Source organism: Chromobacterium subtsugae (genome assembly GCF_001676875.1).
Taxonomy (GTDB): Bacteria; Pseudomonadota; Gammaproteobacteria; order Burkholderiales; family Chromobacteriaceae; genus Chromobacterium; species Chromobacterium subtsugae.
The window spans coordinates 1-55623 of the sequence record NZ_JYKA01000025.1; the positions used below are offsets into that span (position 1 = coordinate 1).

Below are 55623 nucleotides of genomic sequence, written 5' to 3' on the forward strand. Positions count from 1 at the left end.
GGTTAGTCGGGTGGAGGTCAATTTGCCAGAAATCTCTACTTTTCGCCGCTACGTTTTTGCGGGAGGAGGTCACACGGTTGGCCAGCCAAATATACCGATGCTGCCATCCAGTTATGTCTGAGCATCAAATGCCTGTTCAGTCTACCGTTGCGGAAGAGTCTGGGCATGGTGCATAGCCTGCTGCAATTGGCTGGGTTTGACTGGCCTGTGCCGGATCACTCCACCATGCCGTCGCCAGCGTACCTTGCGGGTCCGGATCAGCTATCGTCGCAGCAACGGCCCGCGGCATCTGCTGGTCGATAGCACCGGCATCCAGTTTCACGACGAGGGCGAGGGGAAACGCAAAAAGTACGGTGCCGAATATCGTCGCCAGTGGCGCAAGGTACATCTGGGCATCAATGCCGAAGCGCTGGAAATCCGTGCCATCGAAGTGAGCGGCAACGGCGTGGGCGACGCACCTATACTGCCTGAGTTGTTAATGCAGTTGCCTGCGGATAAGCCAATAGCTACGGCGACGCTGGATGGTGCTTATGACACGCAGGGTTGTTACGCTGCGCTGCTTGGGCGAGGGATTATGCCGGTGACTCCGCCGCGCAAGAGCGTCAACTAGTGGAATTGCAGGCCGCGAAGTCCGCAACGCAGCGATTGCGGCGTGCAAACGCTTGGGGCGACGAATCTGGAAACGCTGGAGCGCTTATCGCGCCGCAGTTTGGTGGAGACAACGATGCGCTGCTTCAAGAGGGGATGTGCTTCACGGTCTGGGCGGTAAGGGCTGTCGGGTATCTCAATAATCAAACTGGATCATACCCCGAAACATACCCCGCTTTTGCGCTGGAATCCATGAGATGGCTGCGGACGGCTCTGGAAATGAAAAAGCCCGCAGATCTAATGTCTGCGGGCTTTTTCAGTATTCCCAGAAGCTTCTGGGAATGAATCTTGGTGCCGGCGGCAGGAATCGAACTCGCGACCCCCTGATTACAAGTCAGGTGCTCTACCAACTGAGCTACACCGGCGAAGAGATTGGCATTATGCCGAGCTTTCTTTGGATTGACAAGCTAGTCACTGCGTTTTTTTATGCTTGGCGTGATGCTTCTTGGCTAGCTTTTTGTTTTTATGGTGTTTGTTTTTGTGTGCTTTGGCCGGCTTGTGGGCTTTCTTGGCGGCATGATGCGCGCCATGCGGCTTTTTCGCGTGTTTTTTGCCGGTGTGGCGGTGGTGCTTGGCGTGAGCGTGGGCTTTGGCGGGTTTCAGTTTGCCGTGGCTGGCCTTGGGGGCGTGATGCTTGGCGCGCGCGGCTTTGTTGTGGCTGGCGGCGCGGGGGGCTGCCTGGCTGGCACGTGATTTGTGCAGCGGTTTTGCCGCCGGAGCGGCCTGGAAGTCGCCCGGCAGGGGCTGGTCTTCCGGTTCGGCGTGGCTCACGGAACTGGCCATGGCCAGACCGATGGCGATCAAGGGACTGATGAGCTTGATAAGTTTCATATTGGCTTGAGATGTTGTTTGGATAAAACGAGCAAGGTTATGTCGCGTATTTGCCTATATTAGCATGTGTTCGGCATGCGGCCAGGGACTCGCGTGGCGCGACGCGCGCAGGCGGGGATGCCGAGATGCGATGGCGTTGGTGGCGAGTGGGCGGTATCGGATATGGCGGTGGCGGAAGGGCTTTGGCTGATGGCAGGGTTTGATGATTGTTGGCGCGGGATGGAGCCCGTCGCCATCTGGCAAATGCCGGCGGGCCTGCTATGGTTGAATTTCATGACCCTTTTGGAATAAAGGATTTTGCATGAAAATCACCTTTGAATACACGCCGTTTTCCATTGCCGCCTTAAAGGGGGACCCGCCGCCGATCAAGCAACTGCCAGATGGATATCCGGCGCCGGCCAAGGGCGATGTCTTCTTGCTGGGCGACCCGCCGCTGCGGTTGCTGGTGGCGGAGCGGCGCTATCGTTTCCATGGCGGGGAGTGGGGCCTGCACATCATGCTGGGGCTGGACGGCTAGCTTGGCGCTTTGGCGCGCACATGAAAAACCGCACAGCCAGTCTGTGCGGTTTGCTTTTGCGGTCAGGCCCGTGGGCGCTTAACGCTGTGTTTTGCCGGCGGCGCGCGCGGCCTTCACCGCCAGGAAGCGGGAGAAGGCGTCGATGCGGGAGGTGGTGCTGCCGTCCTGGATGCCGGCGTCGCTCATCATGGTGTAGTAGGCGCTGGGCTGGAACAGGGAGGTGAACAGGTAGCCGCTGCGCAGGTAGTTGGTGTCCTTGCTGTTGCCGGCGCCGGTGGTGCCGTTCAGGCGGCCAGCGTAGTGGCGGTCGCCAAGGCGCATCACGTCGAGGACGGTGTTGGCGATGGGCGCCAGCTGCGCGGCTTTCAGGCCGTAGCGGCCGCTTTGATACAGCCGGTACAGGCCGGCGGTGTCCAGGCTGCCATGGCTATTGTCCTCGCCGGAGGTGTCGGGCAGGGTGTAGCCCCAATCGTAGGCGGAGCGGCCGGCTTTGTCGGTGTAGCGGGTGAGGCCGGACTGGAGGAACCAGTCTAGGTTGGCCTGCAGGATCTGGTCGTAGCGTTTGACCAGGGAGGGATTGTCTCGCAGCAGCTCATGTGCCTGGGCCAGGTTGAGAAAGCCGTAACCGAACATCATCTGCTGGTTCCACGGCACCGGCTGTCCGCCCTTGTAGGGCGCGTTGGCGGCGAAGTACATCAGTTTGCCGTCGCTGAGCTTGAGCAGCGATTTCAGAATGTGCTGGTCGACCGTCTTGTCGGCCTCGCGCAGATAAGTCTTGGCGCGTTGCAAATAAGTGGCGCCGAAGAGGAAGGGGTCGCCGCCGGCGACCTTTTGGTCGTAGATGGCGCTGGTTTTCAGGATTTGGCGCGCGCAGCTGGCCAGGTGGCCGACCGGGTCGCCTTGTTCGCCGCCGGTCTGGATCGGACTGACGTCCGGCGTGTTCGGCCATACCGGGTCGATGCGGCCGGTCCAGATCACGCGCTGGCCCGTAGGGGCGGGCGCGATGTCATTGCGTTCCGACAGCAGCGCGTCGCAAAACGACACCATCTTGTCCAACAGCGGCTGGCTGGGGGCGATGTCGTAAACCAGCGCCATGGCTTTCAGGTTTTCGCCGCTGCGGCCCTGCGCCCATTCATTGCCGACATTGGACGCGCCTGGCTGCAGGCCCTGGGCGTAATCGACGAAGGACTGGATTTCATTGCGGGTGACCGGCCCATCCAGGCTGTCCACGGTCATGGCGGCAGCCTGCGCGTGGGCGCAGGCAAGCGGCAGGCTCAGCGTCAGGGCAAGGCTCAGCAGGGTTTTCTGTTTCACGATTGCTTCTTTCATCCGGGGGTGGGCAAGGCGAGCGGCATTGTGCAGCGCCTTTTTGAGCAAATATTCTATTTGAATTTTTGCCGCGGCGCGCGAGGGATTGCGCGTGAGTTTTATGCATGAAAGACAGGGGATGGGTTTGGCCGACGCCGACGTGGGATATTGCCGAAGTCGGGCTGGTTTTTGAGGCGGTTGGGCGAATGCGGCGCAGGGGCGGCGGGATCGAAACACCCCGCCGTTTCAGGTTTTCAGCCGAGCTTAAGTTTCCTGCTTGAGAATCAGCTCGCGGCCATGCGCGATCAGGTGGTGGGCGATGGAGATGGGGCTGGGCAGCGTCGGCAGCGCGTCGATGTCGAACCAGCCGGCGTCCTCGATTTCGTCTTCCTGCGGGCGGATGTCACCGCCGTCGTACTCGGCGGTGAAGGCCAGCATCAGCGAGTGCGGGAACGGCCAGGACTGCGAGAAGGCGTAGCGCAGATTCTTGACCCGGATGCCCACTTCTTCCAGCGTTTCGCGGTGCACGCATTCCTCCAGCGTTTCGCCGGGTTCGACGAAGCCGGCCAGCGCGCTGTACATGCCGGGGGTGAAGTGCGGGCTGCGCGCCAGCAGCAGCTCGCGGCCGCGGTTGACCAGCACCATCATCGCCGGCGAGATGCGCGGATAGTAGACTTGGCCGCAGCTGGGGCAGTGTTTGCCGACCTGGTCCCGGCTGGTTTGCAGCGGTGACGCGCAATGGCCGCAATAGCGGTGGCTGTGGCGGAACTGGCGCAGCTGGGCGGCGCGCGCCGCGGCCTGGATTTGCGCCGCCGGCAGCGCCATCAAGGCCGGCCGCAGCGGCAGCCATTCGCCTTGCTCGGGGCGGTTTCCCACCAGTTCGGCCATGAACAGATTGTGCTCTTCGTGCACGCCGAGAAAGCTGGTGCCGGTCAACTGGCAGCCTTCCGGCGGCAGGGAGGGGAGGCGCTTGTCCAGCAGCCACAGCTGGCTGCCGTCGAAAACGCACCAGCGCGCGGGCAGCGCCGGCGCCGGCTGTTGCGGAAGTTGAAAGGGCATGATGCCTCAGGCATGTTTCGACGCGTTCAGTTTACGCCCACTCCCGGCCCGGCGTACATCCAGTGTTCGCTTTGCCGGCGCACCACTTCGCTGAGCGAGCCGCTCTGGTCGTGGATCTGGCGCAGCCACTGGCTGTCGCTGTGGCGCTTGAGCGCGCGCTGGCGCAGCTGGGCCAGCTGGGCTTGGCAATTCAGCGCCTCGGCGTGCTCGTCCAGCGCTTTCAGGCTGTCCAGCAGGTCTTCCTGCAGGCCTTGCTGGCGATTGGAGCGGGCGTCCACCAGCACGCCGTCGAAGCCGAAGCGGCAAGCCTGGAAGCGGTTGTAGCTGTAGGTGAGGTAGGGCTCGGGGCTGATGTCGTGCCAGTCCTCGGCGAAGCAGCGCCGCGCCAGCATCTGGGCGTAGGCGGCCAGCAGCACCGGGGTGTCTATCGCCAGCGGGGTGTCGCAGATGCGGATTTCCACCGTGCCGTATTCCGGTTTGGGACGGATGTCCCAGTAAAAGTCCTTCATGCTGGCGACGATGCCCAGCGAGGCCATGCGCTGGAAGTAGTGGTTGAAACTGTCCCAGCTGTCCACCACCGGCATGCAGCCGGACAGCGGGAAGGCGTTGACGCTGGTCAGGCGCGAGGTCTGGAAGGCGGTGTCCACGCCTTGGTAGAACGGCGATGACGCCGACAGCGCGATGAAGTGCGGAATGTAGCGCGCCAGGTAGTGGTTGAGTCGCACCGCGGCGTCGCCATCGGGACAGCCGATGTGGATGTGCTGGCCGTAGACGGTGAACTGCTTGGCCAGATAGCCGTACAGCTCGGATACCAGTTGGTAGCGCTCCTTGGGGTAGATGCGCTGGTCGTCCCAGTGCTGGAACGGGTGGGCGCCGCCGCCGGCCAGTCCCAGGTTGAGCTTGTGGGCGCTGTCCACCAGCAATTGGCGTATCGCCAGCAGCTCTTCCAGCATCTGGTTGACGTCGTGGTGGATGGCGGTGCCGATCTCTATCATGCCCTGGGTGATTTCCGGCTTGATGTCGAAGCCGTGCGGCTTGCGGTTGATTTGCAACAGCAGGTCGTCGGATCCGCGCGTCAGGTTGTAGTCGCGGCGGTTCAGTATCATCAGCTCCAGCTCCACGCCCAGGGTGAGCGGCTGGCTTTGGTTGAATTCAAGCATGGCTGGCTCCTGCGGTTTCGCCGGCCAGGCGCAGCGCCAGCCGGGTGAGGATGGGGGCGACGATTTCGTTGATCAGCAGGGCGGCCATCAGCGCGGCGCTGAACGAGGTGGCGGCTTCGCCCAGCGACACCATGCCCAGGCCCAGCAGCAGCGCCGAGCCGCCGGTGAGCGGGCTGAGCGCCAGCCCCAGCCAGGCGCCCTGCTTGCGCGAGAGGCCGTTGCCGCGCGCGGCCAGCCACCACACCAGCATGCCGATGCCGCTGCGCAGGATCAGGCACAGCAAGGCCAGCTGCCAATGCGAGGCCAGCGCCTGCGGCGACAGGTGGGCGCCGGCGGAGACAAAGAAGGCCACCGTGAACACGTGGCTGAGCGACAGGATGCCCGGTTCGCTGACGGTGTAGCCGTGGCGCAGGCTGCGGGTACTCATGCCGGCCACCAATAGCGCCAGCAGCGCCAGCAGCTGCAGCATGTCGGCCAGGCCGACCAGCAGCGCGATCAGGCCGAACAGCATCACCCGCTGCGCGTCGCGCTGGTGGCCGCCCAGCCAGCGGTTGAGCTGGGTGGTGACCAGGCCGGCGGCCAGGCCCAGCGCCGCCGAGCCCAGAATCAGCCAGCCCGGCATCAGGATGCCGTCCTCCACGCTGTGGTTTGCGGACAAATGGCTGTAGGACAGCGCCAGCGCGAAGCCTATCATCGCCAGCAGGCTGGACAGCGCGGTGGCGGTCAGCAGCCGTTCGCTCACCTGGCCGTCGGCGCGCGATTCGCGCACGATCTCCAGCACTACGATGGGCGAGGTGGCCATGCCCAGCGCGGCCAGCATCAGGCTGGCGGCGGGGCCGAAGCCATTGCCGCTCAATAGCGCGTACAGCGCCGCGAACACCAGCAGGCAGTAGAGCAGGGTGGTGGCCAGCAGGGTTTTCTCCAGCCGCAGCCAGCGCAGGTCGACGCGGCGGCCGGCCTCGAACAGCGCGATGCCCAGCGCCAGCTGCACGAACAGCGAGGCTTCGTTCAGCAGCTGCTGGTCCAGCAGATTGAGGCTGTACGGGCCGATGAGCAGGCCGGTGACGATGTAGCCGGTGATAGCGGGCAAGCGGGCGACGCGCACGGCGATCTGGCCGCCTATCACGCCCAGGGCCAGCAATATGCCGAACGCCGCCAGCGGGTTCAGCGCCAGATCGTGCCAGATGGGGACGGTCATGTTTTTCTCCTGTGATGCAGGGCGGGGAGCCATTGAATTGCGCCGCCGCGCCCAAAGGTATTCATGACTGACGCGATTCAAGGCCAAGAGTTCATGCTGCTAGACTGGATGCGCCGCCTGGGCGGTAAGCGGGCGCCCCCCGCATTGCTGGAAAAACTGCGGGAAGAAGCCGCGGCGATGCCGTTGCTGGCCGGCCTGTCCGCCGAGGAAAACGGCCGCCTGCTGCAGTTGGCCGGCGAGCTGCTGATGGCCAAGACCATCACCGCGCTGGAGGATATGGAGGTGGACGACGCCATGCGCTGCCGGGCGGTTCTGCAGTTGGCGTTGCCCGGCATGAACCTGGGAATCGGGGCCTATGGCAACTGGCGCGAGGTCGTGCTGTATCCGGCGCCCTTCGTGGTGCGCAGCCGCTGGCAGGACGGCATGGGGCTGACCCACGAGGGCGAGCAGGTGCTGATCGGCCAGGCGCATTACCAGGGGCCGCTGGTGCTGTCCTGGCCGGATGTCAACGAGTCGCCGCTATTGGATGGCTGGAACGTGGCGCTGCACGAGATCGCCCATCAGTTCGACATGCTGGATGGCCCGGCCAACGGCGCGCCGCCGCTGCACAAAGGCATGGACCGCGCGTTGTGGAGCCGGGTGTGGAACCAGGCCTACCGGCAGTTCTGCCGCGAGGTGGACCATGGCTTGGAAGGCTGGCTGGACCCGTACGCCAGCGAGAACCCGGCGGAGTTCTTCGCGGTGCAGAGCGAGGCATTTTTCGAGATTCCCCATCTGCAGCGGCGCGATTACCCGGAACTGTACCGGCAACTGAGCCTGTTCTACCGGCAAGACCCGGCCGCGCGGCTGCCCGAAGTGGCGGAGGCCGACCTGCTGCCGCCCCCGCCCCCGCCTCAGGCCTGAATGCCGGCCGCCAGCCCGGCGTCCCGCCGCCGCGCCAGCAGGTAAACGCCGACCAGCAAGCCCAGCAGGCATTGCAGCAGCAGATAGTAGGCCGGCGCCATCGCGTCGTATTTCAGCCAGACCGACAAAATCACCGGGGTGAGGCCGCCGGCGAAGGCGTAGGCGACGTTATAGGAAAACGACAGCCCGGAGAAGCGCACCGCCGCCGGGAAGGCGCGCACCATCACCAGCGGCACCGCGCCGACGATGCCGACGCAGAAGCCTTGCAGTGCGTATAGCGGATAGAGTTGGCTGCTGTCCACCGCCAGCACGGTGTAAAAGGCGTAGCTGCTGGCGCCCAGCAGCAGGCTGCCGCCGATGAAGGTGAGGCCGCTGCCGATGCGGTCGGAGAGCACGCCGGCGACCAGGCAGCCCAGGGTCAGCGCCACGATGGCCAGGCTGTTGGCGCGCAGCGCGTCCACCGGCAGGATGTTGAATTGCTTCTGCAGATAGGCCGGCGCCATCAGGATGGCCACCACGATGGCGATGGCCAGGAACCAGGTGGCGAACATCGACAGCGCCACCGCCGTCTTGTGCTTCTTCAGCACCGTTTTCAGCGGCAGCTCCTCGGACAGCGCCTTGCGCGCTTTCAGCTCGGCGAATACCGGGGTTTCATGCAGCCATTGACGCAGCTGCATCGCCACCAGGCCGAACACGCCGCCGATCAGGAAAGGCAGGCGCCAGGCCCAGCCGGCGATCTGCTGCGGGGTGAAGGCCAGGTTGATGGCGGTGGCGATCAGCGAGCCCAGCAGGATGCCGGCGGTGAGGCCGGCGGTGATCATGCTGCAGGCGAAGCCGGTGTGGCGGCTGGGGGAGTGCTCGGCGACGAACACCCAGGCGCCCGGCACCTCGCCGCCTATCGCCGCGCCTTGCAGAATGCGCAGCGCCAGCAGCAGCAGCGGCGCCCAGATGCCGATATCGTGGTAGGTGGGCAGCATGCCCATCGCCAGCGTCGGCAGCGCCATCAGCAGGATGCTGAGGGTGAACACCCGCTTGCGGCCCAGCAGGTCGCCGAAATGCGCCATCACGATGCCGCCCAGCGGCCGCGCCAGATAGCCGGCGGCGAAGATGCCGAAGGTTTGCAGCTGGCTCAGCCAGTCGGGCATGGCGGGGGGGAAGAACAGCTTGCCCAGCACCACGGCGAAGAACACGAAAATGATGAAGTCGTAGAATTCCAGCGCGCCGCCCAGCGCGGCCAGGCTCAGGGTCTTGTAATCCTGGCGTTGCAGCGGGCGGGCGGAAGGCAGAACGGGTGGGTGCTTGTCCATCGGTGGCTCTCCTCTTGTCTTGGTCTAGTTATGAGCGGACCGTATGGTTTTGGAATGTCGGCCGCTGCAGCCAGAGTAAAGGAGCCTCCGCTGTCTGACAATACGATGGGGGGCGGCTATTTCACCGCGCCGTCCATGCCGCGCATGAAGAAGCGCTGGCAGCACAGGAACACCAGCAGCACCGGAGCGATGGCGATCACCGCGCCGGCCGCCACCATCCGGGTGGAGGTGGCGAAGGCGCCCTTCAGGTACAGCACGCCCACCGACAAGGGATAGAGTTCCGGTGTTTTCAGCACCACGCTGGGCCAGACATAGACATTCCACGACCACACCAGCGTGAAGATGCCCAGCGTGGCGAGGTAAGGCAGGCTGAGCGGCAGGCAGATGCGCCAGAACACCTGCCAGTCGCCGGCGCCGTCCATGCGGGCGGCGTCGACGATTTCATCGGGAATCTCCTCGAACGCGTGCTTCATCAGATAAATGCCGAAGGCGCCGGCCAAGGATGGCAGCACCACGCCCAGCCGGCTGTCGTCCAGCCCCAGCCGCGAAATGGTGACGTAGTTGCTGATGAAGTTGATTTCGCTGGGCAAGAGCAGGGTGGCGAGAATGGCGTAGAACACCAGTTGCCGGCCGCGAAAGCGCAGCTTGGCCAGCGGGAAGGCGGCCAGCGCCGAAACGACCAGCGTGCCGGCGGTGGTCAGCCCGGAGATCCACAGCGAGTTGCAGAAGAAGCGCCCCAGCGGAATGGCGTCCCACACCGCGATGAAGTGGCGCCAGCCGGCGTCGCGCGGCCACAGCTCGGGCGGGAAGTCGAACACCTGCTCGCCGTTGCCGAAGGCGATGCCCAGCGTCCAGATGAAGGGATAGCAGCAGGCGAAGGACAGCGCCAGCAGCAACAGGCTATGGGGCAGGCGGCGCAGCGCGCGGCGGCGCGCGGCGGGGCGAAGCAGGGCGATGGCGGTCATGGCGTCCTCAGCGGTGGTCGGCGCGGATCAGTTTGAAATTCAGCCAGGCCAGCAGCAGGCAGACCAGGGCCAGCGTCAGGCCGGCGGCGGCGCCGCGGCCGAAGTCCAGCTGGTTGAAGCCCTGGTGGAAGGCGTAGTACAGCACGGTGTAGGTGGAGTTGAGCGGCGCGCCGCGCGTCATCACCAGCACCTCTTCGAAAGCCTTCAGCGCGTCCAGCGTGGAGATCAGGCTGCAAAACAGAATGGTGGGCTTGAGCATGGGCACGGTGATGCGCCAGAAGCGCTGCCAGGCGTTGGCGCCGTCCAGCCGCGCCGCTTCCTGCATCTCCGCCGGTATCGATTGCAGGCCGGCCAGGTACAGCACCATGTAATAGCCCAGGCCGCGCCACCAGGTGACGAACATCACCGAATACAGCGCCAGGCTGTCGTCGCTGAGAAAGCCGATGTCGCGCTCCGCCGCCAACAGCTTCAGCCAGTGCAGCGCGCTGTTGAGCACGCCGTAATCGGCGTACATCCAGTTCCACATGATGCCCACCACCGACACGGTGGTGACCACCGGCAGGTAAAGGGCGGCGCGGAACAGCCGGATGCCGGGCAGGCTGCGGTTGGCCAGCACCGCCAGCGCGATGCCGGACAGCTGGATGGCGGGCACCACCAGCAGGTATTTCAGCGAGTTGGCCATCGCCTGCCAGAACACCGCGTCGTCCAGCAGGTCGCGGAAGTTGTCCAGCCCGACCCATTGCGGCGGCGACACCAGGTCGTAGCGGGTGAAGGCGATGAAGCCGCCGAACAGCAGCGGCCAGAAGGTGAACACGGCCAGCAGCAGCAGGGCCGGCGCCAGGAACAGCCAGGCGTTGCGTTCCGACGATTTCATGGAGGGTTTCCGCGGGCGCTGAAAAAATGCCCCTCTCCGGCTAACCGGAAGGGGCGAGGAGGAGAGACTGGGCTCCTGTCGCTACTGCAAGTGCCGGTTCCAGAAGGCGGCGGCGTCGTCCAGCGCCTTCTGCGCGTCTTTCTTGCCGGTGACGGCGGCTTCCACATTGTCCACCAGGCTCTTTTTCAGATCGGCGACCCGGGGGACGCCGGTCAGCACCAGGGTACGGATATTGCGCGCCACCTTGGCGCCTTCGATGCGCGAGCTTTCGATCGCGCCGCCGTCGGCCGAGGCCTTGACGAAATAACTGTCGGCGAGCGCCTTCTGTGTGGAAGGGAAGGTGGCGCCGGTCACTTTGGAGAAGGCCAGCTGCTGGCTGTCGCTGGTCAGGAAGCGGGCGAACTTCACCGCCTCCTGCTGGGTGCGCGCCGGCAGGCCGCGGGACACTGCCCAGCTGAACAGGTAACCGCCCTGGACGATGCGGGTCGGCCCCAGCGGCGCCGGCTGCACCACGGTGGCGGCGTAGATGCCGCGGGCGTCTTCCCGGGCTTTTTGCGCGGCGGTGGGCGCGGTTTCCATCATCGCCAGCCGGCCGCTGTTGTAGAGCTTGACGCTGTCCTGATAGTTGTCGTCGGCGAACAGGCTGTCGCGCGCCAGCGCGCCGGCCCGGTAGGCGTCGGCGAACTTGCGGACCAGCGCGGCGTGCGCCGGGCTATTGAACACCGCCTTGCCGTTCTGGATCAGCGGCAGGCCCTGGCCCAGCATGATGCCGTCTATCTGGCCCAATTGCGGCAGCAGGCCGGGCACGCCGGTTTTGGCCTTGATGATTTTGGCCAGCCGCAGCTCGTCGTCCAGGCTGGCGATGGGATGGCGCGGATCCAGGCCGGCCTTGCGGAACAGCTCGCCGTTGAGCGTCAGCACATTGACGTTGTTGTACCAGGGCAGGCCGTACAGCTTGCCGCCGAAGCTCAGGTCGGCCAGCGCGTTGGGCAGGTAGGCGGACTTGTCGGCTCCCAGCGCGCTGTCCAGCGGGATCAGCGAGCCTTTTTGCGAATACTTGAACAGCCGCGGCACGTCGTGGTTGACCAGCGCCGGCGGCTTGCCGGCGGCGATGGCGGCGTTGAGCTTGGTTTCGAAGTTGTCGTTGAACACGTCCACCCACTGCACTTCCACATCCGGGTGCTGTGCTTCGTAGGTTTTCTTCACCGCGGCGAAATAGCCGTCGAAGCGCGGCTTCAGCGAGTCGGTCCAGAATTCCAGCTTGACCTTGTCGGCATGGGCCGGCGCGCCGAGGGCGCAGGCCAGCAGGGCGAGGCAGGCCAGCGCCTGTCGGTGGGGTTTCATCGCAGTCTTCTCCTTAGTGTTTTTCAACGTTGCAGCAACAGCAGCGCGCCGCGGGTGGCATCGCCCTGCGGCGGCACCAGTTGCTGGCGGAAACCGGGCGGCAGCCAGTCGCGCAGCGCCTGTCCCAGGCCGCCGCACAGCGCCGTCGGCAGCTCCGAGCGCGGATCGAGCGCGCGGGCGATGGCCCAGGCGTCCTCGCCCGCCTGCCGCAGCAGCGCGTCGGCTTGCGGATCGGTGCGGGCCGCGGCCAGCACCAGCGGCGCCAGCTGGGCGAACTGCGCCGGCGTGGCGCGGCCGTTCCAGCCCATCATGCTTTGCCAGCTGCCGCCGACGAATTCCAGCACCGAGCGAGTCAGCGGGCCGTGGCTGCTGCGGCCGTCCAGCGCCATCTGGGTGAGCTGGGCCGCCCGCTGTCCCAGCCAGGCGCCGCTGGCTTCGTCGCCGCTGGGATAGCCCCAGCCGCCCACCTCGCGGTGGCTGCCGTCGGCGTACAGCGCCTCGCCTATGCTGCCGGTGCCCAGCGCCACGATCACGCCTGGTTTGCCGGCGTGCGCGCCCAGCAAGGTGGTGAAGCCGTCGGTGGCCAGCTTGAGCGCGGCGAAGCCGGGGGATTGAGCCTGAAACTGCCGCGCCCATTGGCTGTTGTGCACGCCGGACAGGCCGATGCCCAGCGCGCAGTCGCGGTAGCTGGGGCTGGCGACGCCGATGCGCGCGAAAGCCGCGTCCAGCGTGGACAGTATCGTGCGCCAGGCTTTTTCCACGCCCAGCGACAAGGCCGATCCCGGGCCTTCCGCTTGCGCCAGCACCGCGCCGTCGGGCGCGGCGACGCAGGTCCGTGTGCCGGTGCCGCCGCCGTCGACGCCGATCAGGAATTTCGCTGGAATGTGCATGCTTGGTATGGCCTAGCGGCCGCCTCATCAATGATGACATTTGGATTTTCAGCAGTAAAGCATTGGCTATTTATTTCGTCAAGTTGATTTATTTAATTGCCTTGAAATGACAAATGCTTGCCGGTGGCGGTGGGCCGCGCCATACTCCCGCCTCATGAAATCGCCTGCCGCCAAGCCGGACCCGCTGATGGTGTCCGGAACCAATCTGGAGCACGCCCGTTCGCACAATCGCCGGGCGGTGCTGGAAACCATACGCCGCAATCGGCAGCTTACCCGGGCGGATATCGCCAGAATGACGGCGCTGACGCCGCAGACGGTATCGAACATCGCCGCCGAATTGCTGGAGGCCGGCGTGCTGTCGGCCGGCGAGCCGCTGCGCGACGGCGCGCGCGGCCAGCCGGCCATTCCGTTGAGCATCAACCCCGACGGCGCGTATTCGATAGGCGTGCAGCTGGATCACCAATCGCTGATCGCGGTGGTGGTGGATCTGGCCGGCCAGGTGCGCGCCAGGGTGGAACTGGCGGTGAAGCGGCCGTCGCCGGGGGCGGCGCTGCCCTTGATCGCCGACGCGGCGCAACGGCTGCGGCGCGAGTCTGGCCTGGATTGGAGCCGTTTGCTGGGAATGGGCCTGGTGATGCCGGGGCCGTTCGGCGTGGAGGGCATGACCTCGGTGGGGCCGACCACGCTGCCCGGCTGGGAAAACATCGATGCCGCGGTGCTGAGCGCGGCGCTGGGCATGCCGGTGCTGCTGGAGAAGGATGCCACCGCGGCGGCGATAGGCGAGCGCCTGTACGGCATGGCCAGCCAGCTGCAAAACTTCGTTTACCTGTTCATCGGCACCGGCCTCGGCGCGGGCTTGTTTCTGGATGGCCGCCTGTACGCGGGCGGCCGCCACAACGCGGGAGAGGTCGGCCACATGATCGTGGTGCCGGGGGGGCGCGCCTGCGAGTGCGGCAACCAGGGCTGTCTGGAGCGCTACGTGTCCTTGCGGGCGCTGTACGAGGCGCTGGGGCTGGCGGATGGCGCGCTGGCCACGCCCGAGCACCTGGCGCGGCGGGAAGTGGACGCGGCCGGCGAGGCCTGGCTGGCAAGCGCGGCCGCTCCCTTGCGGCAGGCGGTGAACATCCTCGAATGCCTGCTGGACATCGACGCGGTGGTGATCGGCGGCCTGCTGCCCCCGGCCTGGATGGAGGCGCTGGTACGGCGTCTGGATCCCTTGCCGGTGTCCACCCGGCACCGCGGCGGCGAGCGCCTGCGGCTGGGCAGCGCCGGGCGCGACGTGGTGGCGCTGGGCGCCGCCGCCCTGGCGATTTTCGACGAATTCAATCCGCAGTACGAGGTGTTGCTGAAAAGCGGCCGCGGCTGAACGGGCGGGCCGCTCATTCCTGATATCCGGCAGAGGAGGGCGTGATGGCGCTGCAGTTTCTGTTCAATCATCTGGGGTTTGAAACGTCCGCCGCCAAGCGCGCGCTGCTGCAGGGGCCGGGCGACGCGGCGGTGGACAGCGTGACGGTGCTGGACGCCGAGCGGCGTCCGGTGCTGCGCAGCCCGCTGCATGCTTTGGGGCGCGTGGACGGCTGGCGCGATTGGCACTACTGGCAGGCCGATATCAGCGCGCTGCGGGCGCCGGGCCGCTACCAGCTGTGGCTGGACGGCAGCGCGCCGCCGCTGCTGTCGGCGCCGTTCGAGGTGGCGGATCGGCGCTTCGGCACGCCGTTGCTGTCCGATCTGCTGCACTACTTCAAATCGCAGCGCTGCAGTGGCCTGTACGACCAGGCCGACCGCCAGGCGCGGGTGGAGGGGACGGATGAGCGGCGCGACGCGCGCGGCGGCTGGTTCGACGCCTCCGGCGACTGCTCGAAATATCTCAGCCACCTTTCTTACGCCAACCACCTGAATCCGCAACAGACGCCGCTGCTGGTCTGGAGCCTGGTCCGAGCCCGCCGCGCGCTGTCGGCGCAGCCCAAGTGGTTTGACGAGCGGATGACGGACGAGGCGCTGCATGGCGCGGCCTTTCTGCTGCGCATGCAACACGAATCGGGCTTTTTCTACCAGACATTGTTCGATGGCTGGAGCAAAGACGAAGACCGGCGCAGCCTGTGCGCCTATTCCACCCAGCAGGGGCTGCGCTCGTCCGCCTTCCAAGCCGGCTGGCGCCAGGGCGGCGGCATGGCGGTGGCGGCGCTGGCGGCGGCGGCCGGCTTGTCGCGCGACGGCGACGCGCCGCGCGAGGCGATGCTGGCGGCGGCCAGGCGCGGCTTCGTCCATTTGCAGGAGCATGGCTTGTCCTACCTGGCTGATGGCCGGGAAAACCTGATCGACGACTATTGCGCGCTGTTGGCCGCGTGCGAACTGCATGCCGCCACCGGCGACGGCGATTACGCCGACGCGGCGGCCGAGCGAGTGGCTTGCCTGCTGGCGCGCCAGCATGAGGACGGCTGGTTTTGGCTGGACGACGAGCGCCAGTTCAGTTATTGCCACGCGTCCGATGCCGGCCTGCCGGCGCTGGCGCTGGCGCGTTATCTGGAAACGCTGCCGGATGGACTGTACGCGGCGGAGGCGGAACGGGGCTGGCGGCTGGTCATGCAGGGCGAGATGGCGCGCAGCGCCGTTCAGGAGGGGAACCCCTTCGGCTATCTGCGGCAATGGGCGCAGCGGCCGGGCCGGACGCCGGGGGCGCGCTTCTTCATGCCGCACGACAACGCCAGCGGCTACTGGTGGCAGGGAGAGAACGCCAGGCTGGCTTCGCTGGCGGCCGCGGCCTGGGCGGGCGGCCGGCGCTGGCCGGAGCTGGCACCGCGGCTGCACGGCTACGCGCAGTCAGCGCTGGACTGGATTCTGGGCATGAATCCTTTCGATACCTGCATGCTGCAGGGCCATGGCCGCAACAACCCGCATTACGAGCCCGGCTACTACAACGCCTGCGGCGGGGTATGCAACGGCATCACCGGCGCGCCGGGGGCGGAGGGCGGCATCGCCTTCCTGCTGCCGGAGGAAACCGACATCAGCCAATCGTGGCGCTGGAGCGAGCAATGGCTGCCGCACGGCGCCTGGCTGTTGCTGGCGCTGGCGTTGCGGCAGTGGTTTGACGGCGCGCAATGAGGCAGCCGATTTTCGCCCGCCGCGCTGGCGCGGCCATCAATTGAAATGCAATATGCATAGGTTGGAATGTTTCCAACCCTGCTTCGATGAAGCAGAGCAACTCAGATGGAGCGAAGCGATGAACGGATGGAAAATGGCGGCGCTGGCGGCGGCGGCGGGCTGGAGCATGGCTGCCTCGGCGGGGATAAACGATTGCGGCACCACTTACGCGGTGATCAACAGCGGTTTCGACATGCGCGGCACCAATGGCTCGATCAACTACATCGGCGCCAGCACGCCTAATCAGCTGATGATTTCCGGCAATGTGAACGGCATGCAGGTGACCCGCTACATCGATTTGGTGGGCTTCACCGTCAGCGGCAGCTGGGGCAACCTGGCCGGAGCGGCCTGGCCGGGCGGCGGCATCACCAGCTTGGTGATCAACGGCAAGGAAATGGACATCAGCGGTTGGTCGCACCTGCCGGGCCAAGGGGCGGGCAGCGTGATGACGACGGCCAAGATCGTGTTCGCCGGCAATGTTTCCTTCGGCTATAACAGCGCCGGGGTGGCCAACGCCAATTCGCGCATCAACTACCTGGCACCGTTCCCGGCCGGCGGCGCGCATGCGAACAAGGGCTTGATGCTGGGCGGCACCACTTACAGCAATGGCGTGCCCAATGGCTCGTTCATGGGCGGCTCGGCGATGGATTGCCCTGCGGCCAAGTAGGCGGGGCGGGCTGCAATGAAAAAAGCGGCGGGATGACCCGCCGCTTTTTCGTGCTTGACGCGATTACTGCGCGCTGGTGCGCGGACCGCGGTTGCCTTGGTAGCCGCCTTCGCGGCGTTGGCCCTGGTAGCCGCCTTCGCGACGCTGGCCTTGGTAGCCGCCTTCGCGACGCTGGCCTTGGTAGCCGCCGTTGCGACGATCGCCGTAGCCGCCCGGCTTGCCGTTGCGGCGCGGGCCGCCCTTGGACGGACGACGGGTCGGCTCCATGCCTTCGATCACGCCTTCGGTGATGGAACGCTTCAGGTATTGCTCGATGCGGCGCACCTTGTGCGACTCTTTCGCTTCCGCCAGAGTGATGGCGGTGCCGTCGCGGCCGGCGCGGCCGGTACGGCCGATGCGGTGCACGTAGTCTTCAGCTTGCTTCGGCAGGTCGAAGTTCACCACGTGGGTGATGGTCGGCACGTCGATGCCGCGGGCGGCCACGTCAGTGGCAACCAATACCTTGATGCGGCCGCGGCGCAGGTCGTTCAGGGTGCGGTTGCGCCAGCTTTGCGGCATGTCGCCGTGCAGGCAGGCGGCGGAATAGCCCTGGTCGGCCAGCTTGTCGGCCAGCTCTTCGGTATACGCCTTGGTGGCGGAGAAGATCACGCACTGGTCGAAGCCGGATTCCTTCAGGATGTGATCCAGCAGGCGATGCTTGTGGTTCAGGTCGTCCGCGTACAGCAGGTGCTCTTCGATGGTGCCGCCCGAGGTTTCGGTGCGGGCGATCTCGATGCGCTGCGGATCGCGGGTCATTTTTTCAGCCATGCGGCCGACGATGCCGTCCAGCGTGGCGGAGAACAGCACGGTTTGACGGGTTTCCGGCGTAGCCTTGACGATGGCTTCGATATCGTCGATGAAGCCCATGTCCAGCATGCGGTCGGCTTCGTCCAGCACCAGCATTTCCAGGCGGGAGAAGTCGATGCGGCCAGAGCGCATGTGGTCCATCAGGCGGCCCGGAGTGGCCACGATCAGATCGATCGGGCGGGACAGGGCGCGAATCTGGAAGCCGAAGGAGGAGCCGCCCACCAGGCAGGCGGTCTTCATCCAGCGCAGGTCCTTGCCATATTCCAGCGCGTTCTTCTCAACTTGCTGCGCCAGTTCGCGGGTCGGGGTCAGCACCAGCACGCGCGGGCCTTGGCCCTTGCCGGTGGAGCGTTCCGACAGCTTGGTCAGCGCGGGCAGCAGGAAGGCGGCGGTCTTGCCGCTGCCGGTTTGAGCGGAAACCAGCAGGTCGCGGCCAGCGATGGCGGCCGGAACGGCTTCGGCTTGAACCGAGGTCGGGGAGGTGTAGCCGGCAGCTTCCAGAGCGCGCAGGATGGTCGGGGCGATGCCCAGATCGGAAAAGTTCATGTATATCCTTTCAGGCCGGATGATGCCGGCGTCACTTATAGCCAGATTTCGTGGCGGTTATACGGCGCCTGTGGGCCGTAAATCATCGGCACTAACCTGGCAAGCGGCGAACAGCGGTCCAGTCGAAAGCGACATTATTGCTTGGACGAAGCCTGGAAAGGGTCAGGGACGATGAAAACACACTCGGGCAAGAGGCGTGAGGTTTGGATTTGCCCGGTGAAAATGCAAGAGGCCGGACTGTACGCTAATTTTCGCTCGATTGCAACTATTTTTCGCAATCAGCCTGGGTAAGTGTTTGATTGTTTATGGCTTGCCGATGAGGTTTTTTTAAAAAAAGATTGTCCGTCCACGGAGGGTGCGCCTGGCGCTGGCGATTCGGACGCCGGCCGCTACACTGGACATATATAAAGGCTACCGGGCTACCGGGCTACCGGGCTGGCGGGCCTGGCGATGGGCCGGCCATTCGGCGCGGATAGGCAGGCCGTGTCGCGGCGTTCGCCGCGATGGCGGGGCGGGCATTCATGATGCGAAATCTGGTGCGGTGGTTGTCCGGGCGAGCGGCGCAGGCCCGGCCTGCGGTCGTGTACGGCCTGTCGATGGCCGGCAGCGCCGCGCTGGCCATGGCCGCGCTATTGGCGCTGCAGTGGTGGGCGGCGGACGCCGAATTGTCGGCGCGCGCGCAGTGGCTGGCGCGGCAGTTGGCGGCAGAGCTGGCGCCGGCCGGCGCGGCGCTGCCGAGAGCGGGCGCGGTGGCGATCGATGCGCCCGCCTGCCTGTCCGCGCGCGCGGCATTGACATCGCTGGTCCAGCAGACGCCGCATGCGCGCTACGCGATCCGCCGCCTGCCCGATGGCCGCTGGTGCGGATCGGACCAGGCCCGCTCCGACGCGCTGTCCGGCGAGCGGCCGCTGGAGTGGGCGCGCTCCGGCGCGGGGGCGGCGACGCTGGTGCTGCGCGGCGGCATGGCGGCGCTGGAGCTGGAAACCGGCTGGCTGCGGGCGCTGCTGTCGCAAGCGCGCGAGGCGGGAGTGGATCTGCAGGTGAGGCTGGAGGGCGGGCGCTTGTCCGCCGACGGCGCCATCGTGCCCGCGGGCGGGCATCCCGGCGAGGCGGCGTTCCCGGTGGCGAACCTGGCGGCGGACATGGCGGTGGCGGGAAGCGTCGACGTCTGGGCCTTCGCCAGCCGCAGCTGGGCGGCGAGCCTGGAGGCGCTGCTGCTGTCGCTGCTGGCGGGAGGCATGCTGGCCGCGTGGCTGTTGCGCGGCGCCGGAGTGCGCAATGCCAGCGATTGGGAAATCCTGGAGGGGATACGCCACCAGGAGTTCTTCGCCCATTACCAACCCATCGTCACCGCGGCCAGCGGCGAGTGCGTCGGGGTGGAAATGCTGGCGCGCTGGCGTCATCCGGTGCAGGGCAATGTCCGTTCCGACTTGTTCATCCAGACCGCGATAGACGCCGGCCTGATCGTGCCGCTCACCCGCTACCTGCTGAAGCGGGTGGCCGGCGAGCTGCGCCAGGTGGTGCTGCCGCCGGGCTTCATGGTGGGCATCAATATCGCCAGCGAGCACTTGTCCATGCCGGAGCTGGTCAACGATTGCCGCGAAATGCTGGACATGCTGAACGAAAAGCAGGCGGTGCTGGTGCTGGAGGTGTCAGAGCAGACGCCGCTGCGCGAGGCGTCGGGCGCGCTGGACGTGATTCGTGAGTTGCGCCTGCTGGGCGTGAAGCTGGCGTTGGACGATTTCGGTGCCGGCTATGCCGACAAGGCTTATCTGCAGCGCTGGGGCTTCGATTACCTGAAGGTGGAGAAAGGCTTCGTTTCGGCGCTGGGGCAGGAGTGCCTGCGCGGCAATGTGCTGGACGGGCTGCCGCTGTCATCCGAGGAGATGGGCGTGCGGGTGATCGTCAAGGGCGTGGAGACGCAGGGGCAGCAAAGCTATCTGAACGTGAAGGGTTTCGAGCTGCTGCAGGGCTTCTATTTCGGCAAGCCGATGACGCTCAATCATTTTCGCCAGTGGCTGTATTCCGGCATTGTCGAGGACCGGCGCCACGCCCAGCGCCGCTCGCCGACGGGGCGGCGCGCATCGGACCGGGGCGGCGGCTAGGGCTGGCGGGTTGGGGCGCGGGGCCGTGTTTGTTACAATGCGGCCCTTTTTTGTTTGTAAGGAAGCAGTGGAATGGAGTATGCCGTGCAGCGCTACGCGGCCACCCGGCCTTGGGCCAAGCGGGTGGGCCAGCTATATGTCCAGGCAGCGCAGGTCGCCGAGGCGAGGGCGCAGATGAAGGATGTGATCCGGCGTGAGCTGGAGCGCGCGGCGCAGGTATTCGAGATTCCGCAGTCGGCGATAGGCTGCGAGCTGGCGCTGGCCGAGGCCTGGGGGCATTTCGTCCGCCAGGGCCGGGTGGTGTCGCATTTGCGGGACGCGCTGGCGCTGGCGCTGGGGCAGACCCGGCAGCCGGGCAATCTGCCGGATACGCTGGCCTTGCCGGCCGAGGCGTTCTTCCTGCATGTGCCGGGCGAGGGCGGGGCCTTTGTCGCGCACCAGCCGGAGCGGCGCGCCTTGCTGCTGACCCTGGTGCGGATGGGTTTCGCGCCGGACGGCGTCAACTGGCTGCAGGCCGCCGATCAGGTGGAGGTGGTCCGGGTGGAGTATCCGGGCGAGCTGGCGCCGCAATTGGCCGAGGTGGGCGAGACATGGCATGGCCTGTTGGCGGCGGTGCTCAATGGCCTGGCGATGATGACCCAGCCCAAGCTGGAGCGGGTGAAGGGTTGGGAAGCCGGGGCGCCGGCCGAATGGGTGGCCGCCGCCGGGCATCCGACCTGCGCCAAGACCCGGCAAAAGGCGCGTAGCCAGCTGCTGAAAGCCGGCTTCGGCGAAATCACTTTCTGCGAGGCGGCGGATCTGGCTGCCGGAGCGGACTATTCCAGCCAGGGTTACTGGCGCCGGCAGGCGCTGGGCGGCGACAAGGGCCATTCGCGCCTGGTGTGGGTGGCGCCGCGCTGAGCGCTAATATTCGTTGAGCAGCCGGCGGACCAGTTCGCGCAGCTTGTCGATGTCGAAGGGTTTGCTACAGCAGGCGGCGATGCCGGCGTCTTCCAGTTCGGCCTGTCCGACATGCTCGCTGTCGCTGGTGATCATCAGGATGGGCGCGCCTTCCTGCGTGCCGCTGGCGCGGATGCGCCGCGCCAGCTCCATGCCGTCTATCTGCGGCATGTGATAGTCGGTGATGATCAGCTGGAACGCCTCCTGCTCTATCAGCTGCAACGCCCGCTCGCCGCCGCTGCTCTCGCAAAAGTGTTCGAAGCCCAGCTTCTCCAGCACCTGGCGGATGTGGTGGCGCGAGGTGCTGCTGTCATCGATGATCAGCACGTTCATCAGCGCCATGTCGGCGTCCACTTCCGCGCCCAGGCTGTCGCAGTTGATGAAGCTCATCACCGATTGCATGGCGGCGTGCAGCTCTTCTTCGCTGAACGGTTTGGGCAGGATGGCCAAACTGCCGGCCTGGCGGATGGACTCCAGCCGCTCCTGCTTGGTTTCGCTGGAGATCAGGATGAAAGGGACGTCGTACAGGTCATGGCTGTCGCGCAGCGTCTGCACCAGCTGGCTGCCGGTCATGTCCGGCAGGTGGTAGGCGCTGATCACCAGATTGGGCATGCGCTCGCGCGCCTGCTGGATCAACTCTTCGCCGTTCGGGTGGATTTCGATCTGGGCGGCGCCCAGCGCCTCCAGCGCCTTGGTGATGATCTGGGCCTGGACCGGCGAGGGCTCGGCCAGGGAGATCAGTAATTGTTCTAGAGCCAGCATGCCTCTGCTCCTGCATTGCGCTTTATTGCATTATTGACGGTTTTGGCACGATTTTTCTCATCGGGCAAGCAAAATCCTCAACAAAGCTGATCTGGCGCGGGCGGAAGGCCTTGGCGGCAAGTTTTGCCGCTTGCCGGCGCGGCGTGCGGCGGGGTTTTTGCCGGGGATTGGCGAGAGGCTTTTAAAACAAGGATTTGGGCGCGTCGCGTGGGCTGGCACGCTTTGTGCTTTATCGATGGCCAGCAAGGAGGTTGTTCATGCTAGACAAGATTGCCCACTATTTCGATTTCCAGCAGCGCGCGCTGAATCTGCAGGCCTATCGCGCCGAGGTGATAGGCAGCAACATCGCCAATGCGGAAACCCCGTACTACAAGGCGGTGGATTTCGATTTCAAGGCAGCCTTGCAGGCGCAGCAGGACAAACAGGGCAAACTGGCCATGGCGGTGACCGATCCGCGCCACCTCGCCAGCGAGGCCGGCGGCGTCAACGCCAACGTGCCGATGCAGTACCGCAATGCGGTGCAGCCCAGCCTGGACGGCAACACGGTGGACATGGACGTCGAGCGCGGCGCCTTCGCCGACAACGCCTTGCAGTACCAGACCACGCTGACCTTCCTCGGTAAGCGCATCAGCAGTCTGAATTCGGCCATTCAAGGTTCCGGGAGTTAAGGTTAGATGTCTCTGTCGAATCTGTTCAATATCTCCGGCTCGGCGCTGTCGGCGCAGTCGATGCGGCTCAACGTGGTGGCCAGCAACCTCGCCAACGCGGAAAGCGCCACCAGCTCCACCGGTCAGCCCTACAAGGGCAGGCATGTGGTGTTCACCGCGGTGCCGGTGGACGCGGCGCAGCCGCAGGTGGCCGGCGTGAGAGTCACTTCGGTGGTTGAGGATCAATCGCCGCCGCGGCTGAAGTACGAGCCGGGCAACCCGCTGGCGGACGAGCGCGGCTATGTGACCATGCCCAACGTCAATCCGGTGGAAGAGATGGCCGACATGATCGCCGCTTCGCGGGCCTATCAGAACAATGTCGAAATGATGAACACCGCCAAGAGTCTGCTGCAGAAAACCCTGCAGCTGGGTCAGTAAATTTTATCGCAAGGATGACGGCCATGGCCTCCGCTACCAGTGCAACCTCCCCGTTCAACTACAACTCGCTGAACAACCAGCCCGCTCCGGGCAGCACTTCCGTCCAGGCGGCCAACGGCTCGTCCACCGGCAGCGGCACCGCGGCCGCCAGCGCCCAATCCCTGCAGAACAACTTCCTCACCCTGCTGACCGCGCAGTTGAACGCGCAGGATCCGCTCAATCCGATGGACAACAGCCAGTTGACCAGCCAGATGGCCCAGATCAGTCAGGTCTCGGGCCTGCAGACGCTGAACCAGACCATGCAGCAGCTGGTGACGGCGCAGAACTCCACCCAGTCGCTGATGGCCTCCAGCATGATAGGCAAGAACGTGATGGTGGCGGGCAACGCCCTCACCGCGCCGGCGGCGGGCAAGACCGTGCAGGCCGGCGTGGTGCTGAGCGGCCCGGCCGCGTCGGTGACCATCAGCGTGCTGGACAAGAACGGCAACGTGGTGGATTCGGTTCCGCTGACCAATCCGGGCGCCGGGCTGAACACTTTCAGCTGGGATGGCACCGATTCCAATAAGAACCCGCTGCCGGCCGGCAATTACACCTTTACCGCCAAGGTCACCCAGGCCAGCGCCGGCGGCACCACCACCGCCACCGCCTACAGCAACCAGCAGGTGAAGGCCGTGTCCTGGGCGCAAGGCACGCCGATGCTGGTGCTGTCCGGCAATACGCAGGTTCCGTTGTCCAGTGTTGCGCAGATGTCCTGAAGCACTCTGCCGAAAACAAGCTTAAGTTAAGGAGTAGGAAAAATGGGCTTTCAGCAAGGCTTGAGTGGTCTGAACGCAGCGTCCACGCAGCTGGACACCATAGGCAACAACGTCGCCAACGCCAATACCGTCGGCTTCAAGAGTTCGCGTACCGAATTCGCCGACTTGTACGGCAACAGCCTGTACGGCATGACTTCCACCACGCCGGGCATCGGCACTCAGGTGTCGGCGGTGACGCAGAATATGGGCAGCGGCAATCTGGAGACTACCGGCCGCAGCCTGGACTTGGCTATCAATAACTCTGGCTTCTTCATCATGGGCCTGCCCAACGGCACCCAGGCCTACAGCCGCAACGGCCAGTTCCAGGTGAACAACCAGGGCTACATCGTTAGCACCGCCGGCAACTACCTGCAAGGCTGGACCGCCAACGCGCAAGGCGCGATCTCGCAGGGGCCGGTCGGCAATCTGCAACTGACCAATACCTCCATTCCGCCGACGGCCACCAGCAAGATGAATATGGCGGTGCTGCTGAATTCCGCGTCCACGCCGCCGACCACCGCGCCGATCAACAATCCGGCGCAGCCGTCGTCCTACAACTGGACCAATAACCAGACGGTGTATGACAGCCTGGGCAATTCGCACCAGATGACGTTCTATTACTCGCTGAATACGCCGGTGGCCGGCGCGGGCAATACCTGGACGGTGAACGCCTATGTCGACGGCGCGGCGGCGACGGCGCCCAGCACCTTCACGCTGAGCTTCGACACCAACGGCAACCTGACCACCAACACGCCGTTCAATGTGACCTTCACGCCGCCTTCGGCCAACGGCTCCGCGGCGCCGCAGACCGTGGCGGTGAATTTCGCGCATTCCACCCAGATCGCGCAGAACTTCTTCACCAGCCCGGTGACCCAGGACGGCTCCGCCCCGGGCACGCTGCAGACCATCAATATTTCCGCCAACGGTTTGATCCAGGCTAGCTTCTCCAATAGCCAGACCAAAACCATCGGTCAGGTGGCGCTCGCCAACTTCATCAATCCGCAGGGCCTGCAAGACACCGGCGGCAATCTGTGGACGCAGACCGGCACCTCCGGTCCGGCCACCGTCAACGCGCCGGGCTCCGGCAATACCGGCACGCTGTCGGCCGGCCAGGTGGAGGACTCCAACGTCAATCTGACCAACGAACTGGTGAACATGATCACCGCGCAGCGCTACTACCAGGCCAACGCGCAGACCGTGAAAACCCAGGACACCCTGATTCAGACCCTGCTGAACATCTAATCCAGGTAGAGACTGAAGCATGGATAAAGTGTTGTTTCTGGCCATGACCGGCGCCAAGCATGAAATGTGGCAGCAGGCCACCACCGCCAACAACCTGGCCAACGTCAACACCAACGCCTTCAAGGCGGACTTGGCGGCGTTCCGGGCGCTGCCGGTGGTGGGGGACGGCGCGCCGACGCGCACCTACGTGGTGGACAACACCATAGGCTTCGACGCCAGCCAGGGCAGCCTGCAGCACACCGGCAACCCGGCTGATTTCGCGCTGGGCTCGCCCGGCTTTTTCGCGGTGCAGGGGCCGGACGGGCAGGAGGCTTATACCCGCGACGGCGGCTATGCGCTGGACGCCAACGGCCTGATGCGCACCCGCACCGGCCTGCCCATCATGGGCGACGGCGGCCCGATCACGGTGCCGGCCGGCTCGCAGGTGCAGCTGGGCGCGGACGGTTCGGTGCTGGCCATTCCGCTGTCCGGAACCAACCGCACCCCGCAGCTGGTGGGCCAGATCAAGATGATCAATCCTGGCCCCAAAGACATGTACAAGGGCGAAGACCGGCTGTATCACGTCAACGGCGGCGGCACCGCTCCGGCCAGCGCCGACGTGAAGCTGGTGCCGGAGACGCTGGAATCGTCCAACGTCAACTCGGTGGACGCGCTGGTGCAGATGATTTCGCACGGCCGCCAGTACGAACTCAATATCAAAATGATGCAGACCGCCCAGCAGGATGACCAGCAGGCGGCGCAATTGTTGTCGGTCACCAGCTGACCGCGGCCATAGAACAAGCAAGGTAACTCGCCATGATGCGCGCACTGTATATCGCCAAGACCGGCATGGACGCCAGCCAGTTTCAGCTGGACGTGGTGTCCAACAACCTGGCCAACGTCAACACCATAGGCTTCAAGGGCAGCCGCGGCGTGTTCGAGGATCTGTACTACCAGACGCTGCGCCAGCCGGGCGGCCAGCTGGCCAATGGCAATACCAATCCCACCGGCCTGCAGATCGGCACCGGCGCGGCGGCGGTGGCTTCGTCGCGCATTTTCAGCCAGGGCAGTCCGCAGCAAACCGGCCAGCCGCTGGATCTGGAAATCGACGGCGACGGTTTCTTCCGCATCCTGCAGCCGGACGGCACCACCGCCTACACCCGCAACGGCCAGTTCCAGCGCAACTCGAACGGCGACGTGGTCAATCCGGACGGCCTGCCGCTGAATCCCAACATCAATATCCCGGCCACCGCGCAGCAGATCACGGTGTCCAGCGCCGGGGTGGTGCAGTACACGCTGGCCGGCGCCACCGCGCCGCAGACCGCCGGCACCATCCAGCTGACGACTTTCATCAATCCGCAGGGCCTGCAAAGCTTGGGCAGCAACCTGTATCTGCAGACCGCCGCTTCCGGCGATCCGCAGGACGGCAATCCGCAAACCGACAGCCGCGGCGCGATCAAGTCCGGTTTTCTGGAGTCGTCCAACGTCAATGTGACTGAAGAACTGGTCAATATGATCACTGCCCAGCGTTCGTTCGAAATGAACTCGCGCGCGGTGACCACCGCCGACCAGATGCTGCAGAAACTGAGCAATATGTAATGAATGGGCGCCGGCGGCCGCCGGGCCGAAGGGAGGAATGGCGATGAAAACCAATCTGGTGATGCTGGCCGTGGCGCTGTTGGCGCTGGCGGGCTGTGCGGTGCAGGAACCGCCGCTGGTGCAGACGCCGACGACGGCGAAGCCGCAGCCGCGGGCGATGGGCATTCCCGCCAATGGCGCCATTTTCCAGGCGGCCAGCTATCGGCCGCTGTTCCAGGACGGCATGCCGGTCCAGGTGGGTGACACCTTGCAGGTGATGATCCAGGAAAACTCCTCGACTTCGGCGTCCGAGCAGACCACCGACACCCGGACTTCGGCGCTAACGTCCAACATCACCGCCGGCGTCAAGATACCGTTCCTGCCAAGCGGCCTGGCCGGCGGCCTGGGCGGCACCAACTTCAACAGCTCCGGCTCGGCCAACAATACCGGCAAGGGCAACAACCAGGTGGCCACCAGCTTCGTCAGCTCCATCACTGTCACTGTGATCGACGTGCTGGCCAACGGCAATCTGGAGGTCAGCGGCGAGAAGCAGGTGCGGATCAACAGCGATACCGAATCCATCCGCCTGTCCGGCGTGGTCAATCCGCGCGACATCGCGCCGGACCGCACCGTGTCCTCGCTGAAGATAGCCGACGCGCGCGTCGAACAGCAGACCAAGGGCAACAACCGCCTATACAATGAGCCGGGTTGGTTGTCGAAGATTTTCATGTCGCTGCTGCCGATCTGATCGGCGCCCGGCATAGGGGTGGAATGATGAAGAAATGGATCGTGCTGGCCTGTCTGTTGCTGGCGTCCCTGCCGGCCTTGTCGGCGCAGCGCTTGAAGGATATCGCCAATATCGGCGGCGTGCGGCCCAACCAGTTGATAGGCTACGGCCTGGTGGTCGGCCTGGACGGCAGTGGCGACAAGGTCACTTCCTCGCCGTTCACCGGCCAGGCGATGATCAATATGCTCAATCAGCTTGGCGTGCAGGTGCCGCCCGGCACCAAGATAGACCCGAAGAACGTGGCGGCGGTGTCGCTGACCGCCACGCTGCCGGCCTTCTCCAAGCGCGGGCAGATGATAGACGTGACGGCGTCGTCGATAGGCGACGCCAAGAGCCTGCGCGGCGGCACTTTGCTGTTGTCGCCGCTGAAGGGCGCCGACGGCCAGATCTATGCGATGGCCCAGGGCAATGTGGTGGTCGGCGGCGCGGGCGCGTCCGCCGGCGGCAGCTCCACTCAGATCAACCAGTTGAGCGTGGGCCGAATTCCGGCCGGCGCCACGGTGGAGCGCGAGGTGCAAACCGCGCTGGGCGACGGCGAATTCATCCATCTGGAGCTGCAGGAGGCGGATTTCACCACCGCCAACCGCGCGGTGCAGGCGATCAACAAAACCTTCGGTGCCGACACCGCCCGCGCGGTGGATGGCCGGCTGATCGAAGTGAGGGCGCCGTTCGACAGCAACCAGCGGGTGCAATTCCTGTCGCGGATGGAAAATATTGCCGTCGACCCGGCAGATGTTTCCCCTCTGGTCATCATCAACGCCCGCACCGGCTCCATCGTGATGAACCAGGCGGTGACGCTGTCGTCCTGCGCGGTGTCGCACGGCAACCTGTCGGTGACGGTCACCAACACGCCGCAAGTCAGCCAGCCCAACTCGCTCTCAGGCGGCAAGACCACGGTCACCAATCAGGCGGATATCGTGATCAACAGCACCGGCGGCAAGGTGGTGGGCCTGAAGGGGGGCGCCAATCTGTCGCAGGTGGTCAACGCGCTCAATGCGCTGGGGGCGACGCCGCAAGACCTGATTTCCATTCTGCAGGCGATGAAATCGGCCGGCTCGCTGAAGGCGGACCTGCAAATCATCTGAGCCTGCGTGGGTTACGGCGTGGTGGCATGATTATTGCTTTTTGCGGCTCAAGGAGTAATTGATGACCGCCAAATTCCAAGCCGTCGCGCCGCAGGACGCGCTTAGCCGCCAGCTCGCGATCGACCCCAGCCACATGCGCAGCCTGAAGGCCAAGGCCAGCAGCGACCCCAAAGCCGCGGCGCGCGAAACCGCGTCGCAGTTCGAGGCGCTGTTGATGAACACCATGCTGAAAACCATGCGCGAGACCAAGTTCGACGATTCGGAAGAGTCGAACGGCATGGATACCTATCGCAGCATGGCGGACCAGCAGATGGTGCAGGCGATGAGCGCCAACGGCGGCCTGGGCCTGGGCGACATGATTTACCGCCAGATCGCCAGGCAATCCGGCTTCAGCCCCGACGAAGGCCAGACGCACGCGTTGAACAGCCGCCCGGTCGCCGGCCAGTGGTCGCCGGTTCAGCCCATCGGCCAGCGCATGCAGCAAGCTTACCGCAGCGCCCAGGGCGCATCCGGCGCGGCCGTGGCGGACTCGCCGACGGCTGCCACGCCGGTCGGCGGCGGCCGCGCCTTCGCCAGCAGCCTGCTGCCGCATGCCCGCGCCGCGGCGCAGCAGCTGGGAGTGGCGCCGGAGTGCGTGGTGGCGCATGCGGCGCTGGAAAGCGGCTGGGGCAAGCGCGCCATCCGCAACAGCGACGGCTCGGACAGCCATAATCTTTTCGGCATCAAGGCGGGTTCCGACTGGCAGGGCAAGACCACCACTATCATGACTACCGAATACAGCGGCGGCGTAGCGCAAAAGCGGATGGAAACCTTCCGTTCCTACGACTCCTACGCCGATGCGTTCAGCGATTACGCCAAGGTGCTCAAAGGCTCGTCGCGCTACAAGAACGTGTTGAACCAGGGGCAGAACATGTACGGTTTCGCGCAGGGCCTGCAGTCGGGCGGCTATGCCACCGATCCGCGCTACGCGCGCAAACTGGTGGATGTCGCCGCCAGCCTGGCGCAACAAGTGGCCAAAACTTGATCAAGTTTTGGCAGAGTCGGCCGATAGAGATGAAGAATTGTAGAGGGTAATCATGGCAATCGTCGGAGCTGATATTTTCGGCATAGGCCTGAGTGGGCTGAATGCGGCGCAAAACGCGTTGTCGGTGACCAGCAACAACATCTCCAACGCGTCCACTCCGGGCTACAACGTCGAGTACATCACGCAAGCGGGACGCCAGCCGCAGAATGTCGGCTTCGGCTTCCTGGGGCAGGGCGTGGACGTCACCAACGTGCTGCGCACCTATAGCCAGTATCTGGCCGGCCAAGTGCAGAGCGCGCAGACCGGCAGCAGCTATTACACCACTCAGCTGCAGCAGTTGAACCAGATCAACAACATGATCGGCAACTCCACCCAGAGTCCGAATCCGGCGATCCAGTCCTTCTTCGGCGCGATGCAAACCTTGTCGCAGCAGCCTTCGTCGCTGCCTACCCGGCAGAACGTGCTGAGCATGGGGCAGGCGATGGCGGCCTCCATCACTTCGCTGAACAGCCAGCTGGTGCAGCTGCAGCAAGGCGTCAACGGCCAGGTTCAGACCGCGGTGCAAAGCATCAATGCGCTGGCTCAACAAATCGCCAATCTGAACAAGCAGATCGGCGCGGCCACCGGCGGCAACACCCAGGCGCCGCAACCCAACACTCTGCTGGATCAGCGCGATCAGGCATTGCTGCAGCTGAACCAGATGATAGGCGCCACCGCCTCGGTGCAGAGCGACGGCTCCTACACGGTTTCCATCGGCAGCGGCCAGACCCTGGTGACCGGCGGCACGGTGAACCAGCTGGCCACCCAGGCCGACCCGAACAATCCCAGCAATCTGCAGGTGGGCTTCACCAATCCGAACAACACCCTGACCATTCTGCCCGACACCATCCTCAACAGCGGGCAGCTGGGCGGCTTGCTGAACTTCCGCGACGGGGCGCTGGCGCAGACGCAGAACCAGCTGGGCACCATGGCGATCGATTTCGCCGCGGCGATGAATTACCAGAATTCGCTGGGAGTGGATTACAACGGCCAGCCGGGCGGGCCCATCTTCAAGGACCTGTCCGCCTACGCCAGCAATCCGCAGTATGCCGCCGGGCAGTTCCAGGTGACGATGGGCGATCCCAAGCTGCTGGCCACCGCCTCCAACCTGGTTGCCACCGGCACCGCCGGCAATCCCAGCGGCGTGACGATGAGCGCGGTGTGGTCCAGTCTGCCGGGCACTTACGCCACCAGCATCAATGGCACGCCGCCGTCGTTTCCGGCCACCACCAGCCACCCGTCCAGCGGCCTGACCAATATGACCATCACCGCGTCGGCGGCGCCGGTGTCGATGACCGCCACCATCGCCGGGACCAACGGCGGCGGACCGTACAACGTGGTGCCGGTCACCGGCCAGCCCAACGCCTACAAGCTGCAAACCACGGCGACACCGCCGGTGGACGTGGGCATAGGCTTCCAGCTGTCCGGATCGCCTGACCCGGGCCAGACCTTCACGGTGGGGCCGAAGCCGATTCCGGCGGTCGGGACTGTCACGCCGCCGTCCGGCGACAACAGCAATCTGCTGCAGCTGACCGCGCAACAGAACATCGCGCTGGTGAATGGACAGTCGTACCAGACTTATTTCACCTCTACGGTCACCACGGTGGCCAACCAGACTTACGCGGTAGGCCTGCAGAACACGTCGGCGCAGAACACGCTGCAACAGGCTACCCGGGCCAATTCCAACTTGACTGGTGTCAATCTGGACCAGGAGGCCGCCAATCTGATCAAATACCAGCAGTCCTATCAGGCCTGCAGCAAGGTGATCCAGATTGCGCAGAGCACCTTTTCCAGCATTCTCAACATCATGTCCTGAATATTCGCGAGAGGAGAGCGGCGATGCGCATCAGTTCAGCGACTTTATACCAGTCCGGCATAGATAATATGTCCAACCTGCAAGCCCAGTTGGTGCAGGTCAATATGCAGATCGACAACCAGAAGCGGGTGGTGACCCCCGCCGACGATCCGGTGGCATCCGCGCGCATCGAGTTGCTGAATACCTCCAGCGGCCAGAACAGCCAGTACAAGACCAATACCCAGTCGGTGCAGTCCTGGCTGTCCTTGTCGGACACCACCATCAACAGCGCGATCAATCTGATGAACGCGATGAAGAGCCAATCGATCTACGCTGGCGACGGCTCTCTGTCCCCTACCCAGCTGCAGGCGATCCAGCAAACGGTGAAAGAGGGGATTTCCGAACTGACCGGCTACGCCAACGCCACCGACGGCAACGGCAGCTATCTGTTCAGCGGCAACCAGGTGACCACGGTGCCGTTCACCGTCAACATGGCATCGTCGCCGCCGACCGCGACCTATAACGGCGACAGCGGCCAGCGCAGCGTGCAGGTGGCCGCGTCCCGCATCATGACCATTTCCGATCCGGGCAATGCCATTTTCGGCACGCCCGGCACCGGCGGCAGCGCCACCGGCGCGTTCGACTCCCTGATCAACCTGTACAACCTGTTGGGGCAGAATCCCAAGCCGGCCAACTATCAGACCCAGCTGAACGCGATCACCAACCAGATCACCAGCGCCACGCAGCAGATGACCACCAGCCTGGCGTCGGTCGGCGCGCGCGAACAGGAAAACGCCAATCTGCAGGGGATGAGCAGCAGCTTGGACTTGCAATACAACACCAGCATCGGCGATTTGCAGAACCTGGACATGGCGCAGGCGATCTCCACCTTCACCATGACTCAGACCTCGCTGCAGTACACGCAGAAAACCTACGCCCAGGTGTCGCAGCTGTCGCTGTTCAACTACATTTCCGGCTGACGGGCGATGAGGTGGCGTGGGAAAAGGGCCGCGGATGCGGCCCTTTGTCTTGTCCGGCTCAATCCAGCCGCGCCGGCTCCACCACGATGCCGGCGCGCAGGCCGGGCTTGACCGCGGGATTGGGGAACAGGATCCGCTCTTCGCCGCCGGTCGCCAGATAGCGGGTATCGCCATCTTCGGCGATCAGCATGCCGTCCGGCAGCCGGGTGAAATTCTCCACGTCGTCGGCCAGGTGCAGGCGGAAATGCTCGCTGCGCTTGACCAGATCGTACTTGGCGCGGAACAGCGGCAGCGCGTCGGGCTGGAGGGCGGGGACGCCGCTGGCCGGCGCGGACAGCAAGCGGCGCAGCGCCTGATCTATGCCGGCGAAGCGCGCCAGATCGTTTTGGCCGAATGGCCGCGCCTTGCCCAGCTCCAGAGTGAAGGCGTCGGCCTCGAAGCGGCGGCTGGTATGGTAGCTGAACGTGTTGGCTGGCTGGCTGTGCAGCAGCACCGCCTCTATCCCGCTTTGCTGCAGCCAGGCCAGCTGTTGGCGGTTATGGACGCGTTCGTGCAAGTACGGGTAGATGGCGAATTTCTCGAACGCCGAACCGCGGATGGCGGTATGCAGGTCGTAGTGCAGCTTGCGGGCCCGGGCCTGGGCGAAGAAGCGTCCTGCCAGGACTTCCAGCTCGGCGGCGCGCCGGGACTCGGCCAGGTCGGCGTGTTTGGCATGGGCGCCGTTGAACAGCCGGTTCATGTCATAGCCGAGGTAGCGCTCGCCGGCGCGAATGGCTTCGATATTGGCGAACATCACCAGCAGCCGGCAATCCAGGGCCAGCGTGCCGTCGGCGATGTCGGCCAGGATGGCGTCGGCCACTTCGATGGGGGCGGTTTCGTTGCCGTGCACGCCGCAGCTTAGCAATACCGAATCGGCCTGGGGCAGGCCCGGGTCTATTTCGACGCAGCCGGCGGCAACCCAGCGCGCCTGCAGGCCGGAAGGCAGCGGCCAGGACGCGTCGGCGCCGGCGTCGGGATGGAGCGCGTGTTGCAGAAAGCGGCTGGCTTGGGTCATGGCGGCATGATGGAAGTGATGGATGGCCGATTGTAATCTTTGGCCATGGCCGCGTCATGCCCGGCTTGGCGCGGCCGGCGCCGCCTCCCGGCTCGGGATGGGTGTTTTTGTTGGAAATCGCGCACACCGCGAGCGCGGCGAAGCACTGTTGAATGTCATGCCGGAGCGCGCGCCTGGCATGCAATTCATTGTTTTAACTGCCATGAATTTTCACTGTGCAAACCATGGCGGCGGCAAGGGGCGGAGAATTCGATCGGACGCGTCGGAACGGGTACATTTTTTTACTTGTCAATCAGCGAGATGTTGTTACAATCCGCGCTCGTTTGCGCTATGCAACAACTAACAATTCATTCTGTTTCGCTCCGACATCCCAGGCCCACATAAAAGCTGTAGAGCCCGAAAGCCGTGCACTAAGGAGCGGGGTTATCCATCATAAGTTCTGAGAGGAAAACTCATGGCTTGGTCTGTGGCTGATAGCCGGAGCCTGTACGGCATCCGGCATTGGGGGGCTGGTTATTTCGACGTCGGAGACAGCGGCAATATCGTCGTGCGTCCCAATGTCCGCCAGCAAAAGGAAATCGATCTGTACCGGCTGGTGCACGAGCTGGGCGCCAAGGGACTGGATCTGCCGCTGCTGGTGCGTTTCCCCGACATTCTGCAAGACCGCGTCAGCCGGCTGTGCGGCGCGTTCGACAAGGCCATCGCCGAGCAAGGCTATGGCAACCGCTACACCGCCATCTATCCGATCAAGGTCAACCAGCAAGAAGCGGTGGTCAAGAGCATCATCGCCACGCAGGAAGTTTCCATTGGTTTGGAAGCCGGCTCCAAGCCTGAGCTGATGGCGGTGCTGGCGCTGGCGCCCAAGGGCTGCACCATCGTCTGCAACGGCTACAAGGACCGCGAATTCATCCGCCTCGCGCTGATCGGCGAGCGCCTGGGCCACCAGGTGTTCATCGTCATCGAGAAGGAATCCGAAGTCGAGCTGGTGATCGAGGAGTCGAAGAAGCTCGGCGTGCGCCCCAATCTGGGCCTGCGCGTACGCCTGTCGTCGCTGGCCTCCAGCAAATGGTCGGACACCGGCGGCGAGAAGGGCAAGTTCGGCCTGTCCGCCGGCCAGCTGATCTCCGCGGTGGACAAGCTGACCGCGGCCGGCATGGCCGACTGCGTGCGCCTGATGCACTTCCACATGGGTTCGCAGATCGCCAATATCGCCGACTACCGGCTGGGATTCCGCGAAGCCATCCGCTACTTCGCCGAACTGCGCGCGCTGGGCCTGCCGGTCGACCATGTCGACGTCGGCGGCGGCCTGGGCGTCGACTACGACGGCACCCACTCGCGCAACGACAGCTCGATCAACTACGACATGGACGAATACGCTCACGTGATCGTCTCCATGCTGTCGGAGTTCTGCGCCGAGAACGGCATTCCGCACCCGCGCATCCTGTCCGAATCCGGCCGCGCGATGACCGCGCACCACGCGGTGCTGCTGATGAATGTCACCGATGTCGAGCGCCTGCCTGACACCGTGTCCAAGATCGACAACGTGGAAGCGCTGTCGCTGCCGTTGCGCAAGCTGTTGGAGCTGGCCAGCCTCAACGATGAAGAGCTGGTCACTGAAATCTACTACCGCGCCAGCCATTGCGTGTCGGAAGTGAGCGACATGTACGCGGAAGGCCGGTTGTCGCTGAAGGAAAAGGCGCTGGCTGAGGAAGTCCACGCCACGCTGTGCCGCCGTCTGCACACCCAGCTGCAAGCCAGCCAGCGTTCGCAGCGCCAGGTGTACGACGAGCTGACCGACCGCCTGGCCGACAAGTACTTCTGCAACTTCTCGGTATTCCAGAGCCTGCCGGACACCTGGGCCATCGATCAGGTGCTGCCCATCATGCCGCTGCACCGGCTGGCCGAGCAGCCGACCCGCCGCGCGGTGCTGCAGGACCTAACCTGCGACTCCGACGGCAAGCTCAAGCACTACGTCGATCAGCAGAGCATCGAGAACAGCATGTCGGTGCATGAGGTGAAGCAGGGCGAAGAGTACCTGATCGCGGTGTTCCTGGTGGGCGCCTACCAGGAAATCCTGGGCGACATGCACAATCTGTTCGGCGATACCGATTCGGTCAACGTTTACGTGCGCCAAGGCGGCGAGCTGGAGTTCTCCGGTGTGGAAGAGCATGACACCATCGAGGACATGCTGCGCTACGTGCACCTGTCGCCGGAAGACCTGCTCAACCGCTACGAAGCCAAGACCCGCGAGTGTGATCTCAGCGCCGAGGAGCGCAGCCAGTTCTTCGCCGAGTTCTGCCGCGGCCTGAAGCAGTCGTCCTACCTGTCGGTCTGATCCTCGCCTCCGCAGCAGACAAAAAACCGGGCCTCGCGCCCGGTTTTTTCATGCCCGCGGTGTCGGCTCGGAGGCGCGCTCAGGCGGGTTTCTCGCCGCGGCCGGCGGGAACGTAGTAGAGGCTGGGGCCGTTGATGCCGGGCAGCGCCAGCGTGCGGTCGTATTGCAGGCCCAGCTTTTCCAGCACGCGGATGGAGCCCAGATTGCCCGGCGCGGTGATGCCCACCACGTAGTCTATGTTCAGCCGCTCGCGGCCGTGAGCCAGGCAGGCGGCGCCGGCCTCGCTGGCGTAGCCGCGGCCCCAGTGGCGCTGCAGAAAGGCGTAGCCGATGTCGGGGTGGGGCAGGCTGTCGCGCTTGACCAGGCCGCAGATGCCGACGGGAACGGCGCCGGCTTGCAGTTCGACCAGCAGCAGGCCATGGCCGTGCTGCTGGTAGCTGGCCTGCGGGCCTTTTTCTATGTAGTTGCGCGCGCCGGCCAGATCGCGCACGTCCTTGTCGCCGATATTGGCGAGGAAGGCGGGTTCGTTCAGCAATTCCAGGATGAAGGCGTCGTCCCGCTCCAGGAGCGGGCGCAGGCGCAGGCGGGGCGTTTCTATTTCAAGTGCGTGCACGGGAAGGGGCTCTGATGGCGTCTGATATCGGCACTAGTGTGCCAGATTGGGCGGCAAGCGTGCCAGCAAGAAAAAAGACGGCCGCGGATGCTCGCGGCCGTCTGTTGTCGTTTCACGGGAGTGGGCTCAGCACTCGACGATGTTGACCGGCACTTCGATCACGTTGATCGCCAAGCCGCCGCGCGCGGTTTCCTTGTACTTGGTGCTCATGTCCATGCCGGTGTCGCGCATGGTCTTGATCACGCGGTCCAGCGACACGAAATGCTGGCCGTCGCCGCGCAGCGCCATCCGCACCGCGTTGATGGCTTTCACCGACGCCATCGCGTTGCGTTCGATGCAGGGCACTTGCACCAGGCCGCCCACCGGGTCGCAGGTCAGGCCCAGATTATGCTCCATGCCGATCTCGGCGGCGTTTTCCACTTGCTCAGGCGTGCCGCCCATCACTTCGCACAAGGCGCCGGCCGCCATCGAGCAGGCGGAGCCCACTTCTCCCTGGCAACCGACTTCGGCGCCGGAGATGGAGGCGTTCAGCTTGAACAGGATGCCGATCGCGCCGGCGGTCAGCAGGAAGCGGACGATGCCATCGTCGCTGGCGCCCGGCACGAAGCGGGCGTAGTAGTGCATCACCGCCGGGATGATGCCGGCGGCGCCGTTGGTCGGGGCGGTCACCACGCGGCCGCCGGCGGCGTTTTCTTCATTCACCGCCAGCGCGTACAGGTTGACCCAGTCCATCACCGTCAGCGGGTCGCGCATCGCGGCTTCCGGCGACGCCAGCAGTTTGCGGTGCATGTCGGCGGCGCGGCGCTTCACCTTCATGCCGCCGGGCAGAATGCCTTCGCGCTCGCAGCCGCGCTTCACGCAGGCCTGCATCACGTTCCAGATGTTGAGCAGGCCGGCGCGCACTTCTTCCTCGCTGCGCCAGGACAGTTCGTTTTCCAGCATGATCTGGCTGATGCTCTTGCCGTGGCGCTGGCACAGCGCCAGCAGTTCCGCCGCGCTCTTGAACGGGTGCTTCAGCTCGGTGACGCCCGGCGGGACGAAGCCGGCGTCGATGGCCGCCTCGTCCACCACGAAGCCGCCGCCCACCGAATAGTAGGCGCGCTTGGACAGGCTGTTGCCGGCGGCGTCGAAGGCTTCGAAGATCATGCCGTTGGGGTGATAGGGCAGTGTTTTCTTCTTGTGCAGCACCAGGTGCTCGGCTTCGATGAAGTCGATCTCATGCTTGCCCAGCAGCTTCAGCTTGCGCTGCTCGCGGATGGCGGCCAGCATGCCGTCCACGGCGTCGGTGTCGACCAGGTCAGGTTGTTCGCCCTGCAGGCCCAGCAGTACCGCCACATCGGTGCCGTGGCCCTTGCCGGTGGCGCCCAGCGAGCCGAACATCTCGGATTGGACGCGGGTGGCGGCGTCCAGCAGGCCATCCTTCTCCAGGCGGGCGATGAATTGGCGGGCGGCGCGCATCGGGCCCACGGTATGGGAGCTGGATGGGCCGATGCCGATTTTGAACAGGTCGAAAACGCTGATTGCCATGGTCGTGCTTCTCTAAGGGAAAGTCCCGGATCGGGTCCGGGTTGTTGTCGGGCGCCGCGAGGCGTCTCTTAGTTTGTATTGTAACGGTTGCCGGGCCAAGGTGCGCGGGCCGCGCCGCCGGCATGGCCGGGCGGCTTCGCCGGCAGATTACCGCAGAGCGCAATCCCGCACCACCCTGTCGAGAATGTGGTCTTGTTTGGAATATGTCGTTGTTTTTTGTGGGAATGCTTTCCGCTTGCGGCCTCGCTTCAAAGCCATTGGGCCAGGTCGCGCCAGAAATCGTCCGGAATCCACAGCAGGGCGGAGGTGGCCGCCAGGTAACGCAGGAATTTGCCGATCGCCATGTAGCAGACGCAGGGCCAGAACGGGATGCGCAGCCAGCCGGCCAGCGTGCAGAGCGGGTCGCCGATGCCCGGCAGCCAGGATAGCAGCAGGATGGGCGCGCCGCGGCGGCGCATCCAGCGGAAATAGCGCGGGTTCAGCGCGGGCTTGCGCGCGCGCGGCGGCCGTCCGTCCGGCTTGGCGTGGGAATGGCCATGCATGTGGTGGCTGCGGCGCTGGCGGTAGCGCAGCAATCCGACCTTGGCGCCGTAGCCCATCCACCAGTCGATCATGCCGCCCAGGGTGTTGCCCAGCGTGGCGACGGCCATCACCTGCCAGAACATGTCTGGCCTGAGCTTGATATAAGCGAACACCGCGGGCTCGGAGCCCAGCGGCAGCAGCGTGGCGGAGATCAGGCTGACTGCGAAAATGGCGGGCAAACCGACTTTCGGCAAAGCCAGCGCGGCGAGCAGGCCTGCAAGCATTCCTTCCATGATCCGTATCGGCTTTCAATCGTGTTGAAGAGGGGCGGCATCGCCTGGGCAGCCGGTTTGACCAGGGCCGCGCCACGGAATTCCGCGCCGGGCGCGTGCCGTTGATTCCCATTTGCTATGGTTAAACGGCACCCGACCCGGCATTCAGCGCGCATTCCGCATGCGCCGCCGCGGCGGCCTGGTTTTCAAAACCTGAAGGGGAGAAGCGATGAAATCGTATGGCGCGGAGTTTCTGGGCACTTTCTGGCTGGTGCTGGGCGGCTGCGGCAGCGCGGTGCTGGCGGCGGCGTTTCCCGGCCTGGGCATAGGCTTCGCCGGGGTGGCGCTGGCTTTCGGCCTGACAGTGGTGACGATGGCCTACGCGATCGGCCACATTTCCGGCTGCCATCTGAACCCGGCGGTGTCGGTCGGCCTGTGGGCCGGCGGGCGCTTTCCCGCCGGGCAGCTGGCGCCGTACATCGCGGCGCAGGTGCTGGGCGGCATCGCCGCGGCGGCGGTGCTGTACGCGATCGCCAGCGGCGCGGCCGGCTTCGACGTGGCCAAGGGCTTCGCTTCCAACGGCTACGCCGAGCACTCGCCGGGCGGCTACTCGCTGGCGGCCGCGCTGGTGTGCGAGGTGGTGATGACCCTGTTTTTCCTGCTGGTGATCATGGGCGCCACCGACAAGCGCGCGCCGGCGGGCTTCGCGCCTTTGGCGATAGGTCTGGCGCTGACCTTGATCCACCTGATCAGCATCCCGGTCACCAATACCTCGGTCAACCCGGCGCGCAGCACCGGCGTGGCCTTGTTCGTCGGCGGCTGGGCGGTGCAGCAGCTGTGGCTGTTCTGGCTGGCGCCGATTATCGGCGCGGTGCTGGGCGCGAGGGTGTACCGGCTGATCGCCGGAGAGTCCGATTAACGGCTGCCGGGCTTTCTGCCCGGATCGAACCGGAAAAAGCCGCGGCAGGGGCCGCGGCTTTTTTGTCGGCTCAGGCTTCGGGTTTCAATTCGCGGCGGCGGGCGCGGCCTGCGCGGTTTTCAGCTGCGGCAGGATGTCGGCGACGATCTCGCAGCAGCGCAGGCGGTCGGAGAAATCGTGGCAATCGACCGACAGCATGATTTCGTCGGCGCCGGTCTCGTCCAGCAGTTTTTGCAGCCCGGCCTTCACCGTCGCCGGTCCGCCGAACACCGCCGCGCCCAGCCATTCGTGGCGCACGGAGAATTCCTCGCGCGGATTCCACAGGCCGTCCATGCTGTCCACCGGCGCGGGCAGCGGCTGGCGGTCGCCGCGGATCAGGTTGAGGAATTTCTGGTACGGGGTGGTGGCGAGGCGGCGGGCTTTTTCGTCGCTGTCGGCCGCCAGCGCCGGGATGCATACCATCGCGTATGGCTTGGCCAGGGCGGCGGATGGCTGGAACAGGTGGCGATACAGTTGCAGCGCCTCGCCCAGCTGGGCCGGGGCGAAGTGGGCGGCGAAAGCGAAGGGCAGGCCCAGCTGCGCCGCCAGCTGCGCGCCGAACAGGCTGGAGCCCAGAATCCATATCGGCACCTCGGTGCCGATGCCGGGAATGGCGCGCACCTGCTGGCCAGCCTGCGCCGGCGCCAGATAGCCGCGCAGCTCAGCCACTTGCTGCGGGAAGTCTTCGCCGGCGAAGCGGTCGCGGCGCAGCGCGCGGGCGGTGAGGGGGTCAGTGCCGGGCGCGCGGCCCAGGCCCAGGTCGATGCGGCCGGGGAACAGCGTGGCCAGCGTGCCGAATTGCTCGGCCACCACCAAGGGCGCGTGGTTGGGCAGCATGATGCCGCCGGAGCCGACCCGCATGCTTTGGGTGTGGGCGGCGATCTGGCCCAGCAGCACCGCGGTGGCGGAGCTGGCTACGCCGGCCATATTGTGATGCTCGGCCACCCAGAAGCGGGTGTAGCCCAGTTGTTCGACGTGCTGCGCCAGCCGCACGCTGTTTTGCAGCGCCTGGGCGGCGTCGCCGCCGGCGACGATGGGGGCCAGCTCCAGCATGGAGAGGCGCGGGGCGGAAGAGATCATGTGCGAAGCCTATCAGAGAGCAGGCGCGCCGCGGCGCGCGCGATCCGCCTAGTATACGGCCGGCGCCGCGCGCCGGCTGCGGCGGCATGGAATATGAATATGCCGGTTTGGCCGCCGGCCAGGCTTGAATTGGCGCGGTCTTGGCTATATTTGAGAACCATTCTTGTTTTCCTGAAGGAAGCCCCATGACTCAACGCAGCAATCTCGACATCGTCCGCGCCACTTACGAAGGCAAGTCGGAGGACAACGGCCGCAACCTGCTGGCGGCGCTGGCGCCGGACGCGGCGTGGACCGAGGCGGCAGGCTTCCCGTACGCCGGCACCTATGTCGGCCCGCAGGCCATCGTCGAAAACGTGTTCCAGCGGCTGGGCAGCGAGTGGGACGGCTACCGCGCGGCGGTGGACCGCTATTTCGTCGACGGCGACAACGTGGTGGCGCAGGGCTTCTACCACGGCACTTATCGCGCTACCGGCAAAAGCTTCAGCGCGTCCTTCGCCCATGTCTACACGCTGAAGGGCGGCAAGATCGTCAAGTTCGAACAGATCGTCGACAGCGCCAAGGTGTGGGAGGCGATGCGGGGCTGATCCTCGCCGCGCCATGCGCAACGGCCAGCTCCGCAGGGGGCTGGCCGTTTTGTTTTGCCGGGACGCTCAGGCCGGCTGCAGCTGTTCGCCGATGCCGGCGCGCAGCAGCCGCTTGACTATCATTTTCAGCACCACGCCGTACATGGGCAGGAAGAACAGCATGCAGATCAGCACCTTGAAGCTGTAGTCCACCAGGGCGATCTCCACCCAGTTGGCGGCCATGAACGGGTCGCTGCTCTTGTAGAAGGCGATGAAGAAGAAGGACAGCGTGTCGCTGATGTTGCCGAGGAACATCGCGGCGGCCGGCGCCACCCACCAGGCCTTGAGCTGGCGCAGGCGGTTGAACACCTGCACGTCCAGGATCTGGCCCAGCGCGTAGGCGGCGAAGCTGGCGGCGGCGATGCGGGCGACGAACAGGTTGAACTGCTCCAGCGCCGCCATGCCCTGCCATCCGCCCTGGTAGAACAGCGTGGACACCAGGTAGGAGATGAGCAGCGCCGGCACCATCGCCGCCAGGATGATGCGCCGGGCCAGCGGCGCGCCGAAAATGCGCACGGTCAGGTCGGTGGCCAGGAAGATGAACGGAAAGGTGAACGCGCCCCAGGTGGTGTGGAAGCCGAACACGGTGATAGGCAGCTGCACCAGGTAGTTGCTGGAAGCGATGATGGCGATATGGAACAGCGACAGCTGGACCAGCGCGGACAGGCGCTGCCGGTCGGTGAAGGCGAACATGGATGCATCCTTTTTGCTGAATGGGGTGAGGGAACCCAGTGAGTTTCGGTTGGCGCCGCCGCGGTTTTCCGCGCACCGATGCCGCAAGCAAGGGGCGAAATCATACCCTGTTTTATCTATACATGAAAATACTTTCGAATAATCAAGGCGCTGGCGGACTGCCATGCGCGATTTTCGGCGCATTGATTTATTGTTTGTTGGATAAACAAAGCTATAAATATCCTAAGTAAATTCTCGTAAACCGAGTCTGAAGCGCTTGGCCTGCAAGGAGTTGGACATGACGATTACCAAGAGACTGCTGTTGACCACCGTGCTGGCCCTGCTGGCGATGCTGGCCCTGGGCGTGCAGGGCTTGTGGAAACAGCAGCAGGCGAACGACCGCTTCGATTACATGAAGATCAACACTTTTCCCAGCATCCACACCCTGGACGACGCCAAGGAGGCGCTGGCGGATGTGAGGCTGACCTTGGCGCGCAGCGTCGCGCTGTCCGATCCGGCGGCCAAGAAGGCGGAGTTCGCCGCGCTGGCCGATCTGGACAAGCGTTTTGACGCGGCGCTGGACAAGTACGAGAAGGACCTGATCTCAAACGACGACGACCGCAAGCTGCTGCAGGTGGACCGCGACGACATGAAGCTTTACCGCCAGCAGCGCGACAAGTACCTGCAGCTGCTGCAGGGCAGTAATGTGGCGGAGGCGGACAAGCTGATGACCGGCGACATGTCCAACGAGGCCAAGGCGCTGAACCAGGCGCTGATCGACCACATCGAGTTCAACTACAAGCTCGCCGACCAACTGAGCAAGGACAACGACGCGGCCTATGCCGCCGCGTGGTGGCAATCGGCGATATTGATCGGCCTGGCCGTCGTGATATGCGGCTGGCTCAGCGGCCATCTGTTCCTCAACATCCGCAGCAGCCTGGAGCAGACGCTGAGCACCATGCAGTCGGTGCGGACTTCGCTGGACTTCCGCCTGCGCGCGCCGGTGGCGAGGATGGACGAGATCGGCAAGACCGCCACCGCCTTCAATGAGCTGATGGCCAGGCTGCAGCAGAGCTTCCAGGAGATCCGCGGCAGCGTGACCGCGATGGAGGATGCCATCGTCCATATGGCCGACTCCTCCGGCCACATCGCCCATAGTTCGGTGCAGCAGAGCGAATCGGCGTCGGCGATGGCGGCGGCGGTGGAGCAGGTGACGGTCAGCATCAACCACGTCGCCGACCGTGCCCGCGAGGCCAACCACCAGGCGCGCGAGGCCGGCGAGATCGCCGACCGCGGCAGCCGGGTGGTGCTGGGCACGGTGGACGGCATCAGCGCGGTGGCCGAATCGGTGGGCGAGGCGTCCGACCGGATAGGCAAGCTGCGGGAAGACAGCGTCACCATCGCCACGGTGCTGGGCGTGATCAAGGACATAGCCGACCAGACCAATCTTCTGGCGCTGAACGCGGCGATCGAAGCGGCCCGCGCCGGCGAGATGGGGCGCGGCTTCGCGGTGGTGGCGGACGAGGTGAGAAAGCTGGCCGAGCGCACCGCCAGTTCCACCACCGAGATTTCCGCGGTGATAGACAAGATGCAGCAAGGCACCCAGGCGGCGGTGACCGGCATGCAGCAGGTGGTGGACCGGGTCAACCAGGAGGCGGAGAAGGCGCGCGGGGCCAGCGACGCCATCCAGCAGATCAAGACCAATTCCGAGCACAGCACGCTGTTGATCGGCGAGATTTCCGACAGCATCGTCGAGCAGGGCAGCGCCAGCAACACCATCGCGCAGAAGGTGGAGCAGATCGCCCAGATGGCGGAAGCCAATTCCAAAGCCTCGTCCGATTCGGCCAGTTCGGCGCAGCAGCTGAAAGAGCAGGCCGGCCATATCCAGAAGACGGTGGCGCAGTACCAAGTGTAAACACGGACAACGAGAGGGTCGGGGAAGACCGGACAGGGCCGAAAGGCCCTGTTTTTTTGGATCGGACGTTTTGCAGGAAAAGCGATAAGCAAGCCGGGATTAATTACTTAGCCGGGCGCGGCGCGCTTGAAGGCATCGCGGATCAAGGCTATATCCGCGTGGCTAACCTTGTAGCACTCAATCTCTGCGTTGCTGATCTCTGCTGGGCTGAAATAGCCCGCAAGCAGCACGATGGCGTCATGGCAGTCGTCTTTGTTTTCCAGTCTAAGACTTCTCGCCCGCTGAAAATCAATCACCATATTAGTTCAGCTCCCAGCCTGGCGGCAGCTCTGGGTGGGTAAGCCAGTAGCTGAGGCATTGCTTATCCAGCGTATCGCTCCATTGGTAGATACCCGCTCCGTTGTAGTAGAGCACCGGTTTGAGGTCGATGTAAGCGATGACAGATGCTCTTGGTTGATAAAACGGAGATGCCAACATGTCGCTAACCGATACCTCGTCTATGCAGACCATGTCGGCTATCTTGCCATGTGGCCATGAACAGGCCTCAAGCTGGAGCAGTTCGTCATCGGGTAAAGAGCAAACATGTTGAGCGACCACTTGGGCGAACACATTTTTGAAAGACAGCAAACCTATACAGGAAGGGTGTTTGTATGCATATTCTTCGGGATTCATGGTGGTAAATTCCAACAGACGGAGGTGGTGGAATTTTATATGTGCTAAGTATTTTTTATGGCGCAATAACAACTGTTCCACATGTCTTTGGCATGTGTTACTATAACGGCATTTTGCAAATAGTTCCACAAGGAACAATCAACGTGCAGACAATAAAGTCCAAACTTATTAGCAATGACTATATCGAAACTGTTATTGAAGAAAGCAAAGGGGTACCTAGGAAGCGTATCCCGATACTTGTTCACGATAGTTATGATGAAATTCCACAGCGCTTTGTAAATTGCATGGCATCGGACTCTTATATTAAGCCGCATAAGCATGAAAGCGATAATCAATGGGAGCTAGTAACTTGGATGTCAGGGGAGATGCTTATTGTCATCTTTGATGATTTAGGCAGAATTCTGAATAAAGTTAAAATAGGGCAGCGAAGTAATCGCATAATGGAGATACAGCGTAATCAGTATCACAGTTATGTGCCCTTGTCTGATTGTGCATATCTTGAGATAAGGAATTGCAGGTTTGTTTATGGCCAGCCGGAGGTCGATAGGACATTTGCTAGTTGGGCTCCGGATGAGGGAAGCATCGAAGTGAATGATTTTGTCGCCTGGCTTAAGAGGGCAGATATTGGAAAACGGTATGGACAAGACGGATAAGTACTTTCAGATTATAAATTGTAGCCCTGTTCCTACATTTTGGAAGAACGCTGAACGATATTTCATGGGTTGCAACCAGAAGTTCTTGGATATGGTTGATGTTGAAAATATTGATAGCCTTCTTGAGAAGCGAGATATTGACTTGCCTTGGGCTCGTAACTGGGAGCAATTCGAGAGGGACGATCGACAAGTATTGGAGGCCGGGCAGATAGTATCGAGGTTGGAACAGATTCCATCTGGCGATGGTGAGGTGGTTTGGTCTGAAACCATCAAACATCCGATTGTGCAAGACGGAGAAATTGCAGGGCTTGTTGGTTTTTGTAAGGATGTAACAATTGAAAGGAGATTGCAGGAGATAGAGCGGGAGAGAAGTATTGATAAGCTGCACTTGCAACTGGCTGACTTGGTTGGCAAGTTTATGAATGAAGTTCAGCACACCAAGCTATCAATCGTTGAGCAGCGTGTCGGGTTAAGCCAGAGGAGTGAGGGGATAGGTAGGCGGCAAATCAGTTTGAGTAGTCGAGAGAGTGAAATTATTTACTATCTATCTATTTATAAATCCCCTAAAGAGATAGCAAGGATACTGTCGGTTCTTCATGGGAAAGATATTTCAGTTCGGGCGGTACAGACAGCGATCAGCGATAGATTATATGTCAAATTCGATGTCAACACCACAAGTCAATTGTTGGAACGGGCTGCAGTTCATAATTTGATACCGTTGCGTATGCCCAGTTAGTTGTTTTTTAAAATAGTTTGAGTGCGGCACCTTCTTTCTATGGCTTGTTTTGTCAAGGCCTTGGTGGTGGTAATTTTAAAGGCTGTGTGCTTTGCATGATTTTCGTAATGGATGGCAGCAAGCAGGAAACAGGTGATGTGATGTAGGGTGTATTTCGTTTTCCATCTGAAGTGACAAGTTGGCATTGGCGCTAGTAAGAGTAGCCTACGGATTGACATGGGTGGTTAAGTCGAATTTTTTGCTGCTCTGGGCGTGAAGCATTGGGTTGGTCATCGAGTATATTCAATAAAGTGTAAAGCTTTTTATAAATCAGCATTTAGCCTATGGAGGTAGGCTTGTTAGATTGGTACGATATTTCCAACTCGTACCAAATGGACAAGCCATGGCGAAACCGCGCGCATTTCTCAAACTGATCCTTTCCGCCGCATTGGCCGTTTCGGGCGTCGCTGCGGCGGCGGATGCCGTCACCGTCGGCTACCAGACCGGCATCGACCCCACCAAGGTGCCGCAGGCCGACGGCGCCTATGAGAAAGCCACCGGCAGCCGCATCAACTGGCGCAAGTTCGACAGCGGCGCCGACCTGATCGCCGCGGTGGCTTCAGGCGATGTGGCCATCGGCAATATCGGCTCCAGCCCGCTGGCGGCCGCCGCCAGCCGCGGCCTGCCGATCGAAACCTTCCTGGTGGCCGACGAAATCGGCTCCGCCGAGGCGCTGGTGGCGCGCAAGGGCAGCGGCATCGCCAAGCCGCAGGATCTGATCGGCAAGAAGGTGGCGGTGCCTTTCGTCTCCACCACCCATTACAGCTTGCTGGCCGCGCTGCACCACTGGGGCGTGGACCCGGCCAAGGTGAATATCCTCAATCTGCGCCCCGGCGAGATCGCCGCCGCCTGGCAGCGCGGCGACATCGACGCCGCCTACGTTTGGGACCCGGCGCTGGGCAAGATCAAGCCCGGCGGCGCGGTGCTGACCAGCTCGGCCGAGGTGGCCAAGTGGGGGGCGCCCACCTACGACATCTGGGTGGTGCGCAAGGACTTCGCCGCCGCCCATCCCGAGTTCGTCTCCCGCTTCGCCAAGGTGTCGCTGGACGCCATCGCCGGCTACCAGGCGAATCCGCAGGCCTTCATCGCCAACGCCGCCAATATCGCCAAGATCAGCCGGCTGACCGGCGCCGCCGCGCCGGACGTGGTGGCGGGGCTGAAGGGCAACCGCTTCCTCGGCCGCGACGAACAGGCCGCGCTGCTGCAATCGCCGTTCGTGGCGGCGGTGGGCAAGACCGCGGCCTTTCTGAAGGCGCAGGGCAAGGTGGAATCGCTGCAGCCGGATTACGGCCCCTACGTGACCAACCGCTTCGTCAAGACGGCGCGCTAAACATGGCCGCCCTGATCGCCGACCGGGTGTCGGTCCGTTATCCCGGCCAGGCGCAACCGGCGCTGGACGGGGTGTCGCTGAACGTGGGGCCGGGCGAGCTGGCAGTGGCGCTGGGGCCGTCGGGCTGCGGCAAGACCACCTTGCTCAATCTGTTCGCCGGCTTCCAGTTTCCCGATTCCGGCAGCGTGCGCTTCGGCGGCGCGCCGGTAACCGGGCCGGGCGCGGAGCGCGCGGTGGTGTTCCAGCAGCACGCCTTGCTGCCGTGGCTGAACGCGCTGGACAACGTCGCCTTCGGCTTGCGTCTGCGCGGCGTGCCGCGCGCCGAGCGCCGGGAGCTGGCACAGAAGGCGCTGGAACAGGTGGACCTGGCCGAGGCCGGCGCCCGCTACCCCTGGCAGCTGTCCGGCGGGCAGAAGCAGCGCGTCGGCATCGCCCGCGCCTTGGCCGGCCGCGCCGGCACGCTGCTGATGGACGAGCCTTTCGGCGCGCTGGACGCCTTCACCCGCGAGCAGATGCAGGAGCTGCTGCTCAAGGTATGGGCGGAGTCCGGCGGCAGCGTGTTTCTGATCACCCACGACATCGAAGAGGCGCTGTTCCTTGCCACCGAGCTGGTGTTGATGTCGCCGGGGCCGGGCCGCATCGTCAAGACGCTGCGCCCGCCGTTCAGCCGCCGCTGGCGCGCCGGCGACAGCGCGCGGGAGATCAAGTCCGATCCGGAATTCATCGCGCTGAGAGAACAACTGCTGGCCGACGTGTTCGCCCAGCGCAGACAAGAGGCATGGGCATGAGCGGCATTGAAACCACGGCGGAGGCGGAGTTGTTGTCCGTTTCCTCTCGGATCGAGGGCAGCCCGAGGCGGGAACGCGAGCCCTCCCGGCTATGGCTGGGCGTTGCCAGCCTGGCATTGCTGCTGGGCGGCTGGTGGCTGCTGGCGCACAGCGGCTGGGTGCCGGCGTTGTTTCTGCCCGCGCCGGAGGCGGTATTGAACAAGCTGTTTGTCGTCGCCGGCCAGGGCTTCATGGACGCCACGCTGTGGCAGCACCTGGAGGCCAGCCTGCAACGCATCGCGCTGGCGCTGATGGCGGCGGCGGCGGTCGGCGTGCCGCTGGGCGCGCTGATGGGGCGCAGCCGGCTGGCACAGGGCTTGCTTGATCCCATGCTGGAGGCATATCGTCCGGTGCCGCCGCTCGCCTACCTGCCATTGATCGTGATCTGGTTCGGCATAGGCGAGCTGTCCAAGGTGCTGCTGATTTTCCTGGCCATCCTGGCGCCGGTGGTCATCGCCACCCGCCACGGCGTGGCCCAAGTCAGCCGCAACCGGCTGCGCGCCGCGCAAAGCCTGGGCGCCAGCCGCGCGCAGTTGCTGTGGCTGGTGGTGCTGCCCGAGGCGCTGCCGCAGATCCTGACCGGCATCCGCATTGGTTTGGGCGCAGGCTGGTCCACGCTGGTGGCGGCGGAACTGGTGGCGGCCACGCGCGGGCTGGGTTTCATGGTGCAGTCGGCGGCGCAGTTTCTGGTCACCGATGTGGTGGTGCTGGGCATCCTGGTGATCGCCGCGGTGGCCTTCGCGCTGGAGCTGGGCCTGCGGGCCTTGCAGCGCCGGCTGGCGCCTTGGCATGGGCAACAAGACTAAATACAAGAGGGGATACGCATGAGTTTGCAATTGACCCGCCTGAGCCCGGCGCTGGGCGCGGTGGTGGAGGGGATAGACCTGGCGCGGCCGTTGGACGACGAGCAGCGCCGGGCAGTGAACGAGGCGCTGCTGCGCTACCAGGTGCTGTTTTTCCGCGGCCAGGACATCACCCCGCTGCAGCAGCGCAATTTCGCGGTGCGCTTCGGCGACCTGCACACCCACCCGATCTATCCGCAGCACCCGGAGGCGCGCGAGATCATGGTGTTGGACACCGATGTGGTGGATTTGCAGGACAACGCGATCTGGCACACCGACGTCACCTTCATCGAAACCCCGCCGCTGGGCGGAGTGCTGGCGGCGCGCGAGCTGCCGGAGCTGGGCGGCGACACGCTGTGGGCCAGCGGCATCGCCGCCTACGAAGCGTTGTCGGCCAGCCTGAAGGCCAGGCTGGAAGGCCTGAGCGCGGTGCATGATTTCGCCAAATCCTTCCCGCTGGCGCGCTACGGCGTCACCGACGAAGACCGCCGCCGCTGGGACGAGACGCGGCGCAAGCATCCGCCGATCAGCCACCCGCTGGTGCGCATCCACCCGGAAAGCGGCCGCCGGGCGCTGTTCGTCAGCGAGGGCTTCACCGTCGCGGTCAACGACCTGCCGGAAGCCGAGGGCCAGGCCTTGCTGCAGTTCCTGTTCGCCCACCAGTCCAGGCCGGAGTTTTCGATACGCTGGCGCTGGCAGGCCGGCGATGTGGCGTTCTGGGACAACCGCTGCACCATCCACTACGCGGTGGACGACTACCGGCCGGCGCGGCGGGTGATGCACCGGGCGACGATACTGGGCGACCGGCCGTACTAAGTGCCGATTTTGCGTTGCGCCAGCCAGCAAAAAAGGCCATCCCGCGGGATGGCCTTTTTCTTGATGGCGGAATGGATCAGCCGACCAGCCGCATCTTGAATTGCTTGCCCTTGATCTTGCATTGCGACAGCTTGGCCAGCGCTTGTTCGGCGATGGCGCGGTCCAGCGCGACGAAGCTCGCGAATTCGAAGATATTGATCTTGCCGATCTGGCTGCCGGCGAAGCCGGCGTCGCCGGTCAGCGCGCCCAACAGGTCGCCCGGGCGCAGCTTTTCGCGTTTGCCGCCGGCGATCTCCAGCGTCACCATCGGCGGCAGCAGCGGGCCGCCGGGCGCAGGTGTCAGCTCTTCCACGTCGGCCCAGGTCAGGTCGGCCTGCTGGTAGTTTTCGATCTGCACCAGGCGCTTGGCCTCGCTGTCGGTGGCCAGGGTCAGCGCCAGGCCGTGCTGCTCGCCGCGGCCGGTGCGGCCGATGCGGTGGATGTGCACTTCCGGATCATGGGTGACGTCGACGTTGATCACCACGTCCAGTTCCTTGATGTCCAGGCCGCGTGCCGCCACGTCGGTCGCCACCAGCACGGTGGCGCTCTTGTTGGCGAAGCGCAGCAGGATCTGGTCGCGCTCGCGCTGTTCCAGGTCTCCGTGCAGCGTCAGCGCGTTGAAGCCCTGTTCCTGCAGCTCACGCACCAATTCCTTGCAGCGCTCGCGGGTGTTGCAGAAGGCCAGCGCCGAAGTGGGGCGCAGATGGCGCAGGATGCGGCTGACCGTCTCCAGCCGGGTTTCCGGCTTCACCTTGTAGAACCATTGTTCGATGTGGTCGGCGTTGTGCAGCGACTCCACCTTCACTTCCACCGGGTTTCTCAGGAACTGCGAGCTGGCCTTGCGGATGTCTTCCGGGTAGGTGGCGGAGAACAGCAGGGTCTGGCGGGTTTTCGGACAGGCGCGGACGATGCCGACGATCTCCTCGATGAAGCCCATGTCTATCATGCGGTCCGCCTCGTCCAGCACCAGCGTCTTCACGCCGCTCAGGTTCAGCGTTTCGCGGAACAGGTGGTCCTGCAGCCGGCCCGGCGTGCCCACCACGATATGGGCGCCGTGCTCCAGCGAGCCGATCTGCGGGCCCATCGGCGAGCCGCCGGTCAGCGTCACCACCTTGATGTTGTCGATGGCGCGCGCCAGGCGGCGGATTTCCTGCGCCACCTGGTCGGCCAGCTCGCGCGTCGGGCACATCACCAGCGCCTGCACGCCGAACCAGCGCGGATTGAGGCTGGCCAGCAGGCCCAGCCCGAACGCAGCCGTCTTGCCGCTGCCGGTCTTGGCCTGGGCGATCAGGTCGCGGCCTTCCAGAATGGCGGGCAGGCTGGCGGCCTGGATGGCGGTCATCTGGTGGTAGCCCAGGCTGTCCAGGTTGGACAGCAAGGGGGCGGGCAGGGGCAGGGTGGAAAAAGCGGCTGGTTTCACAATGACTTGGCGCGGTTGGCTAAAGGCTGGGCAGTGTAACAGCAGTGAGGCTCGCGGCCAAATGCCCGGCGCATTTCGCGTGAAAAAAAGCCCGGCGAAGCCGGGCGCTGGGGTCTTCCTATCTAGTTGTATCAGATGCGCTCGTTTCTGCCGGGATAGGCTCACACTTTGAAGCGCGACACCGAATCGGTCAGCCGCTGCGCCAGCGCCTCCAGTTCCTCGGCGGCGCCCACCGTCTGCTGGATGTCGGCGTCGTTGGTGCGCGCCATGTCGGCGATGGCGTCTATGCTCTCATTGACCATCTGGCTGGTGCGGCGCTGCTGCTCGGTGACTTCCACGATCTGCCTGAGGCCGCCGCGCACTTCCGCCACCGACTGGTTGCCGGCGGCCAGCACGCTGGCCACGCTGTCGGCCGACTGGCGGCTGGCGTCCAGCGACGCCAGGCTGGCGGCCACCGCCTGGCGCACCGCGTCGGTCTTGCTGTTGAGCGAGCCGGTGACGGTATCGATCTCGCTGGCGGATTTGGCCGACTTCTCCGCCAGCTTCCTCACCTCGTCGGCCACCACCGCGAAGCCGCGGCCCTGCTCGCCGGCGCGGGCGGCTTCTATCGCCGCGTTCAGCGCCAGCAGATTGGTTTGCTCGGCGATTTCGCGCACCTCGCGGGTCATGGTGGTGATGATGGCGGTGGAGTTGGCCAGGTCGCTTTCAGCCTGGGCCATCAACTGCACCGCTTCTTGCACCTGGCCCACTTCCTGCTGCAATTGGCGCAGGCTTTGCCGGCCCTGTTCCGAGCGCTGCAGGCTTTCTTCGGCGCCGTTGCTGACCTGCTCCGCCTGGCCGGCGATTTCGCCGATGTGCGAGGCCAGCTGTTCCACTGCTTCGGCGGCGGCCAGCGACTGGCTGTTCTGGCGGTGGGAGCTGGCGGCCAGCTGATTGGCGCCGCCGGAGAGGCTGCGCGACGATTGCGCCACCGCGTTGGCCGAATCGCTGACCTGGCGCACCAGGTCGGCCACCGTGGCCAGCATGCGGTTGAAGTGGCTGGCGGTGGTGCCGATTTCGTCCCTGTGCGCGGCCGGCAGGCGACGGGTGAGGTCGCCTTCGCCCTGGGCCAGCTCTGCCAAGCCGGCCGACATCTCCTGCAGCGGCCGGGTGACGAAGCGGCGGATGAACAGGTAGACCACCGCCAGCAGCGGTAGCGAGGCCAGCAGCGCGAACAGGATGCTCTGGGTGCGGAAGCTGTCCACCGCGGCATACGGCTTTTCCAGCGAGATGCGCATGCTGACCGCGCCCAGCGGGGTCTTGTCCGCCACCTGGTGGCAGGTCATGCAGTTCTTGCCCAGATAATTGGGCGAGGCCAGCGCCGGATACACCACGCGCAATTGTTCGCCTTGTTCCGGCGTGGATTCGATCTCGATGCGCGGTTTGCCGTCTTGCAGGGCAGCGCGCTCCAGGGCATCGCCAGCGCGCGCCTTGTCGCCGGCATTGCCGGGGCCGAACTGCTGGTTGACCGGATCGCCGCGTATCACCCGCAGGTCGCGCACTGCCGACAGCTCGCGGATCTGATCGAGGAACACGTCGCGTTGGCCGACGGTGCCGGTGATCATCATGCCGGTGAGGCCGGCCAGCGTCATTTCATTCATGCTGTGCGCCAGGTCTTTGGCCTGTTCTACCGCGATCTGGCGGCTGGCCTGGGTTTCCCAGGCGATCAAGCCGCTCCAGGCCAATACCAGGCAGGTCCAGATCGCGCCGGTCAGACGCAGCCAGATCGGCCAATCGGAAAATTTTCTCATCGCTTCCCGGGGTGGTGGGCCCCGTCTCCTTGGTTTGTCGCCGCCGCCATGCGGGCGGAGCTATGCCGTGGGAATTCTAGTCGGCGGCGGTTGCCAGGCGTCTGGCCTGGATCAAACAATGCGCGGATAAGGCTTGCCAAGCGGCTCTGGCGCGTGAAAGGCGGGCCGGCGCTTGGGTTTATCGGCGATTTCTGCAACAATCGCGCCCTCGCCGCCGGGCTGCGGCGGCGAGGGCTATTGTGAAAACGGAACGAATTCAGCGGTTTGGGGAGCGGATATGAGTGAAAAGGCAGGGCGCGGCGTCGCCATCATCGGCGGCGGCCCGGCGGGCCTGATGGCGGCGGAGGTGCTGGCCGCGCGCGGCTGCGCGGTGGATGTGTACGACGCGATGCCATCCGTCGGCCGCAAATTCCTGCTGGCCGGGATCGGCGGCCTCAATATCACCCATTCCGAAGCTTACCCGGCCTTCGTCGGCCGCTACGGCGACCGCGCTCAGCAGATCGAGCCGCTGCTGAAGGATTTCGACGCCGACGCGCTGCGCGCCTGGGTGCATGGCCTGGGGGTGGAAACCTTCGTCGGCAGCTCCGGCCGGGTGTTCCCGCGCGAGATGAAGGCCGCGCCGTTGCTGCGCGCCTGGCTCAGCCGGCTGCGCGAAGCCGGCGTGCGCATTCATGTGCGCCATCGCTGGCAGGGCTGGAACGCCGACGGCAGCCTGAAGTTCGACACGCCGGGCGGCGAGCTGGCGGCGCGCGCCGACGCGACGCTGCTGGCGCTGGGTGGCGGCAGTTGGAAGAAGCTGGGTTCGGACGGCCGTTGGCTGCCGTGGCTGGCGGAAAAGGGCGTCGCCACCGCGCCGCTGGCACCGTCCAATTGCGGTTTCGACGCCGCCTGGAGCGATTTTTTCGCCGACAAGTTCGCCGGCGAGCCGCTGAAGTCGGTCGGCCTGGCTTTTCAGGGCGGCGACGGCCGCGCATTCCAGCGCGTCGGCGAGTGCGTGATCACCAAGAGCGGCATCGAGGGCAGCCTGATCTATGCCTGCTCGGCGCTGCTGCGCGACGAGATCGCCCGCGCCGGCTCCGCCACCTGCCACCTGGACCTGATCCCGGCCTGGGACGAGGCCAGGGTGCTAGCCGAAGTGTCGCATCCGCGCGGCTCGCGCTCCTTGTCCAGCCATCTGCAAAGCCGGCTGAACCTGAAGGGCGCGCGCGCCGGCATATTGCGCGAATGCCTGGACAAGAACAGCTTCCAGAATCCGGCGGCGCTGGCGGCGGCGATCAAGCGTTTGCCTGTTACGCTGAAAGCGGCGCGGCCCATCGACGAGGCGATCAGCACCGCCGGCGGCGTCAGCTTTGCCGCGCTGGATGAGAGGCAGATGCTGGCCGCGCTGCCCGGCGTGTTCTGCGCCGGCGAGATGCTGGATTGGGAAGCGCCCACCGGCGGCTATCTGCTGACTGCCTGCTTCGCCAGCGGCCGTGCGGCTGGGCAGGGCATCGCCGACTGGCTGGAGCGGCATGCATCAAAATAGTTTTACTTGAGGACGGCAAGCAGGCCTGACAGAATACTCGGATAGCATTTCATTCGCCCATCCCGGGCGCGATCCGCAACCTGTTTTTCTTGCTTGCCATGAGTGAAAAAAGCAATCCCTGCCAATCCTGCGGCGCGTGCTGCGCCAGCTTCCGCGTATCTTTCTATTGGGCCGAAGCCGATGACGGCGGCGGCTTGGTGCCCAGCCATCTCACCGAAAAGCTCAACGACTGGACCCGCTGCATGCGCGGCACCTGGTCCGCCAGCCCGCGCTGCGCCGCCTTGCAGGGCGAGGTGGGCGACAGCGTCGGCTGTGGGGTGTATCCGCTACGGCCCAGTCCCTGCCGCGAAGTGGAGGCCGGTTCGGCGCAATGCCTGAAGGCGCGCGCCAGCCACGGCTTGCCGGCGCTGCGGGGAGCGCCGGCGGCGGCCAATGAGGCGGCGCCGCTGCTGGCCGGCTAGGCCAGGCTCAGGTCGAAAAAGGCTTGAAGCTTGGCTGCGGCGGCCGCCACGCACGGCTCGCGGTCGTACAGGTCGAAGTGCGAGGCCCAGGCGATCAGGCACAGCTCCTTCGGCTCGGTGGCGGCGGCGATGGCCTGTTCGCTGAAGTAGCGGGTGTCGGCGTCGGCGCCGGCTATCATCAGCAGCGGCCGCTGGGCGAGCATGTCGATGCGGGCGAAGGCGTCGAAGCCGGCCAGCGCGTCCAGCCCGGACAGCACGAAGCGGTTTTCCGCGTTGGGATGATGGCCGCGCGGCGTGCGGTAGTAGTCGTAGGCCTCGCGCAGCAGGCTCTGCGGTTGTTCGGCCGCCGCTTGCGCCGTTTCCGCCAGAGCGCTGCGGGTGGCGGCGGCTTCGCCGCGGTCCTGGGCGGTGCGGTCTTCCGCCGCCGCGGCTAGCAGGCCCTGCAGCTGTTCGGACGAGCGGCTGCCGTTCAGCCCGTCGCGCAGCAGGCTGCCTTGGCAAACC

Annotated in this window: 53 protein-coding genes, 1 tRNA gene and 1 pseudogene (1 of these 55 only partly in view); 31 read left to right on the forward strand and 24 right to left on the reverse strand. The window is 64.6% G+C overall.

Annotated features, from left to right (window positions below; genetic code table 11):
* Positions 1-75: 75 nt before the first annotated feature.
* Positions 76-742: pseudogene (locus MY55_RS24675) on the forward strand (IS5 family transposase); the annotation flags it as partial.
* 195 nt (positions 743-937) lie between these two features.
* Here MY55_RS24675 and MY55_RS20485 read toward each other — a convergent pair.
* Positions 938-1013: transfer RNA gene (locus MY55_RS20485), tRNA-Thr, on the reverse strand.
* Between the two features lie 46 nt (positions 1014-1059).
* Complete coding sequence (locus MY55_RS20490) at positions 1060-1479, reverse strand: hypothetical protein (RefSeq protein ID WP_146008336.1); 420 nt, start codon at positions 1477-1479, stop codon at positions 1060-1062.
* A 301-nt stretch (positions 1480-1780) separates the two neighbouring features.
* On the opposite strand from MY55_RS20490, the gene MY55_RS20495 reads away from it, so the two are divergent.
* The gene (locus MY55_RS20495; RefSeq protein ID WP_043581106.1) at positions 1781-1996 is read left to right on the forward strand and encodes a hypothetical protein; all 216 of its coding nucleotides are present in this window, start codon (positions 1781-1783) and stop codon (positions 1994-1996) included.
* A gap of 78 nt (positions 1997-2074) precedes the next feature.
* On the opposite strand, the gene MY55_RS20500 is transcribed toward MY55_RS20495, so the two are convergent.
* From MY55_RS20500 to MY55_RS20515, 4 genes are all read right to left on the reverse strand, one after another.
* Complete coding sequence (locus MY55_RS20500; protein WP_065202945.1) at positions 2075-3310, reverse strand: hypothetical protein; 1236 nt, start codon at positions 3308-3310, stop codon at positions 2075-2077.
* Positions 3311-3568: 258 nt separating this feature from the next.
* Complete coding sequence (nudC, locus tag MY55_RS20505) at positions 3569-4363, reverse strand: NAD(+) diphosphatase (RefSeq protein WP_043581110.1); 795 nt, start codon at positions 4361-4363, stop codon at positions 3569-3571.
* A 26-nt stretch (positions 4364-4389) separates the two neighbouring features.
* Complete coding sequence (locus MY55_RS20510; RefSeq protein ID WP_043581112.1) at positions 4390-5523, reverse strand: YbdK family carboxylate-amine ligase; 1134 nt, start codon at positions 5521-5523, stop codon at positions 4390-4392.
* A complete protein-coding gene (locus MY55_RS20515) occupies positions 5516-6721 on the reverse strand; it encodes a cation:proton antiporter (RefSeq protein WP_043581114.1) in 1206 nt (401 codons plus the stop codon). Before MY55_RS20515 ends, MY55_RS20510 begins: the two co-directional genes overlap by 8 nt.
* A 63-nt stretch (positions 6722-6784) precedes the next feature.
* Here MY55_RS20515 and MY55_RS20520 point away from each other — a divergent pair, with 63 nt between their 5' ends.
* Positions 6785-7624 carry a M90 family metallopeptidase gene (locus MY55_RS20520; protein WP_052878022.1) on the forward strand — a complete coding sequence of 280 codons (840 nt, stop codon included), beginning with the start codon at positions 6785-6787 and terminating at the stop codon, positions 7622-7624.
* Here the strand turns inward: MY55_RS20520 and MY55_RS20525 are convergent.
* The 5 genes from MY55_RS20525 to MY55_RS20545 form a co-directional block, all read right to left on the reverse strand.
* Positions 7615-8931 (reverse strand): MFS transporter, encoded by a 1317-nt coding sequence (locus MY55_RS20525; RefSeq protein WP_043581117.1) that lies wholly within the window; start codon positions 8929-8931, stop codon positions 7615-7617. The two genes, MY55_RS20520 and MY55_RS20525, sit on opposite strands and share 10 nt — an antisense overlap.
* A 116-nt stretch (positions 8932-9047) precedes the next feature.
* Positions 9048-9896, reverse strand: coding sequence for a carbohydrate ABC transporter permease (locus tag MY55_RS20530; protein WP_043581119.1), 849 nt, complete (start codon positions 9894-9896; stop codon positions 9048-9050).
* 7 nt (positions 9897-9903) lie between these two features.
* Positions 9904-10770, reverse strand: coding sequence for a carbohydrate ABC transporter permease (locus tag MY55_RS20535; RefSeq protein ID WP_043581121.1), 867 nt, complete (start codon positions 10768-10770; stop codon positions 9904-9906).
* A gap of 81 nt (positions 10771-10851) precedes the next feature.
* A complete protein-coding gene (locus tag MY55_RS20540; protein ID WP_043581123.1) occupies positions 10852-12114 on the reverse strand; it encodes an ABC transporter substrate-binding protein in 1263 nt (420 codons plus the stop codon).
* 23 nt (positions 12115-12137) lie between these two features.
* A complete protein-coding gene (locus MY55_RS20545) occupies positions 12138-13004 on the reverse strand; it encodes a glucosamine kinase nucleotide-binding domain-containing protein (RefSeq protein WP_043581125.1) in 867 nt (288 codons plus the stop codon).
* Between the two features lie 154 nt (positions 13005-13158).
* On the opposite strand from MY55_RS20545, the gene MY55_RS20550 reads away from it, so the two are divergent.
* The 3 genes from MY55_RS20550 (at position 13159) to MY55_RS20560 (ending at position 16812) form a co-directional block, all read left to right on the forward strand.
* Positions 13159-14370 (forward strand): ROK family transcriptional regulator, encoded by a 1212-nt coding sequence (locus MY55_RS20550; protein WP_080509441.1) that lies wholly within the window; start codon positions 13159-13161, stop codon positions 14368-14370.
* A 44-nt stretch (positions 14371-14414) separates the two neighbouring features.
* Entirely contained in the window at positions 14415-16106 is a 1692-nt protein-coding gene (locus MY55_RS20555) for a glycoside hydrolase family 9 protein (RefSeq protein ID WP_244270703.1), read from the forward strand.
* A 118-nt stretch (positions 16107-16224) separates the two neighbouring features.
* Positions 16225-16812, forward strand: coding sequence for a hypothetical protein (locus tag MY55_RS20560; RefSeq protein ID WP_146008334.1), 588 nt, complete (start codon positions 16225-16227; stop codon positions 16810-16812).
* A 63-nt stretch (positions 16813-16875) separates the two neighbouring features.
* Here MY55_RS20560 and MY55_RS20565 read toward each other — a convergent pair whose 3' ends face one another.
* Positions 16876-18204, reverse strand: coding sequence for a DEAD/DEAH box helicase (locus MY55_RS20565; RefSeq protein WP_080509442.1), 1329 nt, complete (start codon positions 18202-18204; stop codon positions 16876-16878).
* 521 nt (positions 18205-18725) lie between these two features.
* On the opposite strand from MY55_RS20565, the gene MY55_RS20570 reads away from it, so the two are divergent.
* Together MY55_RS20570 and MY55_RS20575 are read left to right on the forward strand one after the other, a co-directional pair.
* Positions 18726-20309 (forward strand): EAL domain-containing protein, encoded by a 1584-nt coding sequence (locus tag MY55_RS20570; protein WP_155419469.1) that lies wholly within the window; start codon positions 18726-18728, stop codon positions 20307-20309.
* A gap of 72 nt (positions 20310-20381) precedes the next feature.
* Entirely contained in the window at positions 20382-21209 is an 828-nt protein-coding gene (locus tag MY55_RS20575) for a hypothetical protein (protein WP_043581131.1), read from the forward strand.
* A 3-nt stretch (positions 21210-21212) separates the two neighbouring features.
* Here the strand turns inward: MY55_RS20575 and MY55_RS20580 are convergent, their stop codons facing one another.
* Entirely contained in the window at positions 21213-22010 is a 798-nt protein-coding gene (locus MY55_RS20580; protein ID WP_047257565.1) for a response regulator, read from the reverse strand.
* 257 nt (positions 22011-22267) lie between these two features.
* Between MY55_RS20580 and flgB the strand changes: the two genes are divergently transcribed.
* From flgB to flgL, 11 genes are all read left to right on the forward strand, one after another.
* Positions 22268-22678 (forward strand): flagellar basal body rod protein FlgB, encoded by a 411-nt coding sequence (flgB, locus tag MY55_RS20585; RefSeq protein ID WP_043581136.1) that lies wholly within the window; start codon positions 22268-22270, stop codon positions 22676-22678.
* Positions 22679-22684: 6 nt separating this feature from the next.
* A complete protein-coding gene (flgC, locus tag MY55_RS20590) occupies positions 22685-23095 on the forward strand; it encodes a flagellar basal body rod protein FlgC (protein WP_043581138.1) in 411 nt (136 codons plus the stop codon).
* Positions 23096-23118: 23 nt separating this feature from the next.
* Complete coding sequence (locus tag MY55_RS20595; protein ID WP_167595314.1) at positions 23119-23850, forward strand: flagellar hook assembly protein FlgD; 732 nt, start codon at positions 23119-23121, stop codon at positions 23848-23850.
* 42 nt (positions 23851-23892) lie between these two features.
* Positions 23893-25131, forward strand: coding sequence for a flagellar hook protein FlgE (gene flgE / locus MY55_RS20600; RefSeq protein ID WP_043581140.1), 1239 nt, complete (start codon positions 23893-23895; stop codon positions 25129-25131).
* A 19-nt stretch (positions 25132-25150) separates the two neighbouring features.
* Positions 25151-25894 carry a flagellar basal body rod protein FlgF gene (locus MY55_RS20605; protein ID WP_043581142.1) on the forward strand — a complete coding sequence of 248 codons (744 nt, stop codon included), beginning with the start codon at positions 25151-25153 and terminating at the stop codon, positions 25892-25894.
* A 32-nt stretch (positions 25895-25926) separates the two neighbouring features.
* Positions 25927-26709 (forward strand): flagellar basal-body rod protein FlgG, encoded by a 783-nt coding sequence (flgG, locus tag MY55_RS20610; RefSeq protein ID WP_043581144.1) that lies wholly within the window; start codon positions 25927-25929, stop codon positions 26707-26709.
* Between the two features lie 43 nt (positions 26710-26752).
* Positions 26753-27436, forward strand: a complete 684-nt coding sequence (locus MY55_RS20615; RefSeq protein WP_047257564.1) for a flagellar basal body L-ring protein FlgH — start codon at positions 26753-26755, stop codon at positions 27434-27436.
* A 26-nt stretch (positions 27437-27462) separates the two neighbouring features.
* Positions 27463-28560: a flagellar basal body P-ring protein FlgI gene (locus tag MY55_RS20620; RefSeq protein WP_043581150.1), complete on the forward strand. Its 1098-nt coding sequence runs from the start codon at positions 27463-27465 to the stop codon at positions 28558-28560.
* Positions 28561-28621: 61 nt separating this feature from the next.
* The gene (gene flgJ, locus MY55_RS20625) at positions 28622-29584 is read left to right on the forward strand and encodes a flagellar assembly peptidoglycan hydrolase FlgJ (RefSeq protein ID WP_047237891.1); all 963 of its coding nucleotides are present in this window, start codon (positions 28622-28624) and stop codon (positions 29582-29584) included.
* Positions 29585-29636: 52 nt separating this feature from the next.
* On the forward strand, positions 29637-31439 hold the full coding sequence (gene flgK, locus MY55_RS20630) for a flagellar hook-associated protein FlgK (RefSeq protein WP_043581154.1): 1803 nt from the start codon (positions 29637-29639) through the stop codon (positions 31437-31439).
* 23 nt (positions 31440-31462) lie between these two features.
* Entirely contained in the window at positions 31463-32398 is a 936-nt protein-coding gene (gene flgL, locus MY55_RS20635; protein ID WP_043581156.1) for a flagellar hook-associated protein FlgL, read from the forward strand.
* A 58-nt stretch (positions 32399-32456) separates the two neighbouring features.
* On the opposite strand, the gene astE is transcribed toward flgL, so the two are convergent.
* Positions 32457-33452 (reverse strand): succinylglutamate desuccinylase, encoded by a 996-nt coding sequence (gene astE / locus MY55_RS20640; protein ID WP_065202946.1) that lies wholly within the window; start codon positions 33450-33452, stop codon positions 32457-32459.
* 454 nt (positions 33453-33906) lie between these two features.
* On the opposite strand from astE, the gene speA reads away from it, so the two are divergent.
* Positions 33907-35787 carry an arginine decarboxylase gene (gene speA, locus MY55_RS20645; protein WP_043581159.1) on the forward strand — a complete coding sequence of 627 codons (1881 nt, stop codon included), beginning with the start codon at positions 33907-33909 and terminating at the stop codon, positions 35785-35787.
* Positions 35788-35866: 79 nt separating this feature from the next.
* On the opposite strand, the gene MY55_RS20650 is transcribed toward speA, so the two are convergent.
* The 3 genes from MY55_RS20650 to MY55_RS20660 all read right to left on the reverse strand — a co-directional run bounded on the left by MY55_RS20650 (position 35867) and on the right by MY55_RS20660 (position 38742).
* Entirely contained in the window at positions 35867-36400 is a 534-nt protein-coding gene (locus MY55_RS20650; protein ID WP_047257561.1) for a GNAT family N-acetyltransferase, read from the reverse strand.
* Between the two features lie 126 nt (positions 36401-36526).
* Positions 36527-37927 carry an L-serine ammonia-lyase gene (locus tag MY55_RS20655; RefSeq protein ID WP_047243748.1) on the reverse strand — a complete coding sequence of 467 codons (1401 nt, stop codon included), beginning with the start codon at positions 37925-37927 and terminating at the stop codon, positions 36527-36529.
* A gap of 248 nt (positions 37928-38175) precedes the next feature.
* The gene (locus MY55_RS20660; protein WP_047237894.1) at positions 38176-38742 is read right to left on the reverse strand and encodes a YqaA family protein; all 567 of its coding nucleotides are present in this window, start codon (positions 38740-38742) and stop codon (positions 38176-38178) included.
* A gap of 208 nt (positions 38743-38950) precedes the next feature.
* Between MY55_RS20660 and aqpZ the strand changes: the two genes are divergently transcribed.
* Positions 38951-39640, forward strand: coding sequence for an aquaporin Z (gene aqpZ, locus MY55_RS20665; RefSeq protein ID WP_047237895.1), 690 nt, complete (start codon positions 38951-38953; stop codon positions 39638-39640).
* A gap of 84 nt (positions 39641-39724) precedes the next feature.
* Here the strand turns inward: aqpZ and MY55_RS20670 are convergent, their stop codons facing one another.
* Positions 39725-40759, reverse strand: a complete 1035-nt coding sequence (locus MY55_RS20670; RefSeq protein ID WP_065202947.1) for an LLM class flavin-dependent oxidoreductase — start codon at positions 40757-40759, stop codon at positions 39725-39727.
* Between the two features lie 185 nt (positions 40760-40944).
* Here MY55_RS20670 and MY55_RS20675 point away from each other — a divergent pair, with 185 nt between their 5' ends.
* Positions 40945-41343 carry a nuclear transport factor 2 family protein gene (locus MY55_RS20675; RefSeq protein WP_043581170.1) on the forward strand — a complete coding sequence of 133 codons (399 nt, stop codon included), beginning with the start codon at positions 40945-40947 and terminating at the stop codon, positions 41341-41343.
* Between the two features lie 66 nt (positions 41344-41409).
* Here MY55_RS20675 and MY55_RS20680 read toward each other — a convergent pair whose 3' ends face one another.
* Positions 41410-42075 (reverse strand): 7-cyano-7-deazaguanine/7-aminomethyl-7-deazaguanine transporter, encoded by a 666-nt coding sequence (locus MY55_RS20680; protein ID WP_043581173.1) that lies wholly within the window; start codon positions 42073-42075, stop codon positions 41410-41412.
* 277 nt (positions 42076-42352) lie between these two features.
* On the opposite strand from MY55_RS20680, the gene MY55_RS20685 reads away from it, so the two are divergent.
* Positions 42353-43969 carry a methyl-accepting chemotaxis protein gene (locus MY55_RS20685; protein WP_043581175.1) on the forward strand — a complete coding sequence of 539 codons (1617 nt, stop codon included), beginning with the start codon at positions 42353-42355 and terminating at the stop codon, positions 43967-43969.
* 107 nt (positions 43970-44076) lie between these two features.
* Here MY55_RS20685 and MY55_RS20690 read toward each other — a convergent pair whose 3' ends face one another.
* Together MY55_RS20690 and MY55_RS23905 are read right to left on the reverse strand one after the other, a co-directional pair.
* On the reverse strand, positions 44077-44268 hold the full coding sequence (locus tag MY55_RS20690) for a hypothetical protein (RefSeq protein ID WP_047238757.1): 192 nt from the start codon (positions 44266-44268) through the stop codon (positions 44077-44079).
* Between the two features lies 1 nt (position 44269).
* Positions 44270-44641: a hypothetical protein gene (locus MY55_RS23905; RefSeq protein ID WP_152680224.1), complete on the reverse strand. Its 372-nt coding sequence runs from the start codon at positions 44639-44641 to the stop codon at positions 44270-44272.
* A 41-nt stretch (positions 44642-44682) separates the two neighbouring features.
* On the opposite strand from MY55_RS23905, the gene MY55_RS22920 reads away from it, so the two are divergent.
* From MY55_RS22920 to tauD, 6 genes are all read left to right on the forward strand, one after another.
* The gene (locus tag MY55_RS22920) at positions 44683-45294 is read left to right on the forward strand and encodes a WbuC family cupin fold metalloprotein (RefSeq protein ID WP_155419480.1); all 612 of its coding nucleotides are present in this window, start codon (positions 44683-44685) and stop codon (positions 45292-45294) included.
* Positions 45278-46030, forward strand: a complete 753-nt coding sequence (locus MY55_RS20700) for a helix-turn-helix transcriptional regulator (protein ID WP_043581181.1) — start codon at positions 45278-45280, stop codon at positions 46028-46030. Before MY55_RS22920 ends, MY55_RS20700 begins: the two co-directional genes overlap by 17 nt.
* 382 nt (positions 46031-46412) lie before the next feature.
* Entirely contained in the window at positions 46413-47399 is a 987-nt protein-coding gene (tauA, locus tag MY55_RS20705) for a taurine ABC transporter substrate-binding protein (RefSeq protein WP_065202948.1), read from the forward strand.
* A gap of 2 nt (positions 47400-47401) precedes the next feature.
* Positions 47402-48187 (forward strand): taurine ABC transporter ATP-binding subunit, encoded by a 786-nt coding sequence (tauB, locus tag MY55_RS20710; RefSeq protein ID WP_065202949.1) that lies wholly within the window; start codon positions 47402-47404, stop codon positions 48185-48187.
* On the forward strand, positions 48184-49032 hold the full coding sequence (gene tauC / locus MY55_RS20715; RefSeq protein ID WP_080770365.1) for a taurine ABC transporter permease TauC: 849 nt from the start codon (positions 48184-48186) through the stop codon (positions 49030-49032). Before tauB ends, tauC begins: the two co-directional genes overlap by 4 nt.
* A gap of 18 nt (positions 49033-49050) precedes the next feature.
* Positions 49051-49884, forward strand: coding sequence for a taurine dioxygenase (gene tauD, locus MY55_RS20720; RefSeq protein WP_047237478.1), 834 nt, complete (start codon positions 49051-49053; stop codon positions 49882-49884).
* Between the two features lie 76 nt (positions 49885-49960).
* On the opposite strand, the gene dbpA is transcribed toward tauD, so the two are convergent.
* A complete protein-coding gene (gene dbpA, locus MY55_RS20725; RefSeq protein ID WP_043581189.1) occupies positions 49961-51343 on the reverse strand; it encodes an ATP-dependent RNA helicase DbpA in 1383 nt (460 codons plus the stop codon).
* 161 nt (positions 51344-51504) lie between these two features.
* Positions 51505-53133, reverse strand: a complete 1629-nt coding sequence (locus MY55_RS20730; protein WP_065202950.1) for a methyl-accepting chemotaxis protein — start codon at positions 53131-53133, stop codon at positions 51505-51507.
* 277 nt (positions 53134-53410) lie between these two features.
* Between MY55_RS20730 and MY55_RS20735 the strand changes: the two genes are divergently transcribed.
* Both MY55_RS20735 and MY55_RS20740 read left to right on the forward strand, forming a co-directional pair.
* Positions 53411-54658, forward strand: a complete 1248-nt coding sequence (locus MY55_RS20735) for a TIGR03862 family flavoprotein (RefSeq protein ID WP_047243743.1) — start codon at positions 53411-53413, stop codon at positions 54656-54658.
* 98 nt (positions 54659-54756) lie between these two features.
* A complete protein-coding gene (locus MY55_RS20740) occupies positions 54757-55119 on the forward strand; it encodes a YkgJ family cysteine cluster protein (protein ID WP_043577263.1) in 363 nt (120 codons plus the stop codon).
* Here MY55_RS20740 and MY55_RS20745 read toward each other — a convergent pair.
* Positions 55116-55623 carry the 3' portion of an alpha/beta hydrolase gene (locus MY55_RS20745; RefSeq protein WP_065202951.1) on the reverse strand. 410 nt of this gene lie beyond the right edge of the window, so the window shows 508 of its 918 coding nt (coding positions 411-918); the start codon falls outside the window, past its right edge; the stop codon is at positions 55116-55118. The genes MY55_RS20740 and MY55_RS20745 overlap by 4 nt on opposite strands.

Coding starts and splice junctions, on each gene's coding strand:
- MY55_RS20575 (WP_043581131.1), top strand. CDS start 20,382: ATGGAGTATGCCGTGCAGCGCTACGCGGCCACCCGGCCTTGGGCCAAG.
- tauD (WP_047237478.1), top strand. CDS start 49,051: ATGAGTTTGCAATTGACCCGCCTGAGCCCGGCGCTGGGCGCGGTGGTG.
- MY55_RS20580 (WP_047257565.1), bottom strand. CDS start 22,010: ATGCTGGCTCTAGAACAATTACTGATCTCCCTGGCCGAGCCCTCGCCG.
- MY55_RS20700 (WP_043581181.1), top strand. CDS start 45,278: ATGGACAAGACGGATAAGTACTTTCAGATTATAAATTGTAGCCCTGTT.
- MY55_RS20740 (WP_043577263.1), top strand. CDS start 54,757: ATGAGTGAAAAAAGCAATCCCTGCCAATCCTGCGGCGCGTGCTGCGCC.
- MY55_RS20520 (WP_052878022.1), top strand. CDS start 6,785: ATGACTGACGCGATTCAAGGCCAAGAGTTCATGCTGCTAGACTGGATG.
- flgE (WP_043581140.1), top strand. CDS start 23,893: ATGGGCTTTCAGCAAGGCTTGAGTGGTCTGAACGCAGCGTCCACGCAG.
- flgB (WP_043581136.1), top strand. CDS start 22,268: ATGCTAGACAAGATTGCCCACTATTTCGATTTCCAGCAGCGCGCGCTG.
- flgK (WP_043581154.1), top strand. CDS start 29,637: ATGGCAATCGTCGGAGCTGATATTTTCGGCATAGGCCTGAGTGGGCTG.
- MY55_RS20605 (WP_043581142.1), top strand. CDS start 25,151: ATGGATAAAGTGTTGTTTCTGGCCATGACCGGCGCCAAGCATGAAATG.
- tauA (WP_065202948.1), top strand. CDS start 46,413: ATGGCGAAACCGCGCGCATTTCTCAAACTGATCCTTTCCGCCGCATTG.
- MY55_RS20525 (WP_043581117.1), bottom strand. CDS start 8,931: ATGGACAAGCACCCACCCGTTCTGCCTTCCGCCCGCCCGCTGCAACGC.
- MY55_RS20620 (WP_043581150.1), top strand. CDS start 27,463: ATGAAGAAATGGATCGTGCTGGCCTGTCTGTTGCTGGCGTCCCTGCCG.
- MY55_RS20555 (WP_244270703.1), top strand. CDS start 14,415: ATGGCGCTGCAGTTTCTGTTCAATCATCTGGGGTTTGAAACGTCCGCC.
- MY55_RS20535 (WP_043581121.1), bottom strand. CDS start 10,770: ATGAAATCGTCGGAACGCAACGCCTGGCTGTTCCTGGCGCCGGCCCTG.
- MY55_RS20680 (WP_043581173.1), bottom strand. CDS start 42,075: ATGTTCGCCTTCACCGACCGGCAGCGCCTGTCCGCGCTGGTCCAGCTG.
- MY55_RS20655 (WP_047243748.1), bottom strand. CDS start 37,927: ATGGCAATCAGCGTTTTCGACCTGTTCAAAATCGGCATCGGCCCATCC.
- astE (WP_065202946.1), bottom strand. CDS start 33,452: ATGACCCAAGCCAGCCGCTTTCTGCAACACGCGCTCCATCCCGACGCC.
- MY55_RS20550 (WP_080509441.1), top strand. CDS start 13,159: ATGAAATCGCCTGCCGCCAAGCCGGACCCGCTGATGGTGTCCGGAACC.
- MY55_RS20510 (WP_043581112.1), bottom strand. CDS start 5,523: ATGCTTGAATTCAACCAAAGCCAGCCGCTCACCCTGGGCGTGGAGCTG.
- flgG (WP_043581144.1), top strand. CDS start 25,927: ATGATGCGCGCACTGTATATCGCCAAGACCGGCATGGACGCCAGCCAG.
- MY55_RS20490 (WP_146008336.1), bottom strand. CDS start 1,479: ATGAAACTTATCAAGCTCATCAGTCCCTTGATCGCCATCGGTCTGGCC.
- MY55_RS20660 (WP_047237894.1), bottom strand. CDS start 38,742: ATGGAAGGAATGCTTGCAGGCCTGCTCGCCGCGCTGGCTTTGCCGAAA.
- flgL (WP_043581156.1), top strand. CDS start 31,463: ATGCGCATCAGTTCAGCGACTTTATACCAGTCCGGCATAGATAATATG.
- MY55_RS23905 (WP_152680224.1), bottom strand. CDS start 44,641: ATGAATCCCGAAGAATATGCATACAAACACCCTTCCTGTATAGGTTTG.
- MY55_RS20515 (WP_043581114.1), bottom strand. CDS start 6,721: ATGACCGTCCCCATCTGGCACGATCTGGCGCTGAACCCGCTGGCGGCG.
- speA (WP_043581159.1), top strand. CDS start 33,907: ATGGCTTGGTCTGTGGCTGATAGCCGGAGCCTGTACGGCATCCGGCAT.
- MY55_RS20615 (WP_047257564.1), top strand. CDS start 26,753: ATGAAAACCAATCTGGTGATGCTGGCCGTGGCGCTGTTGGCGCTGGCG.
- MY55_RS20685 (WP_043581175.1), top strand. CDS start 42,353: ATGACGATTACCAAGAGACTGCTGTTGACCACCGTGCTGGCCCTGCTG.
- MY55_RS20675 (WP_043581170.1), top strand. CDS start 40,945: ATGACTCAACGCAGCAATCTCGACATCGTCCGCGCCACTTACGAAGGC.
- MY55_RS20735 (WP_047243743.1), top strand. CDS start 53,411: ATGAGTGAAAAGGCAGGGCGCGGCGTCGCCATCATCGGCGGCGGCCCG.
- aqpZ (WP_047237895.1), top strand. CDS start 38,951: ATGAAATCGTATGGCGCGGAGTTTCTGGGCACTTTCTGGCTGGTGCTG.
- tauC (WP_080770365.1), top strand. CDS start 48,184: ATGAGCGGCATTGAAACCACGGCGGAGGCGGAGTTGTTGTCCGTTTCC.
- flgC (WP_043581138.1), top strand. CDS start 22,685: ATGTCTCTGTCGAATCTGTTCAATATCTCCGGCTCGGCGCTGTCGGCG.
- MY55_RS20495 (WP_043581106.1), top strand. CDS start 1,781: ATGAAAATCACCTTTGAATACACGCCGTTTTCCATTGCCGCCTTAAAG.
- flgJ (WP_047237891.1), top strand. CDS start 28,622: ATGACCGCCAAATTCCAAGCCGTCGCGCCGCAGGACGCGCTTAGCCGC.
- MY55_RS20595 (WP_167595314.1), top strand. CDS start 23,119: ATGGCCTCCGCTACCAGTGCAACCTCCCCGTTCAACTACAACTCGCTG.
- MY55_RS20540 (WP_043581123.1), bottom strand. CDS start 12,114: ATGAAACCCCACCGACAGGCGCTGGCCTGCCTCGCCCTGCTGGCCTGC.
- MY55_RS20530 (WP_043581119.1), bottom strand. CDS start 9,896: ATGACCGCCATCGCCCTGCTTCGCCCCGCCGCGCGCCGCCGCGCGCTG.
- MY55_RS20730 (WP_065202950.1), bottom strand. CDS start 53,133: ATGAGAAAATTTTCCGATTGGCCGATCTGGCTGCGTCTGACCGGCGCG.
- MY55_RS20560 (WP_146008334.1), top strand. CDS start 16,225: ATGAACGGATGGAAAATGGCGGCGCTGGCGGCGGCGGCGGGCTGGAGC.
- MY55_RS20690 (WP_047238757.1), bottom strand. CDS start 44,268: ATGGTGATTGATTTTCAGCGGGCGAGAAGTCTTAGACTGGAAAACAAA.
- MY55_RS20545 (WP_043581125.1), bottom strand. CDS start 13,004: ATGCACATTCCAGCGAAATTCCTGATCGGCGTCGACGGCGGCGGCACC.
- MY55_RS20670 (WP_065202947.1), bottom strand. CDS start 40,759: ATGATCTCTTCCGCCCCGCGCCTCTCCATGCTGGAGCTGGCCCCCATC.
- tauB (WP_065202949.1), top strand. CDS start 47,402: ATGGCCGCCCTGATCGCCGACCGGGTGTCGGTCCGTTATCCCGGCCAG.
- MY55_RS20565 (WP_080509442.1), bottom strand. CDS start 18,204: ATGAACTTTTCCGATCTGGGCATCGCCCCGACCATCCTGCGCGCTCTG.
- MY55_RS20570 (WP_155419469.1), top strand. CDS start 18,726: ATGATGCGAAATCTGGTGCGGTGGTTGTCCGGGCGAGCGGCGCAGGCC.
- nudC (WP_043581110.1), bottom strand. CDS start 4,363: ATGCCCTTTCAACTTCCGCAACAGCCGGCGCCGGCGCTGCCCGCGCGC.